The organism is Larkinella sp. C7, from assembly GCF_006149005.1.
GTDB lineage: Bacteria > Bacteroidota > Bacteroidia > Cytophagales > Spirosomataceae > Larkinella.
In genome coordinates, this window is sequence record NZ_VBSL01000002.1 from 633931 (window position 1) to 691601 (window position 57671).

The 57671-nt window shown below is 50.7% G+C and carries 50 protein-coding genes (1 of these 50 running past the window's edge); 32 read left to right on the forward strand and 18 right to left on the reverse strand.

What is annotated here, in order from left to right; genetic code table 11:
• Both FH871_RS07750 and FH871_RS34115 read left to right on the forward strand, forming a co-directional pair.
• Positions 1-495: the 3' end of a cytochrome-c peroxidase gene (locus tag FH871_RS07750; protein WP_138990856.1), read on the forward strand. 1335 nt of this gene lie to the left of the window's left edge; only the last 495 of its 1830 coding nucleotides appear in the window; its start codon lies beyond the left edge, outside the window; its stop codon occupies positions 493-495.
• A 54-nt stretch (positions 496-549) separates the two neighbouring features.
• Complete coding sequence (locus tag FH871_RS34115; protein WP_171062793.1) at positions 550-1338, forward strand: DUF1801 domain-containing protein; 789 nt, start codon at positions 550-552, stop codon at positions 1336-1338.
• 10 nt (positions 1339-1348) lie between these two features.
• Here FH871_RS34115 and FH871_RS07760 read toward each other — a convergent pair whose 3' ends face one another.
• The 3 genes from FH871_RS07760 to FH871_RS07770 all read right to left on the reverse strand — a co-directional run bounded on the left by FH871_RS07760 (position 1349) and on the right by FH871_RS07770 (position 3540).
• Positions 1349-1897: a hypothetical protein gene (locus FH871_RS07760; RefSeq protein ID WP_138990857.1), complete on the reverse strand. Its 549-nt coding sequence runs from the start codon at positions 1895-1897 to the stop codon at positions 1349-1351.
• A 116-nt stretch (positions 1898-2013) separates the two neighbouring features.
• Complete coding sequence (locus FH871_RS07765) at positions 2014-2205, reverse strand: hypothetical protein (RefSeq protein ID WP_138990858.1); 192 nt, start codon at positions 2203-2205, stop codon at positions 2014-2016.
• Positions 2206-2289: 84 nt separating this feature from the next.
• Positions 2290-3540, reverse strand: coding sequence for an MFS transporter (locus tag FH871_RS07770; RefSeq protein ID WP_138990859.1), 1251 nt, complete (start codon positions 3538-3540; stop codon positions 2290-2292).
• 198 nt (positions 3541-3738) lie between these two features.
• Between FH871_RS07770 and FH871_RS07775 the strand changes: the two genes are divergently transcribed.
• The gene (locus FH871_RS07775) at positions 3739-4863 is read left to right on the forward strand and encodes a hypothetical protein (RefSeq protein ID WP_229317116.1); all 1125 of its coding nucleotides are present in this window, start codon (positions 3739-3741) and stop codon (positions 4861-4863) included.
• Between the two features lie 23 nt (positions 4864-4886).
• Here the strand turns inward: FH871_RS07775 and FH871_RS07780 are convergent, their stop codons facing one another.
• Genes FH871_RS07780 through mutS form a run of 4 tightly spaced genes read right to left on the reverse strand, consistent with a single transcriptional unit; the run spans position 4887 to position 8223 of the window.
• A complete protein-coding gene (locus tag FH871_RS07780) occupies positions 4887-5063 on the reverse strand; it encodes a HepT-like ribonuclease domain-containing protein (RefSeq protein ID WP_138990860.1) in 177 nt (58 codons plus the stop codon).
• Entirely contained in the window at positions 5060-5215 is a 156-nt protein-coding gene (locus FH871_RS33085) for a hypothetical protein (RefSeq protein WP_171062794.1), read from the reverse strand. Before FH871_RS33085 ends, FH871_RS07780 begins: the two co-directional genes overlap by 4 nt.
• Positions 5208-5516 carry a nucleotidyltransferase family protein gene (locus FH871_RS07785; RefSeq protein WP_138990861.1) on the reverse strand — a complete coding sequence of 103 codons (309 nt, stop codon included), beginning with the start codon at positions 5514-5516 and terminating at the stop codon, positions 5208-5210. Before FH871_RS07785 ends, FH871_RS33085 begins: the two co-directional genes overlap by 8 nt.
• Before the next feature lie 19 nt (positions 5517-5535).
• Positions 5536-8223 carry a DNA mismatch repair protein MutS gene (mutS, locus tag FH871_RS07790; RefSeq protein ID WP_138990862.1) on the reverse strand — a complete coding sequence of 896 codons (2688 nt, stop codon included), beginning with the start codon at positions 8221-8223 and terminating at the stop codon, positions 5536-5538.
• Between the two features lie 228 nt (positions 8224-8451).
• Between mutS and FH871_RS07795 the strand changes: the two genes are divergently transcribed.
• The 3 genes from FH871_RS07795 (at position 8452) to FH871_RS07805 (ending at position 11243) form a co-directional block, all read left to right on the forward strand.
• The gene (locus tag FH871_RS07795; RefSeq protein ID WP_138990863.1) at positions 8452-8997 is read left to right on the forward strand and encodes an RNA methyltransferase; all 546 of its coding nucleotides are present in this window, start codon (positions 8452-8454) and stop codon (positions 8995-8997) included.
• Positions 8998-9073: 76 nt separating this feature from the next.
• Positions 9074-9523: a hypothetical protein gene (locus FH871_RS07800; RefSeq protein ID WP_138990864.1), complete on the forward strand. Its 450-nt coding sequence runs from the start codon at positions 9074-9076 to the stop codon at positions 9521-9523.
• Positions 9524-9956: 433 nt separating this feature from the next.
• Complete coding sequence (locus FH871_RS07805) at positions 9957-11243, forward strand: cell wall metabolism sensor histidine kinase WalK (RefSeq protein ID WP_138990865.1); 1287 nt, start codon at positions 9957-9959, stop codon at positions 11241-11243.
• 84 nt (positions 11244-11327) lie between these two features.
• On the opposite strand, the gene FH871_RS07810 is transcribed toward FH871_RS07805, so the two are convergent.
• Entirely contained in the window at positions 11328-15113 is a 3786-nt protein-coding gene (locus FH871_RS07810) for a PVC-type heme-binding CxxCH protein (RefSeq protein WP_138990866.1), read from the reverse strand.
• Between the two features lie 24 nt (positions 15114-15137).
• A complete protein-coding gene (locus tag FH871_RS07815) occupies positions 15138-16256 on the reverse strand; it encodes a Gfo/Idh/MocA family protein (RefSeq protein ID WP_138990867.1) in 1119 nt (372 codons plus the stop codon).
• Between the two features lie 300 nt (positions 16257-16556).
• Here FH871_RS07815 and FH871_RS07820 point away from each other — a divergent pair, with 300 nt between their 5' ends.
• A complete protein-coding gene (locus FH871_RS07820) occupies positions 16557-17429 on the forward strand; it encodes an AraC family transcriptional regulator (RefSeq protein WP_138990868.1) in 873 nt (290 codons plus the stop codon).
• Between the two features lie 36 nt (positions 17430-17465).
• Positions 17466-18806, forward strand: a complete 1341-nt coding sequence (locus FH871_RS07825) for a sigma-54 dependent transcriptional regulator (RefSeq protein WP_138990869.1) — start codon at positions 17466-17468, stop codon at positions 18804-18806.
• A 69-nt stretch (positions 18807-18875) separates the two neighbouring features.
• Here FH871_RS07825 and FH871_RS07830 read toward each other — a convergent pair whose 3' ends face one another.
• Positions 18876-19739, reverse strand: coding sequence for an alpha/beta fold hydrolase (locus FH871_RS07830; RefSeq protein WP_138990870.1), 864 nt, complete (start codon positions 19737-19739; stop codon positions 18876-18878).
• A 99-nt stretch (positions 19740-19838) separates the two neighbouring features.
• Positions 19839-20900 carry a PA0069 family radical SAM protein gene (locus FH871_RS07835; RefSeq protein ID WP_138990871.1) on the reverse strand — a complete coding sequence of 354 codons (1062 nt, stop codon included), beginning with the start codon at positions 20898-20900 and terminating at the stop codon, positions 19839-19841.
• 175 nt (positions 20901-21075) lie between these two features.
• Here FH871_RS07835 and FH871_RS07840 point away from each other — a divergent pair, with 175 nt between their 5' ends.
• The gene (locus tag FH871_RS07840; RefSeq protein ID WP_138990872.1) at positions 21076-21777 is read left to right on the forward strand and encodes a hypothetical protein; all 702 of its coding nucleotides are present in this window, start codon (positions 21076-21078) and stop codon (positions 21775-21777) included.
• A gap of 300 nt (positions 21778-22077) precedes the next feature.
• Here FH871_RS07840 and FH871_RS07845 read toward each other — a convergent pair whose 3' ends face one another.
• Positions 22078-22743: an ABC transporter ATP-binding protein gene (locus FH871_RS07845; RefSeq protein WP_138990873.1), complete on the reverse strand. Its 666-nt coding sequence runs from the start codon at positions 22741-22743 to the stop codon at positions 22078-22080.
• A gap of 165 nt (positions 22744-22908) precedes the next feature.
• Here FH871_RS07845 and sucC point away from each other — a divergent pair, with 165 nt between their 5' ends.
• Positions 22909-24132, forward strand: coding sequence for an ADP-forming succinate--CoA ligase subunit beta (gene sucC, locus FH871_RS07850; RefSeq protein WP_138990874.1), 1224 nt, complete (start codon positions 22909-22911; stop codon positions 24130-24132).
• A gap of 113 nt (positions 24133-24245) precedes the next feature.
• On the opposite strand, the gene FH871_RS07855 is transcribed toward sucC, so the two are convergent.
• On the reverse strand, positions 24246-25064 hold the full coding sequence (locus FH871_RS07855; RefSeq protein ID WP_138990875.1) for a M48 family metallopeptidase: 819 nt from the start codon (positions 25062-25064) through the stop codon (positions 24246-24248).
• A 149-nt stretch (positions 25065-25213) separates the two neighbouring features.
• On the opposite strand from FH871_RS07855, the gene FH871_RS07860 reads away from it, so the two are divergent.
• From FH871_RS07860 to FH871_RS07905, 10 genes are all read left to right on the forward strand, one after another.
• On the forward strand, positions 25214-25825 hold the full coding sequence (locus tag FH871_RS07860) for a fumarylacetoacetate hydrolase family protein (RefSeq protein ID WP_138990876.1): 612 nt from the start codon (positions 25214-25216) through the stop codon (positions 25823-25825).
• Between the two features lie 50 nt (positions 25826-25875).
• On the forward strand, positions 25876-27840 hold the full coding sequence (locus FH871_RS07865) for a M23 family metallopeptidase (RefSeq protein ID WP_229317119.1): 1965 nt from the start codon (positions 25876-25878) through the stop codon (positions 27838-27840).
• Positions 27841-27906: 66 nt separating this feature from the next.
• On the forward strand, positions 27907-28356 hold the full coding sequence (gene bcp / locus FH871_RS07870; RefSeq protein ID WP_138990878.1) for a thioredoxin-dependent thiol peroxidase: 450 nt from the start codon (positions 27907-27909) through the stop codon (positions 28354-28356).
• Positions 28357-28430: 74 nt separating this feature from the next.
• Positions 28431-29288 (forward strand): transketolase, encoded by an 858-nt coding sequence (locus tag FH871_RS07875; protein WP_138990879.1) that lies wholly within the window; start codon positions 28431-28433, stop codon positions 29286-29288.
• A 2-nt stretch (positions 29289-29290) separates the two neighbouring features.
• On the forward strand, positions 29291-30295 hold the full coding sequence (locus tag FH871_RS07880; protein WP_138990880.1) for an AAA family ATPase: 1005 nt from the start codon (positions 29291-29293) through the stop codon (positions 30293-30295).
• Positions 30289-30852: a hypothetical protein gene (locus tag FH871_RS07885; RefSeq protein ID WP_138990881.1), complete on the forward strand. Its 564-nt coding sequence runs from the start codon at positions 30289-30291 to the stop codon at positions 30850-30852. Before FH871_RS07880 ends, FH871_RS07885 begins: the two co-directional genes overlap by 7 nt.
• A complete protein-coding gene (locus FH871_RS07890) occupies positions 30849-31808 on the forward strand; it encodes a transketolase family protein (RefSeq protein ID WP_138990882.1) in 960 nt (319 codons plus the stop codon). The genes FH871_RS07885 and FH871_RS07890 overlap by 4 nt, the downstream gene beginning before the upstream one ends.
• A gap of 93 nt (positions 31809-31901) precedes the next feature.
• The gene (locus tag FH871_RS07895; RefSeq protein ID WP_114405802.1) at positions 31902-32462 is read left to right on the forward strand and encodes an RNA polymerase sigma factor; all 561 of its coding nucleotides are present in this window, start codon (positions 31902-31904) and stop codon (positions 32460-32462) included.
• Between the two features lie 44 nt (positions 32463-32506).
• A complete protein-coding gene (locus FH871_RS07900) occupies positions 32507-32950 on the forward strand; it encodes a hypothetical protein (RefSeq protein WP_114405803.1) in 444 nt (147 codons plus the stop codon).
• 32 nt (positions 32951-32982) lie between these two features.
• Positions 32983-33396 carry a hypothetical protein gene (locus tag FH871_RS07905; RefSeq protein ID WP_138990883.1) on the forward strand — a complete coding sequence of 138 codons (414 nt, stop codon included), beginning with the start codon at positions 32983-32985 and terminating at the stop codon, positions 33394-33396.
• 83 nt (positions 33397-33479) lie between these two features.
• Here FH871_RS07905 and FH871_RS07910 read toward each other — a convergent pair whose 3' ends face one another.
• Genes FH871_RS07910 through FH871_RS07920 form a run of 3 tightly spaced genes read right to left on the reverse strand, consistent with a single transcriptional unit; the run spans position 33480 to position 37141 of the window.
• The gene (locus tag FH871_RS07910; RefSeq protein WP_138990884.1) at positions 33480-34724 is read right to left on the reverse strand and encodes an adenylate/guanylate cyclase domain-containing protein; all 1245 of its coding nucleotides are present in this window, start codon (positions 34722-34724) and stop codon (positions 33480-33482) included.
• Between the two features lie 3 nt (positions 34725-34727).
• Positions 34728-35408, reverse strand: a complete 681-nt coding sequence (locus FH871_RS07915; protein ID WP_138990885.1) for a hypothetical protein — start codon at positions 35406-35408, stop codon at positions 34728-34730.
• A complete protein-coding gene (locus FH871_RS07920) occupies positions 35405-37141 on the reverse strand; it encodes an FAD-dependent oxidoreductase (RefSeq protein ID WP_138990886.1) in 1737 nt (578 codons plus the stop codon). The genes FH871_RS07915 and FH871_RS07920 overlap by 4 nt, the downstream gene beginning before the upstream one ends.
• A 212-nt stretch (positions 37142-37353) precedes the next feature.
• On the opposite strand from FH871_RS07920, the gene FH871_RS07925 reads away from it, so the two are divergent.
• A complete protein-coding gene (locus FH871_RS07925) occupies positions 37354-37947 on the forward strand; it encodes an HD domain-containing protein (RefSeq protein WP_138990887.1) in 594 nt (197 codons plus the stop codon).
• Here FH871_RS07925 and FH871_RS07930 read toward each other — a convergent pair.
• Entirely contained in the window at positions 37928-41173 is a 3246-nt protein-coding gene (locus FH871_RS07930; protein WP_138990888.1) for a cyclic nucleotide-binding domain-containing protein, read from the reverse strand. The two genes, FH871_RS07925 and FH871_RS07930, sit on opposite strands and share 20 nt — an antisense overlap.
• An 87-nt stretch (positions 41174-41260) precedes the next feature.
• Here FH871_RS07930 and FH871_RS07935 point away from each other — a divergent pair, with 87 nt between their 5' ends.
• The 4 genes from FH871_RS07935 (at position 41261) to FH871_RS07950 (ending at position 50713) form a co-directional block, all read left to right on the forward strand.
• Positions 41261-44710 carry a methylmalonyl-CoA mutase family protein gene (locus tag FH871_RS07935; protein WP_138990889.1) on the forward strand — a complete coding sequence of 1150 codons (3450 nt, stop codon included), beginning with the start codon at positions 41261-41263 and terminating at the stop codon, positions 44708-44710.
• A gap of 323 nt (positions 44711-45033) precedes the next feature.
• Entirely contained in the window at positions 45034-47727 is a 2694-nt protein-coding gene (locus tag FH871_RS07940; protein WP_229317121.1) for a glucosidase, read from the forward strand.
• A 302-nt stretch (positions 47728-48029) separates the two neighbouring features.
• Positions 48030-50186: a lipopolysaccharide assembly protein LapB gene (locus tag FH871_RS07945; RefSeq protein WP_138990890.1), complete on the forward strand. Its 2157-nt coding sequence runs from the start codon at positions 48030-48032 to the stop codon at positions 50184-50186.
• A 92-nt stretch (positions 50187-50278) separates the two neighbouring features.
• Positions 50279-50713, forward strand: a complete 435-nt coding sequence (locus tag FH871_RS07950; protein ID WP_138990891.1) for a DoxX family protein — start codon at positions 50279-50281, stop codon at positions 50711-50713.
• A 6-nt stretch (positions 50714-50719) separates the two neighbouring features.
• Here FH871_RS07950 and FH871_RS07955 read toward each other — a convergent pair whose 3' ends face one another.
• Positions 50720-51649 (reverse strand): AraC family transcriptional regulator, encoded by a 930-nt coding sequence (locus FH871_RS07955; RefSeq protein WP_138990892.1) that lies wholly within the window; start codon positions 51647-51649, stop codon positions 50720-50722.
• A gap of 224 nt (positions 51650-51873) precedes the next feature.
• Between FH871_RS07955 and FH871_RS07960 the strand changes: the two genes are divergently transcribed.
• The 7 genes from FH871_RS07960 (at position 51874) to FH871_RS07990 (ending at position 57628) form a co-directional block, all read left to right on the forward strand.
• Entirely contained in the window at positions 51874-53412 is a 1539-nt protein-coding gene (locus FH871_RS07960; protein WP_138990893.1) for an aldehyde dehydrogenase family protein, read from the forward strand.
• 106 nt (positions 53413-53518) lie between these two features.
• Positions 53519-53902, forward strand: a complete 384-nt coding sequence (locus FH871_RS07965; RefSeq protein WP_138990894.1) for a DUF779 domain-containing protein — start codon at positions 53519-53521, stop codon at positions 53900-53902.
• 175 nt (positions 53903-54077) lie between these two features.
• A complete protein-coding gene (locus tag FH871_RS07970) occupies positions 54078-54956 on the forward strand; it encodes an ABC transporter permease (protein ID WP_138990895.1) in 879 nt (292 codons plus the stop codon).
• A 60-nt stretch (positions 54957-55016) separates the two neighbouring features.
• Positions 55017-55220 (forward strand): DUF3098 domain-containing protein, encoded by a 204-nt coding sequence (locus FH871_RS07975; protein WP_138990896.1) that lies wholly within the window; start codon positions 55017-55019, stop codon positions 55218-55220.
• Entirely contained in the window at positions 55217-55996 is a 780-nt protein-coding gene (locus FH871_RS07980; protein ID WP_138990897.1) for an undecaprenyl-diphosphate phosphatase, read from the forward strand. The genes FH871_RS07975 and FH871_RS07980 overlap by 4 nt, the downstream gene beginning before the upstream one ends.
• A 4-nt stretch (positions 55997-56000) precedes the next feature.
• Positions 56001-56699 carry a tRNA pseudouridine(55) synthase TruB gene (gene truB / locus FH871_RS07985; protein WP_138990898.1) on the forward strand — a complete coding sequence of 233 codons (699 nt, stop codon included), beginning with the start codon at positions 56001-56003 and terminating at the stop codon, positions 56697-56699.
• A complete protein-coding gene (locus FH871_RS07990) occupies positions 56696-57628 on the forward strand; it encodes a bifunctional riboflavin kinase/FAD synthetase (RefSeq protein WP_138990899.1) in 933 nt (310 codons plus the stop codon). Before truB ends, FH871_RS07990 begins: the two co-directional genes overlap by 4 nt.
• Positions 57629-57671 lie beyond the last annotated feature (43 nt).

Consider the following 57671-nt stretch of genomic DNA (forward strand, 5'->3'; position numbering starts at 1 on the left):
GATCGCTACATGCGGGGCGAAAAGGCCGCGATGAGCCAGGAAGAAATTAACGGATTCAATCTGTTTATGAGCAAAGCCAAATGCGGTATCTGCCATTTCATGCCGCTTTTCAACGGAACGATCCCGCCCGGTTTTACAAAAACTGAATCCGAAGTGATCGGTGTGCCGATTTACCCCAAATCCCGGCAGATTGATCCCGATTTAGGCCGTTATGCCCTGACCAAACTGCCTTCGCTACGATACGCCTTCAAAACCCCCACCGTTCGTAACAGTACGGCCACGATGCCGTATATGCACAATGGGGCGTTCCAAAACCTGGACGAAGTGATTGATTTTTATGACGGAGGAGGTGGCTATGGACTCGGCATCGACCTCGAAAACCAAACCCTGCCTACCGACCGGCTTGACCTGAGTAAACCCGAAAAAAAGGCGTTGCTGGCTTTCCTGAAAACGCTGACGGACTTACCCACTCCCCTGAAACAGAAGGGGCTTTAGAGCGCGTTGTATCTTTCACAAATTAGCCTAAATTTGGTGGATTGAACACTGCTCATGAACAAGCCTACCACGATCGATCACTACATCGCCGACTTTCCTGCCGAAACGCGGGAACTCCTTGAGCAGGTTCGGGAAACCATCCGGAAAGCCGCACCCGAGGCCGAAGAGACCATCAACTATGGCATGCCGACGTTCGTGTTGGAAGGGAATCTGGTTCATTTTGCGGGCTACAAAAACCACATCGGCTTTTATCCGACTCCATCCGGCATTGAAGCCTTTCAGGAACGCCTGTCGGTGTATAAAAGCGCGAAAGGTTCGGTTCAGTTTCCGATTGATCAACCCCTGCCGCTGGATCTGATTGCCGATATTGTCAAGTTCAGAGTGTTCGAAAACCGGCAGCTCGCCGAAGCAAAACCGAAAAAGAGACCAGTTGCCCGAACGCCGAAGCTTTCCGATACGGAACAGGTTACGGAGCATATTCAAAAACTCGATCCGAAACTGGGTCCGCTTGTCGAGTCCATCCGGCAGCTCATTTTGAGCACCGACCCCGACATTGGCGAACGGATCAAGTGGAATAACCCGAGTTTTTATTACACGGGCGACATGAAACCGTTCGATCCGAAGGAATACAAACGGGAACTGGCGGTTTTTAACCTTCACAAAGGGAAAATCATGCTGGTTTTTCCCAGCGGGGCCAAAATCGCAGACACCTCCGGATTACTCGAAGGAACGTATGAAGACGGCAGACGAATTGCTATTTTTACCACCCAGGAAGATATTGACGCAAAAGCAACCCCATTGCAGGCTGTGATCAAAGAATGGCTGAGTCTGGTGGAAAAATGAACAAAGGGTTCTACTTCAACGCAAACCGATAAACCCGGTCGTAGGGATGGTTCGGGTCCAAAACCGTTTTTTCGACGAATCGAAACCCATTCGAATCCAATAATTGCAGCAAGGCTTCTTCCGTGAACAACGGTCGACGGCATCCCTGGTGCTTCTGGCCTTTTCGACGGGCGATCACCTCCCCAATAAACAGATAACCGTCTTTTTTCAAATTACCCCGAATGCTGGTCAGCATTTCATTGGAATGGGTAAACTCATGGAGGCTGTTTTCGATGATGATTTTGTCGAAAAATCGGCTAGGCAACCCGGTTGCCTGCTCACTCCCCCGAACCGGAATAAAAAACGCCGAACAGGCTTGTCCCCTGATCTGGTACAACTGCCGGATGGTTAACGAAAGCCGTTCGGGTTGAAGGCAAACCGGGTCAATGTCCTGAAGATGAATGGTTAGACTATCAGTCATCATCGAATATATGATTTCCCGAACACCCGAACCTGCGCCAACACTGGCAATCGTTTCCGTCTTCTGAAAATTGTAGACTTCCCGATAGCTTTTCAACATCCATTCGATTGCTTCTTTTTTTGCATAATGCTTGTCCAAACATTCATTAACCTCTAATTGAGCCTGCGAAAATGGGCTAATCAGGAGAAATATGGAAATGAGATAGAATTGCTTTTTTAAATCCATGGGTGCGGCTTCATCGTTATTTTCCTTTTCCAATTAGGAAATCCCTTCAATGCCCACAATCGGGCCTGCATGTGGAAAAACTTTACATAGCGTTCCTCCGGGGTATCTTTCAACCCATCAGCCAGTTGTTTTTTATAGGGATCGTTCAGATCATCGTAAAAGACAATTCGCTTTTTTTCCATACCTCAAACAACGTTAATTTCCACTAAAACACAAAAAGGACACCGCTGGAGCGGCATCCTTTCGAAAATTTTAACACGGGACGCTTACAACGGTCCCGTTACCAGCTCATCCTCAGCTGGTACGGTTTTCTTCCGGTCGTTGAACATCAGCACGAACAACACCAGCACCACCGCAGCAATGCCCGCCGGAACCAGCCAGAAGGAGGTCCAGTCTACTTTGTCATTCACGGTGTAAATATCCCTTACAATCCCGGCCAATTTAGAACCGATTCCCATGCCAATCCCGTAAGTCGCCAGCGTGATCAGGCCCTGCGCCGATGATTTGATGCGTTCCCCGGCTTTGTTATCGGTATAAATTTGCCCCGTTACAAAGAAGAAATCATAACAGACACCGTGCAGTATGAAGGCAATGTAGAACATCCAGTTACCCGAACCCGCGTCGCCGTAGCCAAACAATAGAAACCGGACAATCCAGGCTATCAGCCCGACCACCAACATGTATTTAACGCCCAGCCGACTGAATGCCAATGGAATCAAAAGCATGAAGAAAAATTCGGAAGCCTGTCCCAATGACATAATGTTCTCAATCTTAAAACTATTGGGATCAGCATCCGGGTAAGCAGCCTTGTAAGCATCTGTCAACGCTGGATTTGCCATCGCGTAATAAAAAGACAGTGGAATGCAGATCAATATGGATGAGATAAAGAAAATGGCAAACGATCGATCTTTCAATAATTTAAAGGCATCGACGCCTAAAATCTGGGCAACTGAAGCGTTGGCATTCGCTTTTGGTGGGGTATCGGGCAAGGTAAACGAAAACAGGCCGAAAAAGAGGGCGATGTACATGGCAATCTGGAAAATAGCCACCTGATCGCCTATTCCCATAAAACCGACAATATTCGTGATCACAATCCAGGCCACCGTTCCCAACACCCGAATGCCCGGAAATTCTTTCTCCGGATTTTTCATGTGCTGCATGGCAATGGAGGTGGTCAGCGACATGGCCGGGGCAAACGTGATGCAATAGGCCAGAATCTGCCAGAAAAACGCATCGGCGTCTTTCTCCTGAATCAGAAAAAACAGAATGGCCGCACCGGCCAGATTTAAAACGCCCAACACTTTCTGGGCAGCAAAATACCGGTCGGCAATCAGGCCGACAAAAAAGGGCGCCACCAGCATCGCCAGCGAAAAAGCCAGATACGCGTTTCCGACCTGATCGCCGGTAGCGTGTAGTTGGGTAAAAAGATACTTGCTCATCTGTCCGTACCAGGCTCCCCATACCGAAAACAGGAGGAACATCATTACAGAGAGTTGAATGCGGGTTTTGAGATTCATTGGGTTACGTTAGGATTTGATGAATGCGTTCAAATTGGGCTACGCTTGCGGGTTTGAAGTTAATTGAAATGCATTTAGCGTCAAATGTTGGTTGCATAAGTTTCAATCCGATTCCATTTTTTATCAATTCAGCCCTAATCTTTTACGTTTGATAAATACTTCGCAATTTTCAGTTTTTGCAACCCTTACCTTTGGAACATGAAACCGCTTTACTCGCTCTTAGCCCTGCTTTTTGTCACAGCCATTCCACAGGTTCAGGCCCAAAAGGTTGACCTCGACCGTTTCTATTTCGACGCCGGCTATCTGATTCTCCCGAAAGAACACACCCCCGCCGATAACCGCACGTTTGGCGTGCGGGTCGTGAGTTCGCCTTCGGTCGCTTCGGCCTATCCGGAATCGGCGATCTACGAAAAAATCAATTTGTCAGGGTTTCAACGGGTCGAAAACAATCCGGCGGTTGGCATCACGGTGGAATTCGGGAATGTGCGGTTTGAGAAAAGCGAAACGAAAACCCGTACCGAGGAGAAGAAAGACAAAGACGGGAAGGTTACCGACCGGATCACGTACTACAGCATGATCGTTCGGTATAGTTTCAGCGGTAACTACAAGGTGCTCGGCGCCCGCACGGATGAAAAATCGCTGAGCCGGAAGGAGAAAGAGAAAGCAAAGGAGTTACAAAATAACCGGTTTTTGCAAACGGCCTCGCAAACCGGGCCGGAAAAAAGCGTCACGACCAGCGGTTATTTTCCGTCTGAATTGTCATTTACTACTGTCGAATACAAAAACCTGGCGGATGCGCGCCGGTATATCGAGCAAAACCAGCAAACGATTCGGACCGATCTGATTACGAAATACGTAACGGATGCCCTCGCTCGGGTGAATGAGGATGCCAATCGCTGGTATGGGTATGTGCCAACCCAAACGCGGGAATTTCTCTGGATTCTGGATTCCAAAAGCCATCCCGAGTACCCGATTCAGCAGGAGGCCATCAAAGCCGTCAAGGAATTATCGAAACGAATGACTGCCACCCAGCCGATCGACCAGCTCGCCCGCGACCTTCAACCGGTGCTGGACTATTTTCAGGAGTTGAAAACCAAATACCCCGGTTCGGACAAACGCAACCAGAAAATGCGGTATTCTGCTTTCTATAACCTCATGATTTTGAACTACTTCCTCGACCGCCCCGACCAGGCGATGGAAGAAGCCGACGGCCTGATCAAGAACGGATACGACACCAAAGACGGCGAAAAATACATTGGCTGGTCGGAGGAACTGAAAAAGATGCTGGCGAAACACCAGATGGCGTCGCGGCATGTAAACTAAGGTAGTCCGAACTGAAGTGTATTTTAATTCAACAAGTTGGCAACATCTTGTTTCAATACCGGAAGATGTTTTTGAACGACTTCCCAAATCAAAATATCGTCAACCGCACCGCAGGCATGAATAATTCGATTTCGAAGACTAATTATCTTTTGTTTGGACGAAAGTTCCAGATCTGGTGCCAGCCTGGAAGCTTTATTCATTGCTTCGCCGATAATTGTTTTCGTTCCACTGCGGCTTTCATCATCAAATTATCCCGATATTGATAAAATGAAGTAACACCGGTTGTAAACTGCTCAATCAAGACTAGCGAGTCCAGAATATCCTGCAAATATTTTTCTACTTCTTCATTCATAAAGTGGAACACGGGTTCGATTGACTGAAGAAATAAAATAAGGATTTCGGAGGGTATGCTGCGGAACCAAATCAACCGAACGGTTTAGCAAACGCTGCAACTTTTCTTCCAGATTCCAAAAATTTTCGGCATACCCATCGAACGGTTCTGAAATCCCAAAATCAATTAACAAATCAATATCACTCTGGCTATTGAAACGATCTGTACAAACGGACCCAAATGCATACGCTCTTTTCACCTTATGATCTTTCCATAAAGTAATGAGTTGAGGCAGCTTTACCTGTATCGATGGATGTAGCATAGTGGCGGCAAAATACGGATTATTCAATCATCTTCAACAACTCGTTCAGTTTCAGCAGGGCCTCGATCGGCGTCAGCGTATTGATGTCCAGTTTACGCAGTTTTTCCTTGATGGCTTCGGCTTTGGGGTCACCGGCTTCGAAAATCTTGAGCGTGATGTCACTCGCCCGGGGCAAATCCCGCAATGCTTCCCGTTTGGTATCGCCCGACCCTTCCCGCTGGCTTTCCAACTGTTGCAGAATCTCACCGGCCCGGCTGACAATGCCCGTCGGCATCCCGGCCATCTGCGCCACGTGAATCCCGAAGCTGTGCTCGCTCCCACCTTCCTTCAGCTTCCGCAGGAAAATGACTTTATTGCCCATTTCCTTGACGGCCACGTTGAAGTTTTTGATGCGGGGTAAATCCGTCGCCAGTTCGTTCAGTTCGTGGTAGTGGGTGGCAAACAGCGTTTTCGCGCGGTAAGTCGGGTGGTTGTGCAGGTATTCGGCAATCGACCAGGCAATGGAAACACCGTCGTAGGTGCTGGTTCCCCGCCCGATTTCGTCCATGATCACCAGACTCCGTTCGCTGAGGTTGTTCAGAATGCTGGCGGTTTCGGTCATCTCGACCATAAAGGTCGATTCGCCCCGCGACAGGTTGTCGGAAGCCCCGACGCGCGTAAAAATCTTGTCGACAATGCCGATCTCTGCTTCCGATGCCGGCACGAAACTGCCCGTCTGCGCCATCAGCACAATCAATGCGGTTTGGCGCAGGAGCGCCGATTTCCCGGCCATGTTGGGACCGGTGATGATGATGATCTGCTGGGTTTCGTCGTCCAGATACAAGTCATTCGGCACATACGGTTCGCCGGGCGGTAGTTGCTGCTCGATCACCGGATGTCGTCCGTCTTTGATCTGCAAAACCTTCGAATTGGAAATCGTCGGTTTGGTATAGCGGTTTTTCTCGGCAATGCGGGCAAACGACGCCAGCACATCCAGCACCGAAATCACCCGGGCGTTCTGTTGAATGTGGTTGACATATTCGCCGGCCGCCAGCACCAGATCATTGAACATCCGCTGTTCGATGCTGAAAATCTGGTCTTCGGCGTTCAGGATTTTGTCTTCGTATTCTTTCAGTTCCGGGGTAATGTAGCGTTCGGCATTCACCAGCGTCTGCTTCCGGATCCACTCTGCCGGAACCCGGGATTTGTGGGCGTTCGACACTTCCAGGTAATAGCCAAACACCTTGTTATAGGCCACTTTCAGCGACGAAATGCCGGTTCGCTGCACTTCCCGGTTTTGCAACTGCACGAGGTAATCTTTCCCGGAAAAGGCAATGGCGTGCAAACCGTCCAGATCAGCGTTGACGCCACTTTTGATCATGCCGCCCTGATTGCTCACCACCGGCGCTTCATCCCGCAATTCGGCCTCAATTTTGTCGACCAGAAACGTACAGGCGTTGAGTTGATCGGCGTATTTCTTGATCGATGATGTCATCGGCTGTTGCGCCAGCGCCGTGATCAGCAATTCTTTGATGGGCAGAATGTGCGACAAGGATCGTTTCAACTGCACCATTTCGCGGGGCGAAATCCGCCGAACGGCCACTTTGGAAATCAGTCGCTCCAGATCGCCGATCTGCTTCAGGTGCAGTTCCAGCGACTCCCGCAGGCTCGGCCCATCGGCGCCCTGAGCGGCATCGCCGTGACCGGTTTTGAGGAGTTCGACGGTATTGAGACGCTCTTCAATCAGCGGTTTGTCTTTCAAGGGCAACAACAGCCACTTCCGCAGCAGCCGCGCACCCATCGGCGTAACGGTCTGATCCAGAATCTGAATCAGCGGAATTCCACCATCCTGCTGCGACGCCACCAGCTCCAGATTCCGAATCGTAAACCGGTCGAGCCAGACGTATTTATCCTCTTCCAGCCGCGTCAGCCGGGCAATGTGGTCGATGTCTTTGTGCTCGGTTTCGTTCAGGTAATGCAAAATGACGCCAGCGGCCACAATGCCGTCGGTCAGCCCTTCGACGCCGAAGCCTTTCAGGGAAGACGTCTGGAAGTGTTGGGTCAGCAAGGGGTAGGCGAAGTCGTAGGTAAACGCCCAATCGTCCAGCGTATACGTATTGAATTTATCGCCAAACTGTTCGACAAAATCCTTGCGGTATTTCTTACAGAACAGGATTTCGGACGGATTAAAACTTTGCAGGAGTTTATCGGCATAGGCCGCATTGCCCTGCGAGGTTAGAAATTCGCCAGTTGAGATGTCCAGAAACGCCACGCCAAACTGGGCCTCGGCGCCCGAGCCTTTAGCAAAATGAACCGCAGCCAGGTAGTTGTTCCGGCGCGTATCCAGCACGTTGTCATTGAAGGAAACGCCGGGCGTAACCAGTTCCGTCACCCCGCGTTTGACGATTCCTTTCGCCATCGCCGGGTCTTCGAGCTGGTCGCAGATGGCCACGCGCTCGCCCGCCCGAACCAGTTTGGGCAGGTAGGTATCGAGCGAATGGTGCGGAAAACCGGCCAGGTCTTCGTTGGCTCCACCGTTGTTCCGTTTGGTCAGCGTAATGCCCAGAATCCGGCTGGCTTTGATGGCGTCTTCGCCGAAGGTTTCGTAAAAATCCCCCACGCGAAAAAGCAGAATGGCACCGGGGTATTTGACTTTAATCTGGTTGTATTGCCGGTTAAGGGGGGTTTCTGTCGGTTTCTTGACAAGCTTCGTGCTGGTACTTTTCACAAATTCTGGATGCTTAATTTAAACAAAAATACGAAATTTTAGGGAGAGGGCGGTCTTCTCACCCGGCTTGTTATCGATAAAGACTCATTTGTTTGTCCTTTCCGGAAAAGAACATAAATTTCGGTCCCTCATCCATCCACGCCATGAACACCCGATTTCTTCATCCCCTATCACCAGCCTTTTGGTCGTCAACTGCCTGGTAACACGCTCGATTTAAAACTCACTCAGATGCCCAGAAAAGTCAGTCTCGACGAACTCAATCGCCTAACCGTCGAAGACTTTAAAACCGCTGACAAATACCCGTACGTTTTGATTTTAGACAATGTCCGGAGTCTGAACAACGTCGGTTCGGTGTTCCGAACGGCCGACGCCTTTCGGGCGGAGAAAATCTACCTTTGCGGCATCACCGGTACACCACCCCACCGCGACATTACCAAGACGGCCCTCGGCGCCACCGAATCGGTCGATTGGGAGCATGTTCAGGATGTAGTTGGGTTAATTGACAGGTTGAAACAGGAAGGCTGGATTATCGCAGCCATCGAGCAGGCCGAGGGCAGCGTCGGCTTGCAGGATTTCGAGCCGCTGGCTAACAAAAAGTTTGCATTTGTGTTTGGTAATGAGGTTGCCGGTGTCAATTCGAGTATTATTGAGAAAGCCGACCTGGTGCTGGAAATCCCCCAATATGGCACCAAACACTCGCTCAACATCGCCGTCAGTGCGGGCATCGTTTGCTGGGATTTTCTGACAAAACTTAACAAAAACTTAACACACTGATTTTGTTTTTCCTGTTTCTTTCGTAGTTGTTTGTAGATTTTTTATTTACCGCAGTATACCTTAACAACATTCCCATATGAAGACCAAAAAAAAATCGCTGGCAACTGAAATTGCAAGTTCGATTGAAACCAAATTGACTGAAGTGGGCGAACAGTCGAAAAAAGTAAAGAAAGCCATCGAAAAAGCCGCCGAAAAACTAGCCGACCGGGTCAGCAAGCTCTTTAAGAAAGAAGAAGAAAAGAAGAGAAAGCAACTGGCGAAGGCGAAGAAAAAAGCCGATCAGAAAGGCAAAAAAGTCGCTAAAAAGCTCAAAAAAACCACCGTAAAGGTGGCTGATAACGGTCACGAAAAGGCGTCAGCACCCGAAAAAGAAACGCCGGCACCCAAAGCTGCAGTCACTCCCAAAGCACCCGCCAAGCCCAAGCCGACACCGGCCACCAAACCGACGGCAACCCGCACGACACCTGCAACCCGGAAAGCGCCTGCCCCCAAACCGGCACCCGAAACCAACCCATCCGAATCCTGAATAGAGGGAGTTGCCCCGCTATCTGGTAAACTATTTTTGCGTAGGGCGGTTGCTCTACGCTTTTTTTATTTTTCTCTAATTCCCTTGGAATCTGGCACTTACAGAAAATAGGGCATAAATATCGCTGCACACCAACTTTTAAACATACGTTAATTACAACTTTTTATTGCTACAAATTTGAATTATTGCTTATTGTTCAATTAATTAGCAACATAAGTACCCCATATCTAACGTCTGATAAATACCTATTCTTGTTACTCTCTATCCTACTACGTTAACCTCCATTAACAGAGCATCACCTGCTCAAACGCCAGACCAGACTCTTAACACGTGTAAGTTTTTCGTAAAAAAAACCTTGAATAGCTGACTTTCAAAAGATTCGTTCGTCTAAACGGAGTATAGTCTATCAAGTCCACCTAACATGACATAACACATGTCACGACTGACTACCCGTATTCTGATTGCTCTCTCCATCCTGTCGATTGTTGGCATTGTGTCGACGCAGGTCTATTGGGTCAGGAAGGCGTATGAATTGCGCGAACGGCAGTTCCTGCAAACCGTTACCAAAGCTTTGAGCGAAGTGGCCCGGCGTGTAGCCCGCCCCGAAATCGGTGTACCCGTTGGGGTTCAGGTCGTTACTTTATCTCCGTCGTATTATCTGGTTAATCTGGATGCACCAATCGATCCGAAGAAACTGGACTTCTATTTGGGTGCTGAACTGGAAATTCACCAAATCCTGACCACGTTCGAATATGGTGTTTATGACAACAATGCCGGACAAATTATCTACGAAAACTCGTCCCGGCAACTGGATCAACCGTCTGTAGCCACCGGCAAAGATAAGCCTTCGGCGTCATCACCCTATTATTTTGTCGTCCGTTTCCCCAACCAGGTTCAATACCTGACCCAGCAACTGGACAACTGGATTCTGGCGTCTCTGATCGTACTGCTGCTCACCTGCTTCTTCATGTACCTGTTTTACCGGATGCTCACGCAGAAAAACCAGACGGATGACCAGCGGGAATTCATCAACAACATGACGCACGAGCTTCAGACGCCCATTTCGTCGATCAAAATTGCCGCCGATGTGCTGTCGTCTCCCAAGATCATTGAACAGCCCGAGCGGATGCTGAAATATGTCCGGATGGTGCAGGAAGAAACCCTGCGGCTCCAGCAGCAGGTCGAGACGGTTCTGACGGTGGCCCGTTCCGACAACAAGGGAGCCTTCAAACTGAACCAGGTCCCCATCGACATGCACGAGTTGCTGTTCCACCTGGCGGAACGGCACGGCGATTACCTGCATCTGGAACTGGACGCACACTACCCGATCGTTCAGGCCGACCGTTTGCACCTGACCAATGTGCTGGGAAATTTAGTCGATAACGCGGTTAAATACACACCCGTCAATCCGTTCATCCAGTTGATCACCCGCAATGAGAATGGCCAGTTTGTTCTTTTCGTTCAGGACAATGGCATTGGTATTGCGCCCGAACACCAGCCCCACATTTTCAACGCATATTACCGCGCACCGGGTGCCAACACCCACAGTGTCAAAGGATTCGGACTCGGATTAAGCTACGTACAAAAGATCGTGAAAGCCCACCGCTGGAAATTAAGCGTCAGCAGCGCCCCCGGTCAGGGAAGCACATTCAGCATCCGGATTCCCCAACCAACCGTCCAACCCATCCGAAGCCAAAAAGAGTTAAGAGTTAAAAATTAAAAGTTGGCTGACGCTTACAATCATGCGTCAGCCAACTTTTAATTTTTAACTCTTAACTCTTAATTCTTAATTCTTAACTCCCTTTTATTTAGCCGCTTTTTCAGCCGTGGCGGTTTTTACCCGCATAATTCCGTTCATAATCCGCCAGTGGCCGGGGAAGGTACAAACGAACGGATAATCGCCGGGTTGGGCCGGAGCAGTGAATTTCAACCGATAGGTCTGCTCGGGATTGACCAGGGGCGACGATGCCACCACCTGCGGAATAGACGGTACATAATTCCGTTCTGCACCATCTTTCGCCGTAATCAGCTTATCGGCAGCCGCGCCAATGATCTCCAGCGACTTTGGTTTGCCGACCACAATGTTGTGTTGCATGGCGTCGGTGTTCTCGAAAATGATTTCGACCTGTTTGCCTGCCGTTACCGTAAATTCCTTTTTGTCAAACTGCAACGCTTCCTTGATCGGCTTGATGCGAACGGTTTCGACATTCGGATCGGCCGCAGGTTCGGCCGATACACCCCAGGCCTGCAACACCCGATTCATCCGCTCCCGGTTCTCACTCGGAATCGTAGTGACCAGGCTGGCAACAAACGACTTATCAGCCTCGTTCAGAGTCGCCTTCCGCCGGAATCCCCAGCCATCGGAAATGCCTTTTACAATGGCGGTACTGCCCGCAACATCCAGTTGTTGTGACACCCGGAGCAACCCAACAACCGCATCTGCCGGAGCTGCCGAGGTGTAGTTCCGAATCGCCCGTTCCAACACAAACGCGCTCATGCTCTGCGGTGGACGATAGGTCAGTTTGTGCGTAAATCCATTGTTGTTTTCATTTCCTTCGGCCAGAACGTTGTTTCCATCCACGGTTGCCACCACCGAATAGTCTCCGGCCGTCTCAAACGAAACCGTAAAGTTGGTATTCCAGGGACCGTTGTTTCCTTCCTGAATGACCACGGTTTCGCCCGGTTTAATTCCTGCCGTGTGTTTCTGGCTGACGTACTCTGTTTTCCGACCCTGTCCTTCAATCCGAATTGCCAGCGGAATTGGTGTTCCTTCCGGAATGGCGACACCGCCCCGGTTGGTCACTTCGACAAAAATGCGGGTCGATTCACGAACATACGGAGAAGCCGGTTCGGTTCGTACTTTTGTGATCACCAGATCCGGTTTATCACTCGAAGAAGCCATTGTCGGAGCAGGCTGCGCGGTGGCTTGAGCCGTCATGGCCGCGTGGTCGTGGTGGCCGCTCATCGACTCCGGGGCTTTAGAACCCGACTTGCTGTTCTGCACCATTTGTTTCAGAAAAGTCTGCATTAGCTTCCCGTCGTGGCTCGTCAACGCACAGGCGAAAGCATCCGGCAACCAGCGATCGTTTACTTCTTTGGCATCGTTCAGGCGCGTCAGCACAGCGGTTTCTACCGCAGGTGTCAACGGCATTTCCGACAAAGCCAGCAATGTATTCAAAACCACCAAGGGTTCTTTGTCATTCAGCGCATTGGCTTGCAGCAACGCACCGGCCGATGCCTCGTTCCGGGGCAGTACCTGAACGGCGGTTTTACGAACCCCGGCACAGGCGTGTTTCAAAGCCGCCGTGGCGGTTTGCAACGCGTTGGCATCCGAACCGTCCAGCGCCCCCAACCCCTGCAACGTCCACAGGGCGTGGATGGCCGACGGATTGATTCCGATTTCGTCCAGCGTCTGGTCTTTCACCAGATCCAGTAGTTGCGGAACCACATCTTTCTGCCCACGCTCTACCAGCAACCGCTGTGCTGTCTGACGCCAGAACATATTGTTGTTTTTCAAAGCCGCTACCAGTTCCGCCGGACGATCTTTGCTCAGCGACAATGGCGTGTAGGCCGGAGCTTTTTTGTAGGCAACCCGGTAAATCCGACCGTGGGTAAAATCGCGTAAATCCGTCTGATACGCATTCCCCGGGCCATTCTGGGCCCCTTTCGGCGTGGGGTTGTGCTGAATAATGTAGCTGTACCAATCGACGACCCAAACCGCGCCGTCGGGACCCACCTCGGCAAAAACCGGGGCGACCCACTCATCGGCGCCAGCCAGCAGGTTGAAACCCAGCCCTTCGCTGTCGTCAAAGTCGGTCCCTTTTTTCACCATAATATTCTGGTGCAGAATGTGGCCGGTTGGCTCCGACACAAAGGCCACTTTATTCCAGTAACTTTTCGGAAAGGCCCGGGCCGTGTAGAAATTATGTCCGGCAGCCGCCGTAAAGCCCCCAAACACATCGACCTGCCGCACTTTTTCCGTAATCGGTTTCATGTCCTTGTGCGTATCGGTACCCCGACTGCCGCTGCCCAGACCACCGGGGAAATACCGGTGCGGAATCGCCATATACCAGCCGTGGGAGTTGTTGGCCGTTGAGCCAAATACGTCGCCGGTTTCGTTGAACGCCATTCCCCAGGTGTTGTTGGAGGTGCTCGTCACGAATTCCAGTTTCGAGCCATCGGGTTTGAAGCGGAAAAACCCTTGTGAAAATTTGAGACTGTCGGCGCCCACTTTACCCACAAAACCCGAATAACCAATGCAGCCCCAGACCCAGTTGTCAAAACCGACGTGCAGGTTGGACGGGCCGGCGTGGGTATCCCCCGTTCCGAAACCGGTAAACAGGATCTTTTTCTCGTCGGCCTTGTCGTCGCCATTGGTGTCTTTCAAAAACAGCATGTGCGGTGCCTGTGACACCATAATACCGCCGTTGACGAACGCCAAACCGGTCGGAATACTCAGGCCGTCGGCGAACTTGGTAAACTTATCCGCCTTGCCGTCTTTGTTGGTGTCTTCGCAGATGAGGATGTAGTCGGTTCCTCCCGTGTCTTTCCGCTCGTTCGGATAATCCTTGGTAATCAGCACAAAAAGCCGTCCGCGCTCATCCCACGCCATCGCAATCGGGTGCATCACGTCGGGTTCGTGGGCAAACTGTTCCAGCGTAAAATCGACCGGCACCTGAATGTGTTTCATCGATTCTTCGGGCGAAAGCGGCAACTGGCGCATTTGCGGTCCCGAGCGTTTTTCGTAGTTGGGCAGATTAGCCTCAACATACTGGAACGGCTGCGGTTTCAGATCGTCGTGCAACTTCTTCACCTTGTCGCCCACCGCCCAGAGAATGCCCTGTTCGATCAAATCCTGAAAACCGGGGACATTCCACGTCCGTTGATCGTGGCCGTAGGCCGTGTAGAAAACCCGGCCTTTGCCGTAATTGCGCGTCCAGGTATACGGTTCGGTCTTCTGACCCGGTTTGTCTTTTTCCTGATCCGCCTTGATGTCGCGCACCGCCAGCACGTTGTTGTCGGCCTGGAGTTTTTCGTGCAGATACGTCTCGTCGTAGGCTTTGAACGGTTTCAGACCCATGATGGCCGGGTGGCCGGGCTGAACGGTTAAGGTTTGGATGGTATCCATCCGGTGACGCCAGAATTGCCCCCCCACCATTTTGACGTATTCCGGCGAATTCCGGAAACAGTATGAAGCGCAGTGAATGGGAATCAGGCCTTTGCCACCCGCCACGAAATCGATCAGCGCCTTTTCCTGGGGCTGCGGAATGCTATCCCAGTTGGCATAAATCAGCAAACCGTCGTATTTCGCCAGGTTCTCGGCATTGATGTCTTCCAGCCGATCGGTGTAGGTCAGGTTGATGCCCTTATCCCCCAGCGCAGCCATCAGTTCCGGCACGCGTTCCGACGGGCGGTGGTGGCCGTTGTCGCCCAGAAACAGAATTTCCGTCCGGCGGGGCTGGTCAGGATTCGTGGCCGAAACGCCGGGGCGTCCGCCCATGTCGCGTGGACTGCTGGCCGGTTGCCGACGGGCGCAATCGGTTAGCAGAATCACCAGACCCAGGGTCAGGAATACATTAAAGTTTTTCATAGTGGGTTGTTTTAACGCGTGGTTTTATAAACTCCCAAAATCCGGCAGATTCTTCAGCTTACCGCCTTCCATCGCCGAGTCGTGCGCCAGAATGCCGACGCTTGTCCAGTTGGCCGATTGCACGGCATTGGGGAACGGGTCGCGGTCTTCGACAATAGCCGACACAAATTCGTGCACCATGTGCGGGTGTGAACCGCCGTGACCACTCCCCTGAATGAAGGATAAGTGGGCGTTATCTTCCTCATTGTAAACCCCCTGCGTCGTGAATGACTGAATTTCAGCGGGCAGATAGTGCGCAAAATCCGGCACTTTCACCCGTTCCGGAATCTCAGGCTCGGGCTTTTTGGCGGTATGAATAACCGGGTCTTCGCCTTCGATCAGCGGCCATTCAAACGATTTCAGCGAGCCGTAGACTTCAAAACTTTCGCGGTATTGGCGGGCGGTATCGAACAGCGACCGGTAGACATAGGCCGATAAGTCGCTGTCTTTGAACTTGATGTGGGCCGATTCAACCGCAAATGGAGAATTGTAATGCGGAATCAACTCTTCCCGAATCGTTCCTGAACCGAAGCACGACACGTATTCGGCTTCCAGTTGCAGCAAACCGGCCACCGGGCCAACGCAGTGGGTAGCGTAGTGCATGGGTGGCAAACCGGGCCAGTAGCCGGGCCAGCCGTCCATGTCCTGCTGGTGGCTGGCTTTCAGAAACTGAATTTTCCCTAATTCCCCTTTTTCATATAACTCCTTGACAAACAGAAACTCGCGGCTGTATACCACGGTTTCCATCATCATGTATTTCTTGCCGGTTTCGTTGCAGGTTTTCACAATTTCCATACACTCTTCCACCGAAGTTGCCATCGGAACCGTGCAGGCCACGTGTTTTCCGGCACGCAGGGCTTTCAGGGTCTGTTCGGCGTGGTTGTGAATCGGCGAATTGATGTGAACGGCGTCCACGTTGGGATCAGCCAGCAGGTCGTCGATGTTACTGTAGCGTTTTTCGATGCCGAACGCATCACCGATTTCATTGAGTTTTTCCGTATTGCGCTGGCAAATGGCATACATATTCGTATGCGGGTGACGCTGATAAATGGGGATGAACTCGGCTCCGAAGCCCAGTCCGACGATGGCAATATTGATTTTCATACTGGTAGAACGGATTTTCCGACCCGTCTCTCTTTTGGATTTAGAACCGGTCTGCAACCAACTTTAACGAGTGGCAGCCGTGGAGTGATGAAATTAATTAATAATTTGGGTTGTTTGTTGCAAAATTTTTGGGGTGAATAAGCCCATTGATTCCGGCTTATTCCTATTTATTCTCAATCAATTACTACAAAAGTAAGCAACAATTTACGATTCTTCTCGGCTTTTCTTGCCAAATACCGATTGTATTTTAACTAAAAAAGTTTGATAAATTTGTGAAAGACAGCAAAAGAGAGCAAACTTATGCGAATTGCCCTGCGAAAAGACCTGGAACCCGTTGCTTCTTCCTTCATTGTGAAGGAGCTTGTTGAACCACACTTCGATCCCAACTGGCATTTTCACCCCCACTACCAGTTGTTTCTGGTGGTGGAAGGAACCGGAACCCGGTTTATTGGCGACTCGATCAAGCCCTTTTCGGAGGGTGATCTGGTTTTTCTGGGGCCAAATTTGCCGCATCTCTGGCGCAGCGATCACGCGTTTTTTCAGCGCGATTCCGGTCTGGTAACCCGGGGCATTGTCGTTTATTTTCCAGAGGATTTTCTGGGTGATCACTTTTTTGACAAACCGGAAATGAACCTGATCCAACAGTTGCTCGAACACGCCCGCCGGGGCCTGGAATGGACCGGTCCGACCCTGAAACGGGTGCAGGAGGCCCTGCAGATTCTAGCCAGCCAACCGGTCAATTTCAATCGTGTGATGACTTTGCTCAGCCTGCTAGACGAACTCTCCCACGCCGTCGACTACCGGTATATTACCAGCCTTGGGTATACCAACACGGTGAAACCGTCGGAGACCGACCGGATGCAACAGGTGCATAATTACGTGCTGGGTCATTTTCACGACGACATCAGTCTGGATTCCGTGGCCGATCTGGCGGGGATGACCCCTCCGGCTTTCTGTCGCTACTTTAAAGCGCGGGCCAACAAAACGTTTTCGGAATTTGTATCGGAAATCCGCATTGGCCATTCCTGCAAATTGCTGATGGAAGGCAAATTGACGGTCACACAAGTTAGTTACGAAAGTGGCTACCGCACCCTTTCCAACTTCAACCGCCAGTTCAAAGGCATTACCGGGCAGACACCGTCGGAATATGTCCGCACCGTTCGGGCGGTCTAACAACGTCCAACAGCCTTGTTTTGCTATCTTTGCCCCATGCAAGGCACTATTCTCATTATCGACGACGAAGACCGTCTCCGCCAACTCCTGGCCCGACTCCTCAGCCTTGAAGGGTATCACGTTCTGGAAGCCAACAACGCCCGCAACGGCCTTCGGGTGCTGGAACAGGAAGATATTCATCTGGTGATCAGCGATGTCAAATTGCCGGACAAAAACGGCATCGACCTCACCGCCCAGATCAGGCAACAGTATCCCGCCACCGAAATCATTGTTCTGACCGCATTCGGCACCATTGCCGATGGCGTTACCGCTATTAAAAACGGCGCTTTCGATTACATCACGAAAGGCGATGACAACGATCGCATCATTCCGCTCGTCAGCCGGGCCATTGAAAAGGCGCAGTTGCAGTTCCGGATTCGGCAACTGGAAGAAAAAGTCAGCAAACGCTATGGTTTTGAGAGCATTATCGGCGAATCGAAACCCATCAAGCAAGCCGTTGACCTGGCCCGAAAAGTGGCGGTGACCGACACAACCGTGTTGCTGACCGGCGAAACCGGAACGGGAAAAGAAGTGTTTGCACAGGCGATCCATCAGGCCAGCCCCAGGCGGTCGGGCGGGTTCGTAGCAGTCAATTGCAGTGCGCTGGGAAAAGAAATTCTGGAAAGTGAACTCTTTGGCCACCGCGCCGGGTCTTTCACCGGAGCGTCCCGTGACAAAAAAGGACTGTTCGAAGAGGCCAGCAAAGGCACTATTTTTCTGGATGAAATCGGCGAAATGGCGCTTGATCTACAGGCCAAATTGCTTCGCGTGCTGGAAATGCACGAGTTTATCCGGGTTGGCGATACCAAACCGACAAAAGTGGATGTGCGCGTTGTGGCCGCCACCAACCGCGATTTGGAACGGGAAGCCACTGCCGGACAATTTCGACTCGATCTGTATTACCGGCTGTCGGTATTCCGGATCGAGTTGCCTTCGCTGCGTGACCGGCGCGACGACATTCCGGCTTTGGCGGAGCAATTCGCCCGGCAGAGTGCGCTAAAAATTGGAAAACGTGACGTATTACTCCGTCCGGATTTTCAGCAAAAGTTGCAGCAACACGATTGGAAGGGAAATATTCGGGAGCTAAAAAATGTGATTGAGCGGGCGGTTATTCTCGCCGATGGAACGGAATTAACCCCGGAACTGCTGCCCTACGATCTACTTTATGCCGGGAAATTTACGCCTACCGGACCGGTTTTTGATCTGGCTCAGGTCGAAGAAAACCACATCCGGCATGTTCTCCACCATACCAATGGCAACAAAACCGAAGCCGCCCGGCTTCTCAACATCGGCCTGACCACGTTGTACCGAAAAATAGCCGAATACCAGATTAGTTAAGAGTTAAGAGTGAAGAGTTAAACGCGGTAGCCAACTCTTCACTCTTAACTCTTAACTCTTAACTCTTAACTAATAAGTCGTTTCCGTCACTGCGGTGTTCGACGTAATGAACGAAAGGAGGTCTTCATTCAATTCGTCTTTTTGCGTAAAATACAAACCGTGCGGTTCGCCTTCATACACCAACAATTGCGATTGTGGAATCAGTTCGTGCGTTTTCTGACCGGAAGATTCGAAGGGTACAGTCTGATCGGCATCACCGTGAATGATGAGCGTTGGGACCGTAACGGCTGCCAGGTCTGAGCGGAAATCTGTACTCGAAAAGGCCTTCGCGCATTCAATTGTCGCCTGGGGTGAACCCAGCAACGCCAGCGTTTGGTCCCACTTGAGATGCGAATCACTTACCGGATGATTCAGCATGCTGACCCCATAGAACTGTTTGCCAAACGAGGCTAAAAAGTCCGCCCGGTCGGCTTGCATTTTCTCCAGCATTTCGTCAAACACCGATTGATCGACGCCGTCCGGATTGTCTTCCGTTTTCAGCATGTAAGGCGTTACGGCACTCACCAGCACAATTTTTGAAACCCGATCCGAGCCATACCGGCTCAGATACCGGACAATTTCGCCCCCGCCCATCGAAAAACCAACCAGGGTCACGTTCTGCAAATCCAGTTCGTCCAGAACCGCCTTTAAATCGGCGGCTAACGTATCGTAATCATATCCATCCCAGGGTTTCGACGACTTTCCAAATCCCCGGCGGTCATAAGCAATGCAGCGCAGCCCGTGTTTGGGCAATTCAGTCAATTGATACTCCCACATCTCGTGGCTCAACGGCCAGCCGTGAATCAACACGACGGGATTTCCCGTACCCCAGTCCTGATAGAACAGATTGACCGGCTCGCCATTGCGACCGGTTCCAGCTTGAATGTAACTCATAACGTTGATTGATTAAAAAGTTATGCCATACTTACGTAAGCTTTCGGCAGACGGTTTTTTATTTTGCAAAAACTGACGGAAAGTCGGCGCACAGGGGCTTTAACCAAACAAATTCAGTTGTCTTTTTCGAAGGAAACGGGTCGTGTCCAGTTTCGGGAAAGCATGGTTGGGCATGTATTTCTGGATGGCAATCTCGTGAAACTGCCGGATCTGTTCGGCATACTTGCCCTCGCCCGACATCCGGGTTCCAAACCGCGAATCGTTCAACTGTCCGCCGTGGCACTCGCGAATCTGATTCAGCACTTTGTCGGCCCGATCCGGGTAATTTTTGCGAATCCAGTCTTCAAACAAAGGCCCAATGGCGCCATTCAGGCGTACAATGGTGTATCCCGCACACGATGCCCCGTGTCGGGCAGCCGCTTCGATCAGCTTTGGAATCTCCTGATCGGTCAGTCCGGGAATAATCGGCGCCGTCATCACGCCCACCGGAATGCCGGCTTTCGTAAGTTCAGCCACGACCTGCAACCGCCGTTTGGCCGTCACCGTCCGGGGTTCCATCAACATCCGAAGCTTATCGTCCAGGGTTGTAATGGTGATCAAAACCATCACGAGATTCTGAGCAGCCAACTGCTGCAACAGGTCTTTATCCCGCAAGATGAGCGCATTTTTCGTAATGATGCTGACCGGATTTCGGTACATCAGGCACTGTTCCAGAATTCGGCGGGTCAATTGAAACCGACGCTCGGCAGGCTGGTAGCAATCCGTATTGCCAGACAAATGAATGACTTCCGGCTCGTAATTTTTGGAGAGAAACTCCTTTTCCAGCAAGACCGGTGCATTTTTTTTAACCATGATCTTGCTCTCGAAATCAAGCCCCGCCGAAAAACCCCAAAACTCGTGCGAGTTCCGGGCATAGCAGTAAATACAGCCGTGTTCGCAACCCATATACGGGTTTACCGAAGCAATAAAACCGATGTCCGGGCTATTGGGTCGGCTGACAATCTGTTTGGGGTTTTCTTCAAAAAATTGCGTTCGAACGGTTGGCTCCGGAAAATCGTCGTCGGGAACATTCTGTTCCTCGTCGGGTTCTATCCGCAAGGCCTGAAAGCGATTAGGGGCATTAAACTGGGCTCCACGCCCTTTTAAATAGTCGTTTTTCATATCCTTGAGTCTCCAGCAGTTCTGCCCGTAATAATATAAGTAAAATATATACCATACAACTAAAATATATTTTATTTTCCTGGCGGAGAATTTGTACGCCTTCGCCTGTTAATTTTTCTTAAATAACCCTCTTACTTTGTCTACCTTTTTGTTTATATCGAACTTGCGGTCGATTATGAAACTTTTATTATTCTTCTTCCTTTTTATCTCCATTGCGTCGCTGGCCCAAACGCCGAAGTACATTATCGGCAAAGTACTGGATCAGGAAACGGGCCGGGGTGTAACCAACGCCAGCGTCATCAACAAACGTTCACTGGCCGTTGGACGCACCAATCAGATTGGTAATTATTACCTCCAGGTGAAACCGGGAGATTCGGTGGTTATCACCAGCCCCACCCACGGACGGATGGCTTTTCTGTGGGACGGAACCACGCAACAGCCCATCATGCGAATCAAGCGGCAACTGGCTGATAACGTCATCGAACTGGCGGAAGTAACCGTGCGGGGCAAGCAGGAGGCCGAACTCAAGCGGGAACTCGAAATCCTGCTTGCGGAGCCGGAAGCGAAGCGCGGGGTGTCGGGCGAACAGGTGCTCGACCGGGTGGCTTCCGGTTCGGTGATTACGCTGCTCTATGAAGCTTTCAGCAAGCGGGCCAAGTCGGATCGCAAAGCGCTGGTGTTGATGCAGGAAGACCGCCGGCACAAACTGGCGTCGTACCGCTTCGATCTGGTGGCTGGCCGGGCAACCGATCTGTCGGGGGATGAACTCACAAAATTTAAGGATTTCTGCCGCTTCGACGATATGTTCGTCCTGCAATCCAGCGAGTACGAATTGACCTTCGCCATTTTACAGCGATTAAAAGAATTCAAGCGGTAACTTCTGCGGGTGGGTCTTGAGATTACTAGAAATTTAAAGCCATTGGCCGGTAAGTAAAATCACTTACCGGAAACAAAAAAGCCATGCGGGATTTCCCTCATGGCTTTCTGATTTACTCAACGTTATGAAAAACTTTTCTTTTCGATGCAAATATATACTATTAGTTATAATATAAAATCCAAAAAGGTTAAAAAAATTTTACATGATCAATTTACCTCTCATTACGCCCTCACAATCAACTTATTAAACCATTCACAAAAACCGACAAAGCACTATAAAAATAAGTACTAATACTCATTATTATTCAGCCAATATGGACCCGTCGCGAATTGTTAGCTTCCGGTCGGCCATGTTGGCCAACAAATCGTTATGCGTTACAATCACGAATGTCTGTCCCAACTCATCCCGCAGCCGAAAAAAGAGCTTGTGCAGTTCCTCGGCATTGTGCGAATCGAGGTTGCCACTGGGTTCGTCGGCAAAAATAATGGCGGGGGTATTGATTAGCGCCCGGGCTACAGCCGTCCGTTGTTGTTCCCCTCCTGATAATTGAGACGGTAAATGGTGCTTCCGGTCACTCACTCCCAGAATATTTAATAATTCTTCGGCTCGCTCCCGCACCTTTTTGTCCTCATGACCAGCAATATAGCCGGGCAAACAAACATTTTCCAGGGCCGAAAATTCGGCCAGCAGGTTGTGAAACTGAAACACAAAACCGATCCGTTCGTTCCGAAACCGGGCCATTTCTTTTTCATTCAGGCTAAAAACATTTTTTTCAGCCAGCGTTACCTGGCCGGAATCGGGCCGGTCGAGCGTACCCAGAATGTGGAGAAGCGTACTTTTGCCTGCTCCGGAAGCGCCGACAATCGAGACAATCTCGCCGGCTTGAATACTTAAATTAATTCCTTTCAAAACGGGCAAATCGCCGTGGGAACGAGTCAGGTCAACAGCTTTCAGAAGCGGTTCCATAAGAGAATGATTGATGTCAGATTTACCGTTTCTGGTGTAGCGCAACGAAGTTCATATCACATGTAAATTGAAACTCACGACCCGAAACTCAGAACTATAACAGATTAATTTGTTAAGTTTACCGCGAAAATAGCTTTTTTTTCACCATTCCTTGTTTCGCTCAATATGAACATTCACGAGTACCAGGGTAAAGAGATATTAAAAAACTACGGTGTCCGTGTTCAGGAAGGGATCGTAGCCGAATCACCCGAAAAAGCCGTTGAAGCCGCCAAGCTGATCATGGCGCAAACCGGTTCCAAGTTTGTTGTAATCAAATCTCAGATTCATGCCGGCGGTCGCGGGAAAGGCAAAATCCGGGGTTCGGAACAACGCGGAGTTCAGTTGGCCAAATCCGTTGACGATGTTCGGGATATTTCGAAAAATCTGATCGGTAACGTCCTGATTACGCACCAAACCGGCCCTGAAGGCAAAAAAGTAAACAAAGTGCTGGTTGCACAGGACGTTTACTACCCGGGCGCTTCTGAGCCGAAAGAATATTACATCGGTATTCTGCTGGACCGGGCAAAGGCCTGCAACGTCATCATGGCCAGCACCGAAGGCGGGATGGACATTGAGGAAGTTGCGGAACATACACCCGAAAAAATCTTCAAGGAATGGGTCGATCCGGCCATCGGTTTGCAACCTTTCCAGATCCGGAACATCGCTTTCGCGCTGGGGTTGCAGGGTGAAGCCTTTAAGGAAATGGTGAAATTCATCGGGTCGCTCTACAAAGCGTACACGGAAACGGATTCTTCCATGTTCGAAATCAACCCGGTTTTGAAAACGTCGGACAACAAAATTCTGGCCGTCGATGCGAAAGTCAATCTGGATGACAATGCACTGTATCGTCACCCCGATCTGATTCACCTCCGCGACATTACGGAAGAAGATCCGCTGGAAGTCGAGGCAACCGCCAATGACCTGAACTATGTCAAACTGGATGGAAACGTAGGCTGCATGGTCAACGGAGCCGGTCTGGCAATGGCCACAATGGACATCATCAAACTGTCGGGTGGCGAACCCGCCAACTTCCTGGACGTGGGGGGTGGAGCCAATGCCAAGACGGTAGAAGCCGGTTTCCGGATCATCCTGAAAGACCCGAACGTCAAAGCAATTCTGATCAACATCTTCGGCGGTATCGTTCGTTGCGACCGCGTTGCGACGGGGGTTGTGGAAGCCTACAAAGCCATCGGCGACATTAAAGTGCCGATCATCGTTCGTCTGCAAGGTACGAATGCGGAAGAAGGCGCGCGGATCATCGACGAATCCGGCCTGAAAGTATTCTCAGCCGTTCAGTTGAAAGATGCAGCGGCACGGGTGAAACAGGTGCTGGAAGATATGGGTGAGTAAAAAGTTTATTGAGTTTTTTCGCGGAGTTAAATGGAGAAGGCAGAGTTAAGCAGAGAGTTTTAATTAACTCCGCTCAACTCTGCCTTCTCCGCTTAACTCCGCGAAAGAACTCTTTATCTTTTATAATACTTCATCGCGTCAGGCATTTGTTTTTCCAGATCGCGAATCCGGCGCTCGTCCGATGGGTGGGTAGACAGAAATTCAGGCGGTTTTTGACCCGACCCGGCTTTCGCCATCCGGCCCCAGAAATTGACTGCTTCCTGCGGGTTGTAGCCCGCCATCGCCATAAAAATCAGTCCCAGTTTATCGGCTTCAGATTCCTGCGCACGGCTGTGTGGCAGCGCACGGCCTACCTGATACGCAATCGGTAAGCCCGCTCCAACGGCCTGCAGCAACAGCGCATTGGTTTGGCTGCGCTGGTTCTGTGATAGCGAGCCCAGCACCAACTGTCCACCCTGCATCAGACCATTCGCCAGCAAGCCTTCACTCATGCGTTCGTTCCCGTGTTCGGCAATGGCATGTGATACTTCATGGCCCATAACGGCGGCAACACCGGCTTCATTCTGGGTATATTTCAGAATACCGGTGTAGAAGGCCACCTTCCCGCCCGGCATACACCAGGCATTCACCTGCGGACTTTCAATCAGGTTGAATTCCCACTGGAAACCCTGAAGGCGGTCGCTGAGGTTGTTTGCGGCCATATACGACTCGACGGATTTTTGAATCCGGCTGCCCACCCGTTTGATCATATCTTCCTGCCCGCCGGAACGAACCACTTTACTCGTGTCCAATACTTCTTTATAGTTCGTAAAACTCAGCGGCAACATCTGCGCATTCGGAATTAATACCAGTTGATTCCGGCCCGTAAGCGGAACTTTCTGACAGGCAATGACGAGGCCAAGCAGTAACATGGCCATTATCGCTCTTTTCATGGTTGAAATATGATAGTGTTTATATTAAGACGTCAAAACTACCTATTAGAGACTGTTGAGGGTCTCACTTTGTTCATTTTTTTTGATAAGCTTGTGGTTGAGCCGTCTTTCCTGTTTAGATTTGTGCCAGCAGAAAAAGTTTAAAGCGCATGAAAATCATTGCCGTCGGGCGGAATTACGCCGAACACATTAAGGAGCTTAACAACGAACAACCCGAAGATCCGGTTATTTTTACCAAACCCGAGACGGCTATTCTGCGACCCGGCGACCCATTTTTCTATCCCGATTTTTCCACCGACGTTCATTATGAAGTGGAGATTCTGGTTCGGATCAGCCGGACGGGAAAAAACATCGAGCAGAAGTTTGCGCACCGGTATTACGATGAAATCGGAATTGGGGTTGATTTCACGGCGCGCGATCTGCAATCGAAATTGAAGGCCAAAGGTTTACCCTGGGATTTGGCCAAAGGCTTCAACGGTTCGGCGCCCATGTCGACGTTTATTCCCAAAACGGATTTCCCGGATTTGCACAACCTGAATTTTCGGCTCGACGTCAACGGCGAAACCCGGCAGGCGGGCAATACGTCGATGATGTTGTTTCAGATCGATTACCTGATTTCCTTCGTTTCCACCTATTTCATGTTACTCCAGGGCGACATTCTTTTCACCGGAACCCCGAAAGGCGTTGGCCCCGTCCACATCGGCGACAAACTGACGGCTTATATCGAAGACCGGAAAATGCTAGAATTTGATGTCAAATAGTGAATCGCCAAGGCCGAGGGATTATGGTAGAAATAGTGAGAAGTAAGCTGGTGCAATGGTTCCTTTCCGTCATTTTTCTGTTTGTTTACGCAGCGGGTTGGGGTCAAATTCGCGATAAACACATTCTAAAGGCCGTTCAACCCGGTTATTTTCTGTTTCCCATCATGCCCGGTGAAGCCAATTCGCTTTCGGGCGGTTTAGGCGATCTTCGTCCCAATCACTTTCACGCCGGCATCGACATCCGAACGGCCCAGCGCGAAGGACTGGAGGTGTATGCAGCCGCCGACGGTTACATTTCACGGATTGCGGTTTTTACCGGCGGGTACGGCCACGTCATCTTCATCAAACACCCCAATGGGCTGACCACGGTTTATGGGCATTTGAAAACCTTAAACGATACGCTCGCTCAGTTTCTACGGGCCGGGCAATACAAAAAGCAGTCGTTTGAGATCGATCTGCGCCCGGAGCCGAACCAGTTTCCGGTCAAAAAAGGCGAAATCATTGCCTTGTCGGGCAATACCGGCGGATCAGGCGGGCCACACCTGCACTTCGAAATCCGTGACGACAAAAACAACCTGCTCAACCCGTTATTATTTGGTTTTCAGGAAATTGAAGACGAACTCCCGCCTTTTTTTGAACGGATTGCGCTCCAGCCTTTAACCCCGTCGTCCCGCGTGAACGGGCAAGCGGGTCGGCTGTCCCTCACTCCCATCCGCCGACCCAACGGCGATTGGGTACTGACCCAACCGATTTCGGCGTCCGGTTTGCTGGGACTGGAAGTGCTGGCACACGACCGCACCTCGGGATCGCCCTTCAAAAACGGATTGACCTGCATTGAAATTCAGTTAGACAACCGGGAAGTATTCGCCTACAACATGAATAACTTTCCGAACGAGGAGACCCGGCTGATCAACCTGCATATGAACTATGGTATCGAGCAGTTGACGGGCCAGCGTTTTCACCGCTGTTACATCGCGGATGGCAATACGCTGGATTTGTACCGGTTTGATCAGACACGCGGCAAATTACCGCTATTTGACGGTCAACCTCATGAAGTGACCATAACGTTATACGACTGCTCCCAGCATACAACCACGCTACGGTTTACGGTCAATCCCGAGGTCGAGAATCCGGCCATTGGCAAACTGACCCCGAACAAATTACCCACCGCGCTGTTCAGTTCGGTGGAAGAAAATACCCTGATCATTCGGGCGCGGAATTTTCCAACGGCGACGGCCCCGACGGCTCAAGTGTACCTGAGCGGTGCTACGCTGGAACTCCCCTCGCAGTATGTCCGGGCCAATGAAGCATACTACGTCATTGATTTACAGAAACATCTGCCGGATTCCGTTCAGATTGGTAAAACCGTGCTGCCCCTGAATTTTAAAAAACGGATTATTCCGGGACAAGCCAGTACTTACACGGATTCAGCAATTACCGTTGCTTTTCCGGCCGAAAGTGTATACGATACCCTTCATCTGGCCGTTTCGCATGGCGGGAATCGGGTGTCGATCAACCAGGGAACGATCCCGTTGAAGGATTTTTTCGAGGTCAGTTTTCTGCCGACCGAACCGCTGGAAAATTCCGGAAAAACCCATATGTATCTCGTAAACGGGAACCGCAAGTCGTACGTCGGCGGTTTCTGGAAAGACAACCGATTCATTTTTAAGGCCCGCCAGTTTGGTACTTTTCAATTGTTGACGGATCTGAAACCGCCGGTCGTAAAGATTTTACGCAAAGATTATAACGCGATTGTTGCCACGGTCAAGGACGATTTATCGGGACTGGACACCATCCGGGCGTTGGTCAACGGCGAATGGATTCTGATGCAATACGACTATAAACGGGCGTTGATCTGGTCCGACAAATTCGACCCAACCAAGCCGTTTGAAGGCACACTGGTGCTGGAAGTGACAGACCGGGCGGGCAACCTGACGACTGTAACGGCCCAGCTTCCACCGGCCCCACGCCCTATGGTGGTGGATTCTGCGGATGTGTCGGAGAAGGAAAATTAAGCTTTGGCAGACAATGTGCATTTTTTGCCGTTACTTGCCAATCCGAAGACTGTAAACCCAAAAACTATGGCTCTCCAAATCGGCGACGCGGCTCCCGACTTCGAAACCCGCGATCAGAATGGCAATCCGGTCCGTCTGTCGGATTTCCGGGGTAAAAAAGTCGTTCTGTATTTTTATCCCAAAGACGACACGCCCGGCTGTACGGCTGAAGCCTGCAACCTCCGCGACAATTATAATTACCTGTTGAAAGCCGGGTATGAAGTGCTTGGTGTGAGTGTCGATGATGAAAAATCGCACCAGAAGTTTATTAAAAAACACAACCTGCCGTTTGCACTGCTGGCCGATACCGATCAAAAACTGGTGACGGCTTATGACGTCTGGCACGAAAAATCGATGTATGGCCGCAAATTCATGGGCATCGTCCGGACTACTTTCGTGATCGACGAAAACGGGATGATTTCGGACATCATTACCAAAGTCGATAACGAGAATCACACCGAGCAGATTTTAAAATAGAAGTGAGATTAATAGACAAGAGAGTGGAGACTTTCACTGTCTTTATTCTCTTGTCTCAACTCTTTTAGCTGAACATGGAAATCCAACAACTACAACACATTGCCACGCAAGTCCGGCGCGATATTGTCCGGATGGTACACGCCGTCAATTCCGGTCACCCGGGTGGTTCACTGGGCTGTACCGATCTTTTGGTCGCCCTGTATTTCGATGTCATGCGCCTGAAACGCGACGAGCAGGGAGCGGCAATTTTTGACATGAATGCCACCGACGAAGACGTTTTCTTCCTGTCGAACGGTCACATCTCCCCGGTTTTTTACAGTGTCCTGGCGCGTTCGGGCTACTTTCCGGTTTCGGAACTGGCTACGTTTCGAAAGCTGGACAGCCGTTTGCAGGGACACCCGGCCACGGCGGAGCACCTGCCTGGCATTCGGATCGCGTCCGGTTCACTGGGTCAGGGTTTGTCGGTGGCCTGCGGGGCGGCTTTTGCCAAACGCCTGAACGGCGATGACAAACATGTCTATGTGCTGATGGGCGACGGCGAACAGCAGGAAGGACAGGTCTGGGAAGCCGCTACGTTTGCGCCCCACCACAAACTCGGCAACCTGACGGCCATCATCGACTTCAACGGTCAGCAAATCGACGGGCCGACCAAGCTGGTGATGGATAATCGGGATCTGGGTGCCAAATACCGGGCTTTTGGCTGGAACGTCACCGAGATGCAGGGCAATGATATGAATGACATCATCAAAACCCTGAAAGAGTCGAAGAGAGATGCCGAGGTTCCCACATTGATCCTGATGAAAACCGAAATGGGCTACGGGGTCGATTTCATGATGGGAAGTCACAAATGGCACGGTGTTGCGCCCAACGACGAGCAACTGGCCACCGCCCTGAACCAACTCGTCATCACGGCAGGATCAGCCGATTATTGAGTATGAAGATCAAACGCCTGGTCATCGAAAATTTTAAATCCATCGAACGGATTGAGCTCATCGAGCCCAATCCGTTCACGGTATTCGTCGGGCCTAACGGGTCGGGGAAGTCGAATATTTTCGAGGCTTTGGAGTTTGTGAATATTAAAAGAAAGACTTCCGAAGTTAGGAGCTTATTTGGTGGCCCAGAAAATTTTCTACGAAAGCAGGGCTTAGATCGAAGATTAGCTATACAATTAAGTTTTCCAGAATTTGACGTAATAGACGAATATTCAGAATCAATAGTTCATAAAATATCCAATACTTCAGCTGGGTTGACGACCTTTGAAATGAATCAAAATGAACTTAGTTCAAAAGAATATGAATCCGATTCCTATCAACAGTTTTTTAATAATTTCTGCCGGATATTCGTAAACAATGAAAAACTAGTAAAGCTTCCACTAAATGATGAAAGACGTCTTTCTCTTTCGGCAATGAACCTCGAAAAGGTTTTAAAAAGGATACTACTGGATGATATTCTTAGAAATGAAATTTTTGAGTGGTTGGAATTATTTATACCAGAATTTAAAAGTGTTAATATAGTAACTAATCAATTTGATGGAAAAGACACCTTACTATGGTATGAAAAATATTCAGAAAAGCCTTTTACTAAAGGGTTAATCTCAGACGGTTCGTTTAACATTTTAGCAATACTTACTGCTGTATATCAAAGCGATGACGAACCACAGTTTCTATGTATCGAAGAGCCAGAAAATGGTCTGCACCCACAGGTTGCAGGTGAATTAGTCGATTTCTTCCGCATTATGTGCGAAGAGCGCGGGCATTACATCTGGCTGAATACACATTCCGCGTCAATGGCGGCCCGGGTCAAGCCGGAAGAATTTGTGATCGTCGAAAAAAAACAGGGTGCTACAACAACCCGCCAGTTTAAAAAAGAAGATTTTTACGGAATGCGCGTGGATGAAGCCTGGCTTTCCAATGCATTAAATGGAGGACGGGCATGGTAAACGTTGGATTTATATGTGAAGGTGATACCGAAGTAAAAATCGTAAAGTCAGAAGCCTTTCAAAATATGCTCAACGATTCGGGCTTGCAGTGTGTCATGCCTATTGAAGATGCTGATGGAAACGGCAATCTACTTCCACACAACATTCAGGGCAAACGGGACACACTGAAGTATGCAGGAGCCGATTATATATTCATTCTAACGGATCTTGATCGAGATAAATCGGTAAAAGACACGCGTCAACGGATTGGCGAGTATCCTTCGCAACACATCATAGTTGCAGTGAAAGAAGCAGAGGCTTGGTTTTTAGCTGACTCATCAACACTTAGCAATCTGCTTAACGAACCGTTCTATAGTGAATATCCTGAACAGGAAGCAGAACCGTTTGAAGCTATCCGTCGTTTATTTCTCGAAAAAACCGGACGCGGTGTTGGCACCAAACCCATGCTCGCCCGACGGATGATCAAATACGGCTTCTCCATCGAAAAGGCCGCATCCCACCCCCATTGCCCCAGTGCGAATTACTTTTTAACTAAATTGCAATCGCTTAGACCATGAAGAAATACACCTATACCGAAAAAAAAGACACCCGCTCCGGTTTTGGCGCGGGCATTCTCGAACTGGGCCGCACCAATCCCAACGTCGTCGCCCTGACCGCCGATCTGGCGGGTTCGCTCAAACTGGAAGGTTTTATCAAGGAATTTCCGGAACGTTACGTACAGTGCGGAATTTCGGAAGCCAACATGATCGGCGTTTCGGCGGGGTTGACCATCGGTGGAAAAATTCCGTTTGCTACGACTTTCGCCAACTTTGCCACCGGTCGGGTTTACGACCAGATTCGGCAGTCGGTTTGTTATTCGAACAAAAACGTGAAGATCTGTGCCTCCCACGCCGGTTTGACGCTGGGGGAAGACGGCGCGACGCACCAGATACTGGAAGATATCGGCATGATGAAAATGCTGCCGAACATGACCGTTATCAATCCCTGCGATTTTAACCAGACCAAAGCCGCCACCATCGCCATCGCCGATCACGAAGGACCGGTTTATCTGCGGTTTGGCCGCCCGGTGGTGCCGATTTTCACCCCCGCCGATCAGAAATTCGAAATCGGAAAGGCCATTGTGCTGAACGAGGGGCCGGATGTTTCCATTTTTGCGACGGGCCACCTCGTTTGGGAAGCCATCAAAGCCGGTGAAATGCTGGCCGAAGAAGGAATTGAAGCCGATATTATCAATATTCACACCATAAAACCGTTTGATGAAGAGGCCGTTCTGGCTTCCGTCCGCAAAACCCGGTGTGCGGTTTCGGCCGAAGAACACCAGTTGAACGGCGGTTTGGGCGACAGCGTAGCCCAGTCACTATCTCGTCACTATCCCGTCCCGCTCGAAATGATTGGCGTACACGACAGTTTCGGAGAGAGTGGAACACCCGATCAACTGATGCAGAAATACGGCTTGACTGCCGAGAAAATTGTTGAAGCCGCCAAACGGGCCATGGATAGAAGAGTCGTTTAAAGTTTGAAGATGAAGGTTAAAGATGAACCGGAACGCGATTCCGATATACACTTTAAACCTTAAACCTTTGAACCTTGAACTTTTAACCAGCGTATGACTGACGAGGAACTCCTGCAAAAATACCGCGATCCGCAAAGCCGGAATTATGCCTTTAATCTGATGGTGCGCCAGTATCAGCAGAAAATTTACTGGCATATCCGGAAGATGGTGATCGACCATGATGATGCGGATGATCTGGTGCAGGAGACGTTTATCAAAGTCTGGAATTCGCTGGAGAACTTCCGGGGTGATTCGCAGTTATATACCTGGATTTACCGGATTGCGACGAACGAATGTTTGAATTTTCTGAATAAAAAACGCCGTCGGTTTTTCCTGCCTATTGGCGATGTGGAAGGTGAATTGATGGAAAAGCTGGAAAGTAATTCCGACTACGTGACCTCGGGCAATGACCCGTCGGGCGAAGAAATTCAGATGAAACTGCAAAAAGCGTTGCTAAAATTACCTGATAAACAACGCCTTGTCTTCAATATGAAGTATTTCGATGATATGAAATATGAAGAAATTTCCGAAATTACGGGAACGTCAGTGGGTGCGCTGAAAGCATCGTATCACCTGGCGGTTAAAAAAATCGAAGATTATCTGAATACGAATTAAACCCGATACAGGCTTGCTTGTCAAACCGTTGTGCCTTTAAGACAATGGAACCGAAAAAACCAATACGACTTGACGAATTAGACCGGCAGAATCCGCTGCGGCAACTGCCGTTTACAACACCGGACGGCTACTTCGATACGCTCCCGACCCGGATACAGGCCGAAACCGCCCGCCGGTCACACCGTTTCACGATCAGTTGGTCGTGGCAACGCTCCCTGTCTACGCTGGCCGGAGCCGGTTTTGTGGCGGCTTTGGTATGGTTTACGTACCCGGAAAAGCAGGATTCGCTGGAGCCCGAACTGTTGAGCAAAGTAAGCACCGAATCAGTGGTAGATTATTTGCAAGATCAGGATATCTATCTGGAAGATTATTCAGACCTGATCAAAACCCATGACATGCCCAATGATTCGACGCTGATTCATGAATTGCACGTTTCGCCGGAATCCATCCAACAACTGATTGAAGAAGACGGAACCGCAGCCATTTGATTATGATCGATCGTTTATTTTTAACCATTCCTATGAAATCGTTCACCCGCTTACTGATTTTGTTCTTTGGCTTGCTGCTGACTTTACCGGCTGCGGCACAGAATCAGGATCGTCAGAAAATAGAAAGTGCTAAAATCGGGCTGATTACCAACCGCCTGAATTTAACCACGGAGCAGGCTCCGCAGTTCTGGCCCATCTACAACGAATACAGCGACCGGCGGAGGGATATTTCCCGGCAACTGCGCAAATCGAGCAAACCCGGTGGTAACGAAGCAATCAGCGAGTTGAACGAATCCGTCGAACTCAAACAGAAGCTGGTTGATCTGGAAAAAGAATACAACGCCAAATTTTTGCGCGTGATTACGGCTCAACAGCTTCAGGAGCTTCACAACACCGAGCGGATGTTTAATAAAATGCTGATCGACCGGGTCAACAACCCCAATTAACATTAGTTGTGCCTTGCACGACTCACTCTTTGCTATACTACAACTACGACAAGCCCGACCACATTGGCCGGGCGTTGTGTTTTCTAGTCGACGAAATACATGTCGATCTTTCCCTTGTTTTTCGCATCGATTTTGCCCCGGTGCTGGCACTGAAAATGGTCCTTGATGTGTTCGTAGGTCGTGCCCGACACATTTACTTTCCCCACTTCCCCGTGCTGCTCCATGCGGGCGGCCGTGTTGACAGTATCCCCCCATATGTCATAGGCGAATTTTTTAAGCCCGACAATCCCGGCCACGACGGATCCGGAATGAATCCCGATCCGAAAATCGAAAAAAGGCAGATTGGTTGCCTCCCGTTCGGTTCGCGTCTGTTCCATAAAGGCGCGAATTTCCAGAGCGGCTTTTACCACTTCCCGCGCATTGTCGGCGTAAGGCACCGGTAAGCCGCCCGCGCACAGGTACGCATCGCCAATGGTTTTGATTTTCTCGATGCGGTATTTGCTGATGATGTTGTCGAAAGACCGAAAGTAAAAGTCGATCTGATTCACCAGCGCTTCGGGCGTCATGTCTTCACCATGCGCCGTAAAATTCTGAATATCAATAAACAACACCGTTACCAAATCGAAAAAGTGCGGAGTCGATTTGCCATTTTGCATAATTTCCTCGGCAATTTCGGACGGGAGAATGTTTAGCAATAACTCGTCGGATCGCTTTTTTTCCGCTTCAATCTGCTGGTTTTTCGCCTGAAGCTGGTTCAATGCGGTGTTCTTTCCATTCTCGAAAACCAGCACGATAATGAAGCAAATGATGATCAATCCGATCAGACTGCTGGCATTAAAACTCAACTCCCAGGACGTATCGTAGTACATCTTCATTACGGTCCCATTGGCGGCCAGTAACCACAAAGTGAGTGAAAACAGACAGTTATAAATCAGGCAAATAACCGCATTTCGTTGCCCGGCCACCAGTAAAATCACCATCGGGGAAGAAATGAGCCACGGATGCGCTGGTGAGTACGCTCCTCCGCTGAAGAGAATGATGCTGTGGACCGTGATGGCCCCCACGATGCTATAGCCATTGGCCACCCACTGAAAAGGCCGGGTGCGCAGTTGATACAGCAAAACAAAATACAAAATACCAAACACAAACATGCCGAACACCCCCGGTATAAATGAAAACCGGATGGAATCCAGGGAGTAATAAAAGGCAAAAACGCCGGTAATGAAACAGGTGTAAGCCAGCAGTTTATACCGGCGTAAGGTAATTTCGTCGGAAAAAGCCTCGGGAGGAATAAACCCGTAGATGTAGTCCTGGAGTCGCTTCATCATGGCCTACCGAAATAAGTAGTAACAAACCACGTAGGCCAGCCAGATCCAGACACCCTGAGCAAGCCCCAGGCCGACGGCATCAGACCAACCCAACCGGTTGTTGATTCGACGGAAAAAAATCGGCAACAACGTACAGATAACCCCCTCTCCCACGATGATGTATAACGGAGCACTTCCGATCATCTGACAATGAATATAATACCACCAGCCTGCATCTTTTGCCCAGTGTTCCATCAGTGGAATAATCGACAAACCCAGCAAGGCTGCGGCCGAAACCGCCAGCCACATGGGCTTCCAGGTGCTGACGAGCCAGCCCAGATAACCGATCTGAACCAAAATAACGGCCCAGGCAAACGGCATGTACAGCGGTGATCGGATGAGCATGGGTTCGTCATTCGGATAAATCAACGTCCCCGTTGCATCAACCAGCCACCAGTCTGCCAGCAGTTCGCCAATGCCAGCAATCAGGCCGAAAAGCAGCAGTCTGCGCAGAAACAGATCGTGATAGAACCAGGCAAACAAAACCAGAACCGCATAGGTGCCGTAGGCCAGCCAGGCTGCCGACTGCCAGCCTAGCCGGTAGCGGTCGCTGACAATGCCGATGCCCAGCACCAGGCCCAGTGTCAGCAGAATAAAATAGGTTCGGATGCGTTGGTGATGTCGGGTAACCGGTAGCGAAATCATAGAAAAGGTCGTTTGACGACGACTTTCATTTTTTGAAAAATAGCGTTTGCGGTGGCCACCGTCTGCACGGTTTTGGGCACGTCGGAATGCCATTTCAATCCTTTCCGGTACCGGATTTTGTCGAACCACCGAAATGGTAACAACAGGAACGGTTCGTGCAAATCCCAGAGTGTACACAACGGGGCGTTTGAACCGGAACGTTTGATGATGTTGTTGACGGCCCGGCGGGCGGCTTCGTTGGCCCCCTCCATCGAAGCCAGATCGGTGAAAGTTTTAACGTAGTCGGAAGCCAGAAACAGATTGGGAATTTCTGTATAGGAATTGGGGCGCAGGTCCCAGGTATTCGTTAAGTTCACCAATAGTTTTTCGGTATTCTGCACCGCTACGCCATTTTTTTCGACAATATCCGAATCGATGTAATATGTCACTAAACTTTCATCGTGCAGGAGAACCTTTCCCTCGACGTTGAAACTTCGCTTCAATTGGGCCCAGACTTCGTCTTTAATTTCGGCGAACGTACATTGCTGCGCTGTTTTGCCATACAAAATACCGGGCGTTTCCCAGTCCGAGACATCAACCGACAAAACAGTTTTCACCGTGCCGTCGCCGTAACCGCTGACCTCGAAATCGCCCCAGAACTGGAGCTGGGAAATTGCCGTCAACGCCCAGGGCGTATCGACGCAGATGATATGACCGTCGATGATGTCTACCTGATCGGATAAATAAAACTGAATCCCGTTCATCCAGTCGACGTTGTTGGCCAGCGTACGGATATTATCCAGACAGGCGTCCTTGTACAGCATGTTCTCATTCACGAGCGGAGCCATTGCTTCGACTGGCATGGCCGAAATGTAGTAATCGCCCTGAACGGTTTTTCGATTGCCATCTGCATCCTCGACAACGACGCCCGTGATGCTCTTTTTGTCGCAGAGAAATTCAACGGTTTCCTGCCCTTTTTCGTAGTATACCCCTCTTTGTACGAGGTAATCATACCACGGATTGAGCCAGACGTCGTTGGTCGGGCCGTTGAGAACGCGGTCAACCTGAATTTCCGGATTCAGCAAATCGAACACGAGTTGAATGAGAATATCACCCCCGGTTTTCGTACTGGCTTTGCGGGCTTTCGCAGCCACCAGCGTCCGGGTCAAGCCATTCACAAACAGGGCTTTGTAGGCATCGCTATGCTCATCGGCTTCCGTAAACTCCCACCAGCCAATGCTCTCGTAATCGTCCAGCCGACGGGTTTTACAACTCGTCATGAGTTGCCAGAGCTTGTGCGCCATCAACTTCGACTCGCCCGGTTTTAGCCCCGTATGGGTCTTGAAGATGTCATCGTAGATCACTTCCAGATCAGCGAGCGAGGTTGGAAATTTGCTCAGGGCGATGATGGGCGCCTGATCGAACCGGGCCATCATCATTTTGTTGCTCTGCACCAGGTTATCAAACACCCCCCGCTTGTTAGCTTTCCCGGTTTTCGGGTTTTTGAAGGGAATCCGCTTCATGGTGTCGGTAATGTGCCGGTAGAATCCGGGGAAAAACCGGAAACCGTGTTCGCCTGGGAGCGGCAGACGCCCCCCGCTGGCACTGCCGGGCACATTTACGCTACGGGCTTTTCCGCCCACATAATCGGGTTTCTTTTCATATACTTCAACGGCAAATCCCCGTTCGATCAATTCATGGGCCGCACTCATACCGGCTACTCCTCCGCCGAGAATAACTACCTTTGGACTCATAGCTTTGCAATAATTTGGGTTTAGGAGAACTGCGTAGTAGATAAATTGGAAAAAAACCAATTTATACTTAAAATAGCTCCTCCGCAATAAGATAATTAAAATATTACCGTTTGCCTACTAATAGTCACTCGGAATGAATATTCAGACAGATGTTGACATCCGTAACTATTTGTAGTACGTTTGACTAATCACCCGTTATTAGCCTGTATTCGATGAATCTGCGGAAAGCTGAGGAGTTTATCCTTGCTAAATTGAAGCGCGATCTTTCGCCCACCCTCTATTACCACGGTCTTCATCATACCCTGGATGTGGTTGATGCGGTTTCTAAACTGGCACAGGCAGAGGATGTTACCGATAAGGAGTCGCTGACGTTGTTGCGAACAGCCGCGCTTTACCATGACTGCGGTTTTATCACCACCTACCAGGGCCACGAGGCTGAGGGGTGCCGCTATGCGCGCGAAACACTCCCGCAGTTTGGCTACCTTTCCGAGCAAATTGAGCAGATTTGCGGCATGATTATGGCAACCAAAATACCGCAGAATCCTCAAAACCTATTCGAGGAAATCCTGTGTGATGCGGATCTGGATTACCTGGGCCGTGCAGACTTCGACCCGATTGCCAGCTCGCTTTTTGAAGAATTGAAAGAGCGAAATTTTATTCGCGACGAAGCCGCCTGGAACCGGATTCAGGTCAGTTTTCTGGAAAGCCACCACTATTGGACCAAAACCGCTACAGCTTTACGGCAGGTCAACAAGCAGGAACGATTGAACAACTTGAAAGAAATTGTCAGCCATTATTCGGTATGACCGACATGGTTTGGATTTTCTCGTTTTGCAACCGGATGCGTTGACACAGAATTCGCATCATGTTCCGCAACACTTCTTCGCGTTCTTCCATCAGGTCGTAAAAATCTTCGTGGTCGATCCGGAACAGCAGCACATCGGAAGCTACAACCGCTGAAGCCGATCGCGGTTCGGTGTCGAGCAAGGCCAGTTCACCAAACACATCGCCCCTCCCAAATTGTGCCAACCGCTGCTGGCGGTCGAAAATATCGACTGTTCCCGAATAAATTACAAACATACAGTTTCCAATATCACCTTTCTGAAAAATGGTCTGACCATCCTGGTACGTAACTTCTTTCATGATCGGCGCAATCGTACTCAGAATATTTTCGGGCGTATCGGCAAAGAGCCGGGTATTTTTCAAAACAATAACCCGCTCAAAATCAGAAATGTGGGCTTCTGTTGATTTCATGTGTTGACTAGCTATTGTAGGATGATCGGCCAGCAATCGCTGGTACCATTCGGGGTGATGTTCCTTCACTACCTGCAAAACGCCATCGGCGCTTTCCCTCAGTAACTGAATCGGATGGTTGATATACAAACCTAATAAACGGGTGTTTGCCAGCGAGCGTGAGGTCCACCGTCGCAGGGCTACACTGATCGTCCAGGCCGAAAACATGGTTTCTCCCTGATGCAAAATGTACGTTAACAAGGGCTCCTGCGAATGAAAAGGTTCCAGTTGCGCATCGACCAGACGGACTTTTTCGGCCACCGGCACATCGTCGAGCAGGGCCTGTAGGCACTGGTATACCACCCGGGGAATCAGGTTGTCAAGCATCTCCAGTGCATTCGCCCGCCGTTCCCGCGAGGCATGATCGATTCCCGTCCGAACGCTGGCAATCACGTCGCGATCATACAGTTGCATGAGCAGAAAGAAAATCCGCTGCAAGAGCAGACCGATTTCATAATCAAGACAAGCCAGCAGCTCTTTGTCATTTTTGTGGAGACTTCCGTGGAGCAACCGTTGCGCCAGTTTCAGTTCTTCCTGCAAAACCGGGTAGTATATTTCCGATTTGGTAGCGACGCTTTCCAGATGGCTCAACGCCCGCAAAGCGGCCATCCGAACCGTCAAGTCGGGTTTGCCAACGAGGGTGGTCAATACGTGATGGCTTTCAGGAACTTTGATTTTTGCACAAACCGACGCAATCCGGCGAATCAGCAGCGTATCGGATGACGCCAGAACAGCTTCTTCCAGAAACGGAACAGCCGCTGTTTGCATGTCGCTCAGGCTCCGGGCCGCGGTTCGCCAGTAGAGTTTGTCGGACAACAGGCTGACAAGCTGACGGGTCAAAGCGGCATTTTGCATGACCCCGGCCGTTCGAATGGCGGCATTCACGACGGCAGGATCGCTACTTTTTAGGGAGGCCGTAACCAAGTCGCTTCGCTGTTGCAGTTGAAGCCCGCGGATGACCTCCAAAACCGCCATTCGGTCGGATGGATCGTTCGATGTACTCAACTGATCCAAACTTTCGGTAGCTGATTTTGTATACGGGCGGTTTTTCCAACTCCCCAGAATGGCGCCTTTGCGGGTCGTCAATTCCGGGTGGTGCAGTAGATCCGCTACGCCTTTCGCATCGGCTTTGGGCAATCCTGCGTACAACCGGCTGGCCAGCGCCCGGATCGCCGGTTCGGAATCCTGAAGAGCCAGACGGTAAACAAGCGGGGCATCAACGGGAAATTTCAAGTCTATAAATGATTCCAGCGCAAACCGGCGAACCGGCAACTCGGCATGATTGAGGAGCATTACCGATGCGTCCGACAGCTTTTCCGGATGATGCGTTTTCAGCCAGTTCATGGCGTTGATAACCTCCTCGACCCGCGCGCTTTCCAGGTTCGTCAATACCAGATTCAACACCTCTTCGGGTGCGGCCAGCTCGTTCGTTTCCAGAAACCGCCGGCTCAAAGCCGACTTCAGTTCGTTCAGGTAATTTTGATACGTTCGCCGGAGCAGCAGGAAAGCGACCAGCGTACCGATGCCCATCCAGACAAACAGCACCCATTCGTTCAATTCCGGATACGCATGAAACGCGTAGATCATCACCCCGGCCAGGGCCATCCCGAGCGGTTCGTAATACCCCTTGACGAGGGTATGGCCGTGCAAGCGTTGCTGGGTCGTCAGAGGCTGGAAAAGCACCAGAAAAACCGGATCGAAGAGCGAACGGCGCATGACCTCGAACGTCAGATAGAGCGCACAGTAGTACAACAGCCAGGTCGGTTCGCTGACATCCAGCACCCAGACAATCCAGAAAACGATCACGCCTACCAAAGCGGTTATGGGCAGTAGTTGCAGGGAACGCCGGATGCCGAGTCGGTCGAGCGCCTGTCCCGAGATGATCACCTTGACGACCATAGCAATCAAATACGTCAACGCCAGGACTTTACTCAGGTATTGCAGCAGCGAGGTGGTTGAGTGAATTTTGTATTTGACGTTGATAAAAAAAGCGTATTCCACGCTGGCGGCCACCGTCGCCACCGCCACCAGACTCAGACACATGGAGGTGATCAGGCGGCTGTTGCCAAATAAATGCTCGACAATGAGCGATTGGTTGGGCTGGCGAACCCGCGAAGAACCGTGTGTGGCGTGAACATCGTGGGAATGATAAGTGAGCCGCAGGATGTAGATGGCCGCCAGAAAGGAGCCGAAAGCCACAATCAGCAGGAAGAACATATCGGTATGGGCATGAACCAGAGCAGCCAGAATGGCCCCCATTGCCTTGGCGGGCATATCACCCGAACTGATGACGCTGAACAACCGTTTGCTTTGCCGGACATCGAACACCACCGCCGAAACACCCCAGAACTCCAGATTCGTGAGCAGATAGATCATCCGGAAACCAACCATGATGGCAATGGACGACCACACGGAATGCCCCGCCAGAACGAGCACATCAATGATGAATGTCAGGATAATAACTGCCCACAAAACCCGGACAGCCAACGTTCGAAGGGCCAGAAGATGCTCGTAATGTGCGTACAATTTCCCGACGATCATCATCGCAATCGCGGAACCGATGTAGGCGATGGGCAGACTGGTTTCGGGGTGATTTTCAAGCAAAATGACGTTCGCCGAAACATAGACCAGGATCGTCCCAATGCCGAGAAAAAAGTTGTGTAAGAAAAATAACCAGACTGTTCGAACTTCATGATGGCGTACACCAATCGAACGGTAGAACTTTTGAGCTGGCGACATGCCGGTTTTAAAACTTGCTAATGATAATCAATAATACTGCTTTTCCGCCATTCTGCCTACTTTTACACGACAATTTGCAATTTGATCATGGTATCACAACATACAATTAATCCGTACCAGCCCCATCATCCCATTCGCATCGTTACGGCGGCTTCCTTGTTCGACGGCCACGATGCCGCCATTAACCTCATGCGCCGGATCATGCAGGCATCCGGTGCCGAAGTGATCCATTTGGGTCACAACCGGTCGGTAGCCGAGATCGTCGACTGCGCCATTCAGGAGGATGTGCAGGGCATTGCCGTTACGTCGTACCAGGGTGGGCATGTCGAATTCTTCAAGTATATGATTGATTTACTTCGGGAACGAAAAGCTTCTCATATTAAGGTATTTGGCGGTGGCGGTGGCACTATTTTACCCGCCGAGATAGACGAGTTGCACCAATATGGCGTGACCCGGCTGTATTCGCCGGATGATGGGCGAACGATGGGATTGCAAGGCATGATCAACGACTTGCTGGAACGCTGTGACCACCCCACCGGAACGGCCGATCACCTGGCGAAACTGAACGGGCAACTGGCTTCGCTCGCCCAAACCCGAAATGTTAACCTGATCGGGCAGTTGATTTCGGTGGCGGAAAATGAACCGGCATCGTACGAAAAAATCGACAAGTCGTTTCAACAAACCGATCGCGGTTTTGTCCCGGTTTTGGGGATCACCGGAACCGGTGGCGCGGGCAAATCGTCCCTGGTCGATGAACTCGTTCGGCGGTTTCTGCTGACGATTCCCGACAAAACCGTCGCTCTCATTTCCGTCGATCCGTCGAAACGCAAAACCGGGGGGGCCTTGCTGGGCGACCGCATCCGCATGAATGCCATCCACCCCGACCTGGCGGCTGGCCGGGTGTATATGCGCTCCTTGGCGACCCGTCAGGCCAATCTGGCGCTCAGCAAACACGTTCGGGATGCGATTGAAATCTGCCAACATGCCCGGTTCGACCTGATCATCATCGAAACCTCCGGCATTGGGCAGTCGGACACCGAAATTACCGATCATTCGGATGTCAGTTTATACGTCATGACGGCAGAATACGGTGCCGCCACGCAACTGGAAAAAATCGATATGCTCGATTTTGCCGACGTCATCGCCATCAATAAGTTCGACAAACGCGGGTCGTTGGACGCAATGCGGGATGTTCGCAAACAATACCGCCGAAATCACGCAGTTAACAACCCCGGCATTTGGGAACTCCCGGACGAAGAACTCCCCATTTTCGGAACGATTGCTTCCCAGTTTAACGACGCAGGCATGAACGCCCTGTTCTCGAAACTGATGCAGCTCGTTCAGCAAAAAACCGGTACTTCTTTCCTGCATCAGGTCGTCACCACCCAACTCTCTCCCCCGCCCTCGGCCATCATTCCGGCAGAACGGGTTCGCTATCTGGCCGAAATTGTCGAAACCAGTGACCAGTATGATGCCTTCGTGAAGGAGCAGGTGGCGCTTGCCCGGAAGATGTATCAGATCAACGGAGTCTTAAAAACCCTGTCAGCACCGGGGCGTCATACGGTCGAAGACCCTGACAGGGTTGCGCCAGATCTCCAAGCCCTTTATACAGACTTTGAAAACCGCCTTCACCACGATTGCCGGCGACTTTTGGAAGGCTGGCCGGCCCTGAAGCAGAAATACCGGGCGGATACCTACCAATATCAGGTTCGGGACAAGACGATTCACCAGAGCCTGTTTTCAACCTCTTTATCGGGTTTGCGAATCCCGAAAATCAGTTTGCCCACTTACGAAGACTGGGGTGACATCCTGCATTGGCTACTGACCGAAAATGTGCCGGGCGAGTTTCCCTATGCCGCCGGCGTGTTTCCCCTGAAGCGCGAAGGCGAAGATCCCGCGCGGATGTTTGCGGGCGAAGGCGGAGCGGAGCGGACGAATCGACGGTTTCACTACGTCTCGAAAGGCCTGCCCGCCAAACGGCTTTCTACGGCGTTTGATTCGGTTACCCTTTACGGCGAAGACCCGGATTTCCGCCCCGATATTTACGGCAAAATCGGCAACTCCGGCGTCAACATCTGCACCCTGGACGACGCCAAAAAGCTCTACAGCGGTTTTAATCTCTGCGACCCGGCCACGTCGGTTTCCATGACCATCAATGGCCCCGCTCCCATGCTGCTCGGTTTTTTTCTGAATGCCGCCATCGACCAGCAGTGTGAGTTGTATTTGCGGCAAACCGCCCCCCAACCCCCTGAAGGGGGAGTAGAAACCGCCGGATCTAGCGCCCCCTCCAGGGAGTTGGGGGGAGAAGTCGCTTATCAGGGCGAATTACCGGACGGCAATAACGGGTTGGGGTTGATGCTGCTGGGCACCACCGGCGATCAGGTTCTGCCGAAAGAGGTGTATGAAAAGATCAAGGCGGATACGCTGCGGCAGGTACGCGGAACGGTTCAGGCGGACATTCTGAAAGAAGATCAGGCGCAAAATACCTGCATTTTTTCGACGGAATTTGCCCTGCGGATGATGGGCGACATTCAACAGTATTTCACCGACCAGCAGGTTCGCAATTTTTATTCCGTTTCCATCTCGGGTTACCACATTGCCGAAGCGGGGGCCAATCCGATCTCGCAATTGGCCTTCACGCTTTCCAACGGGTTCACGTTTGTGGAATATTACCTCGCCCGGGGCATGAAAATCGACGATTTTGCGCCCAACCTGTCGTTCTTTTTTTCCAACGGGATGGACCCCGAGTATTCGGTGCTGGGTCGGGTGGCCCGTCGAATCTGGGCGAAAGCGATGAAGTACAAATACAAAGGCAATGAACGTTCGCAAAAGCTGAAATACCACATCCAGACTTCCGGCCGGAGTCTGCACGCGCAGGAAATTGCGTTCAACGACATCCGCACCACCTTACAGGCCCTGAGCGCGTTGTCGGACAACTGCAATTCCCTGCACACCAACGCCTACGACGAAGCCATCACGACACCCACCGAGGAAAGTGTTCGGCGGGCGATGGCCATTCAGTTGATCATCAACAGGGAATTTGGCCTTTCCCGACACGAAAACTCCCTGCAGGGCTCCTTCAGTATGGAAGAACTCACGAATTTGGTCGAACAGGCGGTTTTGAACGAATTCCGCAGCCTGAACGAGCGGGGGGGCGTTTTAGGCGCTATGGAACGCATGTATCAGCGTAGTAAAATTCAGGACGAGTCGATGGTCTATGAAATGCAGAAACACAGCGGCAAGCTACCCCTCATCGGTGTCAACACGTTTCTGGACCCCAACGGTTCGCCCACCCGCATCCCACAGGAAGTCATCCGCTCGACCGACAACGAGAAACGGTACGCCATCGAATCCCGGAAAGCATTTCAGGAACGAAATCGCGAAGCGGCCAATGTTGTTTTGAAACAGGTACAACAAACCGCACTGGCCAACGGCAACATCTTTGAAGCCCTGATGGAAGCCACCAAAGTTTGCTCGCTGGGCCAGCTGTCGCGGGCGTTGTATGCAGTGGGGGGGCAATACCGCCGGAATATGTAAAAAACGCAGCCGTTACCTGGTGAAACCGAAAAAAAACATTTACCAACTGGCGCAGAGATTGGCGCGAAAAATGCAAAGGCTCGGTAGTGTATCAAAAATCCGCACCTCTTTTGTCTGGCAATCCACTTTTTCTCTAACCTATAATTAATAAAACATCACCTGTTGATGCGTTTTTCTGGAGAAAGGAATAAAAAATAATGGTCTACCAATGACACCATTATTGGATGAGAATACTAATTTAAGGCGATCAATGACTTCATGGCAGTGTCATCGTTGACCTGATTTATCTGAATTTGCCGCAACACTGTACTTGAAGCTTCACAATGGGATACAACCTCAAGATGGAAAACAGCATCGAACGCGAACGCATTTATACCCGCGCCGATAACAAAGGGTGGAAGAAATGGGGTCCTTATCTGTCTGAACGCTCCTGGGGCACGGTCCGCGAGGATTACAGCGTCCACGGCAATGCCTGGGGGTTTATCACCCACGACATGGCACGTTCCCGGGCCTATCGCTGGGGTGAAGACGGGATTGGTGGGCTTTCCGACAACAAGGGTCACGTTTGTTTTGCCCTGGCTTTCTGGAATCATACGGACAGCATCATCAAGGAACGGCTTTTTGGTTTGACCGGCCCCGAAGGAAACCACGGCGAGGATGTGAAGGAGATGTACTATTACCTGGATAGTACGCCCACCCATTCTTACATGAAAATGCTGTATAAGTACCCCCAGCAAGCGTTTCCGTATACCCGTCTGGTCGATGAAGCCCGGCATCGAAACCGTCTGCAACCCGAATTCGAGCTGGTCGATACCGGTATTTTTGACGCCAACCAGTATTTCGACATTTTCATTGAATACGCCAAAAATGACGAAAATGACATTCTGATCAAAATTACCGCCCACAACCGGTATACTGAGGCTGCAAAACTCACAATGCTGCCCACACTCTGGTTCCGCAATACCTGGTCGTGGGGGTATGAGCAGTATGCTTACAAGCCCATTCTGAACGGCATTGCCACCACCCAGATTGCAGTCGATCACAAACTCCTGGGAAAGTATAAACTGTATTGCGAAGACGCCGACGAGCTGCTGTTCTGCGAAAATGAAACCAATACGGAACGACTCTACGGCATTCCCAACGACTCCCTGTTTTGCAAGGACGGTGTCAACGATTACATTGTTTCGGGCGACAAAAAATACGTCAATCCGAATCAGATTGGCTCGAAAGCTTCGGCCCGGTATGTCCGAACGGTTCCGGCCGGCGAATCCGTCACCATTCGGCTGCGGTTTAGTCAGGATACCCACAAAAGCCAGCCTTTCGCTGATTATGACGCCATTTTTGACCAACGGGTTCAGGAAGCGGACGATTTTTACGATCAACTGCAAGCCAATGTGACCGATCCGGAATTGCGAATCATTCAGCGGCAGGCCTACGCGGGCATGTTGTGGAACAAGCAGTTCTATTATTACAACGTGAACGAATGGCTGAAAGGCGACCCAAAAATGCCCACGCCGTTTCATGGACGGGCCTACCAGCGCAACTCCGGCTGGCGGCACATGTATACCGCGAACATCCTGTCGATGCCCGATAAATGGGAATATCCGTGGTTTGCTGCTTGGGATCTGGCCTTTCACACGTTGACACTGGCACGACTTGATCCCCATTTTGCCAAACGCCAACTGGCGGTTATCCTGCGGGAGTATTACATGCACCCCAACGGGCAAATTCCGGCTTATGAGTGGAATTTCGGTGATGTAAACCCGCCCGTTCATGCCTGGGCGACGTGGAAAGTCTACGAGATCGACCGCGACATGAACGGCAAGGGCGATATCAACTTTCTGGAACGCGTGTTTCACAAACTGCTGCTCAACTTCACGTGGTGGGTAAACCGGAAAGACGTCAGCGGCAACAGCGTGTTCGGGGGGGGCTTCCTCGGCCTCGACAACATTGGGGTGTTCGACCGCAGCCAGCCCTTGCCAATGGGTGGTCACATCGAACAGGCCGACGGAACGGGCTGGATGGCCATGTATACGCTGAACATGCTGCGGATTGCCTGCGAAATTGCACTGACCCGGCCAACCTACCAGGACATGGCGTCCAAGTTTTTCGAACACTTCCTGCACATCGCGGCTGCCATGAAAAACCTGGGTGGACAGGGCATCAGCCTGTGGGACGAAGACGATCAGTTCTATTATGATGTGCTGCACACGCCCGACAACGCGAGTATGCTGTTGAAAATCCGCTCGATGGTGGGCCTGATTCCGCTCTTTGCCGTCGAAATTCTGGATGATGATTTGCTGGAAAAATTGCCGGATTTCAAACGGCGGGTCGAGTGGGTTCTGACCAACCGCCCGGATCTGGCGTCGATGATTTCGCGCTGGCACGAACCGGGCAAGGGTGCTACCCACCTGCTTTCGCTGCTTCGGGGTCACCGAATGAAAATGCTGCTCAAACGGATGTTCGATGAAACCGAGTTCCTGTCTGATTATGGCATCCGGGCGTTGTCGAAATACCACGGTGAAAAACCGTATGAGTTCAACCTGAACGGCGAGATTTTCTCCGTAAAATACGTTCCGAACGAATCGGAAACCAGCCTGTTCGGCGGCAATTCCAACTGGCGGGGTCCGATCTGGTTCCCGGTTAATTACCTGCTGATCGATTCGCTGCTGAAGTTCTACAACTACTACGGCGACGATTTCGAGATCGAATACCCGACCAATTCCGGTCAGGTCATGAGCATCAAGGAAGCAACGGTGCTGGTGGCCGAACGTCTGGTCAACATTTTCCGGCGCGACGAAACCGGCAAAATACCGGCTTACAATGGATACAAAAAATACCAGGATGATCCGTATTTCAGGGATATGCACCTGTTTTTTGAATATTTCCACGGCGATAACGGCAGCGGTCTCGGAGCCAACCACCAAACCGGCTGGACCGGGCTGGTGGCAGACCTGATCGAATTCCTGTATCAACACCGGCTTCAGAAAGAACCGGTTCATGCCAAAGTATTGTAACAAACGTAAAAAGCCGGCATTGAACCGGCTTTTTACGTTGAGAAGTGAACGGTATTTCTACCGGCCTTTCCTTTTTGATTACAATTTAATACGTACATATAAGCACAAATTCAATTTGTATTAATTGGGGTTACCGGCTCAGGATCCTTCCAAAATTCAGTTTTTTTGATTCGCTTACTTTAACGTTTTCCAGCGCTGTTTATTCGTCCATATACTCAGAAAAGCAGACCGGCAACTCACTTTCTTTGGCTCATCCAACCAAAAATTGTATCTTCACCAGCCCGACCTAACTAATTTCTCTGATGCCGCGGTTGTTGTTCCCTGTGATTCTGTTGTTGTGTTTTGTCGTTTTTCAACCGATAACCGGGTATGCGTCAGGACTAACGTCTGACTTAAAATCAGACAACGATTCCGTTCCCCGGCTCAACAATACCGCCATCAAACTGGCCCGAAACAAGAATTACAGCGGGGCGCTCCAGCTTCTGCAACGCGCTTCCGCGGATCGCCCTTCCGACACATTGCTCTACAACCAGGCCATCATTCTCAGCCGTCTGAAACGGTATGAAGAAGCCAGCAGCCTGTTGCAGCAGATCCCCAATTTTGCGCACGCCCAGGCCAATCAGGGCGTCTTTTTCTGCATGAGTGGTGATGTAAAAGTGGGCCTGGCCCTGCTGGAAAACACCCCCGGCGGGAAGGGAGCTGACAAAGTAGCCTTCAACCGGGCCGTTGCACACCTCCACGCCGGTCAATTCGAAGAAGCCAGCCGGGCCGCTTCGGATGCCGTTCGGATGCGACCCGGAGAGCCGGTGTACCGAATGGTCAAAGGCGATGCATTGCTGGGTTTGGGGAAATTCCGCGAAGCCCTGAACGCTTATGAATCCGTCGAAAAAGTGCCGGAACTTGCCATGATGCTGCCGGTTCGGCTGGGCAATGCGCTCCTCGGCCTGAAAGAATACGAAGACGCTGCCGAAAAATTCACCAATTACCTGCTCACCAACGACCGAACCTACCAGGCACCAGCCCGCTTTGGACTGGCGAATGCTTTCTATGGCCAGAAAGAATTTGCCAAAGCCGTGGGCGAATACCGCCGGGCGGTTCAGTTTCGTCCGCAATGGGTAGAAGCCCGAACCGGCCTGGGCAACGCCCTGTGCAGCATTCGTGATTACCGCTCGGCCCGCATCGAGTTTGAAGCCGCTTTAGCGCTGTCTCCTGAAAACCAGCACATTCACCTGGGTTTGGGCGTCATCAGCCACCGGCAGGGCCTACATGAACAGGCGATGGAGCACTTCATGCAGGCCCCCGATTTGTTCGATCAGAAAGACAAAAATCTCGCCGATTGCTTTTTAAGCCGTGGCCTTACGCACCTGGAATTCAACCGACTGGACACTGCCCTGGTCGACCTGAACGTGGCCATGCGACTGAACAAAGAACACCCGGCGGCCTATGCCGGTGCCAGCGAAGTCTACCGCAAAAAAGACAGCTTCCGCTACACACTGGCGTACCTGGAAAAAGCCATTCGCCTGTCTCCGCAAAACGACAAGATGCTAACCAACAAAGGCAACATGCATCTAAAGTCGGGAAACATGGAAGAAGCCTATGACAACTTTTCCTGGGCCCTGCATCATAACCGTCAGAACCTGAATGCGTTGAACGGTTTATCGATTTCACTGCTGGAGAAAGACCGCATCGAACAGGCGGAAGCTGTTCTCGACAGCGTCATCAACCGAGGGCATCACAAGGCGTTTCTGTTTAACAACCGGGGCATTGTTCGCTCCTACCTGGCCCTGAAAAAGGAAAAGGAGCGGGATTTTCACAATGCCAAACAATACTATTACCGCTCCGTCCGCGATTACGAGCGGTCGCGCGACCTCGATTCGACGCATAAAACGTACTTTAATAATTTAGGGAACGTCTACAAAAACACGGAAGAATACGACAAGGCCGTTCAAAGTTACTTGGGCCATCTGGACAAAAGTGCCATCAACAACCTCGGGGTTCTGTATGCCCGCAACAAAAGAGGGGAATATGGTTTGCATTACCTCAACATTGCCCTGAACATCGATTCGGCCAGCATGGTATACCAGTTTAACCGGTATAAGGTCTACAAAGAGTATTTTAAGGATTCTCTGGCGCGCCGACCCGACATTCTCCAGGCCCAGAATCTGATGCCGACCAACTCAATTAGTTCAAAATACAGCAAAGACGGTTACATCAATATTTACCTCTACGATTACGAATTCGAACGCTACGAATTCCCCGGCGACCACTATTTCCCAATCCAAACCGACGCCCCTACCCCCCCGGACTACCGGCCACTGGACGACCTGGTGATGATGGAAATCATTGCGAAACCTTCTAAAGTCGAGACTCCACAAAAAAACCGGGTTGCGAACAAACGCATGCCCAAACCACGACGATCCCGGCTGGCGGGCAGTACAAAGTGTCCGAAGATTATCTAGCATTCACGCAACAACAAAATCACCCAATAAATCCTTGCTTTTGTCTAATAAAAATAACTAACTTAGGGTAGTTATACCAAAAAAGCGATGTCATGAATGTGTTACAACGAGTTGAACACTGGGGCGATACGCATCACCCCGCCTGGATTGACGCTCTTCGCATTATGCTGGGAATTATCCTGTTCCTGAAAGGAGTTAGTTTTATTGGAGACACCACCTACCTTTCTTCGCTCGTTGGCGGAAGCCGCTTCGGTCTGACGCCGGTTATGCTGGTTCACTACGTTGCCTTTGCCCATCTGGTGGGCGGGGTGCTGATCGCCTTCGGGATGCTGACGCGCCTGGCGGTGCTGGCTCAGTTGCCCATCCTGCTGGGGGCCGTCTTTTTCATCAACATCAGCAAGGGTTTCTCGGCCCTGAATTCCGAATTGTGGTTATCGATTGTCGTGCTTTTTCTGCTGATTATGTTCCTGGTCGTTGGGTCGGGCAAGTTTTCGATGGACGACTGGATGAGCCGGCACGATCATTAAAACCACCTAAGTGAGTTGCTGTTTATACTGACGGGGGCTGATGCGCTCTACAGTTCGAAAGGCATTGCTGAAATGTGTCAGGCTATTGAATCCCGATTCATAACAGGCATCCGTAATCGACTTGGCGGGATTACTCAAAATCTGTTTCGCCAGCCGGATGCGTTCCTGAAGAATAAACTGGATCGGCGATATGCCAAGCTCGTTTTTGAATAACCGGAAAAAGTGAGACTTGGACAAACACGCCTGACTGGATAACTCGTCGATCGCCAACGCCTTCGTCAGATTATTGCGTATGTACTCCACCACAAACGCCAGCCGGTGCGAACTCATGTATTTCCGCGCCTGATCGACCAGCACCCGCCGGGCCTGGGTCTGCATCAACCGTACGATCAGTTCTTCCAGCGAATTGTGGATGAAGAACGGTTTCAGCACGTTGTTTTCCCGGTATAACCGGATGATTTTATCGATCAATGAGCTGATTTCGAAATTGTTCTGCAAGTGGTAATTGTTGGAATCCATCTCCCAGAGTTCACTGGGTTCGCTGCGGGGATATTCTTCGTTCAGGTAATTGACGGTCTGCCGGATAAACTCCTCCGAAATCGTGAGCGCAATACAGCGGGTGGGCATTTGAACAGTCGCTTCCGGAAAGTCAATTTTCATTGGTTTACTGGCCGGTAACACCAGCGATTCACCAGGCAGATAATCGAACGGTTTCAGATCGTCGATGTGCATGACTTTCTTGCCGGTCAGCATACTGGTCAGTACCGGCGCACCAAATTCCAGCTCGACCAACTGCGCCCGCTGAAAAGTTTCGTACAAATGAAGTTCAGCCACATCGTGGCTCAGGGTCAGCTTATTTTCCACCAGCGCATCCAGGCGACCACCCCAGGCCGGTAATGCTTCCGAATTCTGCAATGATTTTCTTCCCGATGTCATAAGCAACTGGTTCTGTTCCGTTTACAATTCCGATTTCGACTTTCCAAATTCTTCAAAAACCGTATTCAGTACGAAAAAAAGCCTTTTCCAGTACAATGGACGGAGAAAAGAGAAAGAGACAATACCGTAAGTTTTTGAGACAATACCGAAAAAACTTTAGTACGATTTCGGCAAAATTTGTCACAATTCAAATTCCGAAAATCAGTTTAACTATTCTTACTTCCATGGAAACCTTAGAAGCACCCGTGGCCACCCGCTCGGCTACCCAACTGGAACGACCTCAGTTCAAAAATCAGTATGAAAACTTTATTGGCGGCAAATGGGTCCCTCCCGTTGGCGGTGAATACTTTGAAAATAACTCCCCCATCGACGATAGCCTGATTTCGAGAATGCCCCGTTCCAAAGCCCCCGACGTAGAACTGGCGTTGGATGCAGCTCATAAAGCGTTTGCGACCTGGTCGCGCACGTCGGCCACCGAACGCAGCAATATCATGCTCAAAATTGCCGACATCATTGAAAAAAACCTCGAATTCCTGGCGCGGGTCGAAACCGTCGAAAACGGAAAAGCCGTCCGCGAAACGATGGCGGCCGATCTGCCGCTGGTGGTCGACCACTTCCGCTATTTTGCCGGCGTTATCCGGGCCGAAGAAGGATCGGTGTCGGAGCTCGATGCCGATACGGTTTCGATGATCATCAAAGAACCGATTGGCGTAGTAGCCCAGATCATTCCCTGGAATTTCCCGTTGCTGATGGCCACCTGGAAACTCGCCCCCGCCCTGGCGGCCGGTTGTTGCGTGGTGTTGAAACCCGCCGAGCAAACGCCGACTTCGATTCTGGTGCTGATGGAACTGATCGAAAACGTCGTTCCTCCGGGGGTCATCAACATCATCAACGGTTTTGGCCCGGAAGCGGGTAAACCGCTGGCGCAATCGAAGCGCGTCGCGAAAGTGGCCTTTACGGGCGAAACCACCACGGGCCGACTGATCATGCAGTATGCGTCGGAAAACCTGATTCCGGTCACGATGGAGTTAGGCGGCAAATCGCCGAACATTTTCCTGCCATCGATCATGGATGCCGACGACGCCTTTTTTGACAAGTGTATCGAAGGTGCGGTCATGTTTGCGCTCAATCAGGGCGAAATCTGTACCTGTCCGTCGCGTCTGTTGGTTCATGAAAGCATTTTCGACGGTTTTATGGAGCGGGTAATTGAGCGTACGAAAGCCATCAAACTGGGGCACCCGCTCGATACGACCACGATGATGGGCGCGCAGGCTTCCAATGACCAGTACGAAAAAATTCTGTCGTATATCGACATTGGCAAACAGGAAGGCGCTGAAATTCTAACCGGCGGTGGTCCTGCAAAGCTGAACAGTGGCCTGGAAAACGGGTATTACATCGAGCCGACGATTTTCCGGGGCAACAACAAAATGCGGATTTTCCAGGAAGAAATCTTCGGCCCGGTGGTTTCGGCCACAACCTACAAAACCGTGGATGAAGCCATCGAAATGGCCAACGACACCCTGTACGGTCTGGGAGCCGGGGTCTGGACCCGCGATGCGCATGAGTTGTATCAGGTCCCGAGGGCCATTCAGGCCGGACGGGTGTGGGTGAACTGTTACCACAACTATCCGGCGCACGCGTCGTTTGGCGGGTACAAGAAGTCGGGCTTCGGTCGGGAAAACCACCTCTCGATGCTCAACCACTATCGCCAGTCGAAAAACCTGCTGATTTCGTACAGCAAGAATAAACTTGGGTTCTTTTAATTAATTGTGATTGAGCGAATGAGTAATTGAGTGAATAGCCTGCGGTCTCTTGGCACCCTTGTTCACTCAATCACTCATTCGCTCAATCACTCATTCACAATTACTTATGCCTATTTCCCGCGTTGAAGCCAACGAGGCTGCCAAAATCATCATCGACAAACTACGCCGGGAGCATGGCGAATTGATGTTCCACCAGAGCGGAGGGTGCTGTGACGGGTCGTCGCCGATGTGTTTTGCCAAAGGCGATTTCCTGATCGGCTCCTCCGATGTCTGGCTCGGAACGGTTCATGGCTGTGACTTTTTTATGTCGGAAGACCAGTTTGAGTACTGGAAGCATACCCAACTGACTATTGACGTAACGCCCGGCCGGGGGGCCAGTTTTTCACTGGAAATTCCGCTTGGCATCCGGTTTTTCATTCGCTCCCGGCTTTTCGAGCTGGAAGAACTCGATCAGTTGACGCCCATTCACATAGGACCAATTGAAGTTTGAGCGGTATAATTATCCGACAGAAAACGGATTCAGTTGCCCCTTTTGGCCCCCTATCTCTTAATTTTTCCTAAATCTCCCTCCTCTATCCAACAGAATGAGTTGGTGTTCGGGCAAAATCCGTATTTTTGTAACCGACGTCGGCATGGCAGGATGACACTGCCCGACGGAGTTTTCTATGGCTTCAAAAAAGAAAGTGGGTGCGTATCCGAGCGGGATGATTCTTTTCAGCCTGACTTCGGCCTTGTTTTTGATTGGTTTTTGTGGAATGCTGGTGCTTCAGTCCAAGAAATTGGTCCGGTATATTCGTGAAAACAACGAAGTACGGGTGTTTCTGGACAAGGATCTGGATGCCGGCAAACTCGAAAATCTCCACGCTGAAATCGTAAAAAAACCGTATGTTCTTTTCAACGGCACGTCACCCCAAATTACGTTCGTCAGCAAAGACGTAGCGGCCAAGGAGTTTATGGCCGATACCAAAGAAAATTTCACCAACTTCCTGAACGAAAACCCATTACGCGACAGCTACCGCATCAAATTGCAGGAGGATTACTTTGAAGAAGCCCGGCTCCAGGAAGTGAAAAACGATCTGGAAAGCGTCAACGGTGTTTTTGAAGTGATTTACCAGGAAAATATCGTCGACGAAATCAATAAAAACATCACCAAAATCTACATCATCATGTCGGTTTTTGCGGTGATTATGCTGGTCATCATCGTCGTTCTGATGAACAATACGATCCGGCTGGCCTTGTATTCGCAGCGACTGCTAATCCGGAGCATGCAGCTCGTCGGAGCGACCAACGGGTTTATTCAGCTTCCGTTTCTTCGGCGCGGCATGACGCAGGGCCTGATGAGTGGCATCGTTGCTGCTGCGCTCCTCTTCATTTTATTACAGGTAGCCCTCCGCAACATCGATGGTCTGGCGACCTTACAGGAACCCGAAAAAATTGCCATTTTGTTGGGTGCCGTTGTTGTACTCGGTGTAATCATCGGTTTAATCAGCACGTTCCAGGCGGTTCACCGGTATTTGAGCTTATCACTGGATGATTTGTACTAACCCGTTGGGCGGCATTTTTAAAACCATAGCTAACCAACTAACCATCAATCATTTAATAACATGAATAAACTTCCTTTCGGACGCGCCAACTACACCCTGATGGTGATCGGCGTGGTGATCATTCTCCTGGGCTTCATCGTGATGAGCATGGATACGGAAGAATTTGGCTTTGGAGCCCTGGGCCTCACCATCGGGCCCCTGATTGTCATGGGTGGTTTTATTCTCGAATTTTTTGCCATCTTGCGCCGACCAACGAATCAATGAGTTTCCTCCACGCGATAATTCTTGCCATTATTGAAGGGTTGACCGAGTTTTTGCCGGTTTCCTCTACGGGCCACATGATTATTTATTCATCCCTGGTCGGCATCAGCAAGTCGGAATTTACCAAACTTTATACCGTCAACATTCAATTCGGCTGCATCATTTCGGTGCTGGTACTCTACCGGCGCCGGTTTTTGCAAACGACCGATTTCTATTTCAAACTCCTTGTGGCCTTTCTGCCAGCCGCCGTCATCGGTTTTTTGCTGAATGATTTCATCGATTCGCTGCTGGAAAATGTAACCGTGGTTGCCATTACGCTCTTGCTGGGCGGTATTCTACTGGTGTACATCGACCGCATTTTCAAGCAGTTTCCACGGGATTACGACGTCACGTTTCCCGAAGCCCTCAAAATTGGTTTTTTTCAGTGCATCGCCATGATTCCGGGCGTTTCCCGCTCAGCCGCCACCATCATTGGTGGGATGACCCAGGGACTTACGCGGAAACAGGCCGCTGAATTTTCGTTCTTCCTGGCCGTTCCGACCATGGCGGCAGCTTCAGGCTATAAATTGCTGAAAACCTACAAAACCATCCAGTCCGACGATATTCAGATTCTGCTGATTGGTAACGTTGTTGCGTTCATTGTGGGCCTGCTCGCCATTCGCGGATTTGTTGGTTTTCTGACCAAATACGGATTCAAAGTATTTGGGTATTACCGCATTGCGCTCGGCTTGTTATTGCTGGGCCTGATGGCGGCCGGCGTAAAACTGGATGTTGTCTAACTCCATGCAACAACCTGACGAAGGCCAACTGATTCTCATCGATAAACCGCTGACCTGGACGTCGTTCGATGTCGTTAAGAAGCTCAAGTTTGCGGGGAAGTTCAAGAAAATCGGCCATGCCGGAACGCTCGATCCGCTGGCAACGGGTCTGCTGATTCTCTGCACCGGCAAAATGACCAAGCAGATCGACAGCTACCAGGCGCAGGAAAAGGAGTATACCGGCACGCTGGTGCTGGGCAAAACCACGCCCTCCGTCGATCTGGAAACGGATTTCGATGCCGAATTCGATGTTTCCGGAATCACTCCCGAAGCCATTCAAACTGCCGTTCAACAATTGACGGGCGTTATCGACCAGATTCCTCCCATTTATTCCGCCGTTCGGGTCAATGGCGAACGGCTTTACGAAAAAGCCCGACGGGGTGAAACCGCTGACAACGTGGAGGGCGGGATCAAATCCCGTACGGTGACCATCTCCGCTTTTGAAGTCGATACCGAACGGTTTCCAGAAATTGATTTCCGTATTATTTGCTCAAAAGGGACATACATCCGTAGCTTAGTACGCGATTTGGGATTGTTTTTGCAAAATGGCGCGTATTTAAAAGCCCTCCGCCGAACTCGAATTGGTGCGTTTCGGATTGAAGAAGCGGACACCGTCGACGGATTTATCAGCAAAAACCGCCCGGCTGAGCCATTACATTCATGAAGATTTACCACGGAACCGATACTTTTCAACCCATCCCCCACGCCGTTGTCACCAGCGGCACCTTCGATGGGGTTCATTTAGGCCACCAGAAAATTTTGAACCGGCTCACCGAAATTGCCCGACGCGACGAGGGTGGAGAGACCGTAGTGCTGACGTTCTGGCCGCACCCGCGCACGGTGGTTTCCAACGACAGCCAGGGCCTGAAACTGCTTTCGACACTGGAAGAAAAAACGGAGTTGCTGGCGGCTGCGGGCGTCGACAATCTGGTGGTGATTCCCTTCACCCGTTCGTTCTCCGAGCTATCCTCAGCGGAATTTATCGAACAGATCCTGGTGGATAAAATTGGAACCAAGAAGCTGGTCATCGGCTACGATCACCATTTTGGCCGGAATCGGGAAGGCAGCTTCGAGTATTTGCAGCAACACGCCCACCACTATGGTTTTGAGATTGAGGAAATCCCACGGCAGGATGTGGAAGATGTGGGCGTTAGCTCCTCCAAAATCCGGGCGGCATTGCTGGAAGGTGATCTGAAAACCGCCACCAAGTTTCTGGGGCGCCCCTACAGCCTGAGCGGAACCATCGTAAAGGGGCAGCAACTGGGCCGCACCATCGGCTACCCGACCGCCAACATCCAGGTCGACGATCCGAGCAAGCTGGTTCCATCCAATGGTATTTATGCCGCCGAAGTGATTTACAAAGGCGAAAAGCTGGGGGGCGCGATGAGCATTGGCACCCGGCCCACCGTCGGCGGAACCCACCGCACGATTGAAGTCTATATTTTTGATTTCAACCAGGAGATTTACGGCGAACACCTCACCGTCCGGTTTATCGAATACCTGCGCCCCGAATTGAAGTTCGAGGGACTGGCGGCTTTAGTGGATCAGATGCAACTGGACGTGGAACAGACGAGGGCAATTTTAGGAATGTAAGATAATTTCGAATGCTAAATGCGAAAGTTTCTCACTACCAGGC

Excerpts from the sequence above, each read along its gene's own strand:
- FH871_RS34115 (WP_171062793.1), top strand. The coding sequence starts at position 550 with ATGAACAAGCCTACCACGATCGATCACTACATCGCCGACTTTCCTGCC.
- FH871_RS07760 (WP_138990857.1), bottom strand. The coding sequence starts at position 1,897 with ATGTTGAAAAGCTATCGGGAAGTCTACAATTTTCAGAAGACGGAAACG.
- FH871_RS07765 (WP_138990858.1), bottom strand. The coding sequence starts at position 2,205 with ATGGAAAAAAAGCGAATTGTCTTTTACGATGATCTGAACGATCCCTAT.
- FH871_RS07770 (WP_138990859.1), bottom strand. The coding sequence starts at position 3,540 with ATGAATCTCAAAACCCGCATTCAACTCTCTGTAATGATGTTCCTCCTG.
- FH871_RS07775 (WP_229317116.1), top strand. The coding sequence starts at position 3,739 with ATGAAACCGCTTTACTCGCTCTTAGCCCTGCTTTTTGTCACAGCCATT.
- FH871_RS07780 (WP_138990860.1), bottom strand. The coding sequence starts at position 5,063 with ATGAATAAAGCTTCCAGGCTGGCACCAGATCTGGAACTTTCGTCCAAA.
- FH871_RS33085 (WP_171062794.1), bottom strand. The coding sequence starts at position 5,215 with ATGAATGAAGAAGTAGAAAAATATTTGCAGGATATTCTGGACTCGCTA.
- FH871_RS07785 (WP_138990861.1), bottom strand. The coding sequence starts at position 5,516 with ATGCTACATCCATCGATACAGGTAAAGCTGCCTCAACTCATTACTTTA.
- FH871_RS07795 (WP_138990863.1), top strand. The coding sequence starts at position 8,452 with ATGCCCAGAAAAGTCAGTCTCGACGAACTCAATCGCCTAACCGTCGAA.
- FH871_RS07800 (WP_138990864.1), top strand. The coding sequence starts at position 9,074 with ATGAAGACCAAAAAAAAATCGCTGGCAACTGAAATTGCAAGTTCGATT.
- FH871_RS07805 (WP_138990865.1), top strand. The coding sequence starts at position 9,957 with ATGTCACGACTGACTACCCGTATTCTGATTGCTCTCTCCATCCTGTCG.
- FH871_RS07810 (WP_138990866.1), bottom strand. The coding sequence starts at position 15,113 with ATGAAAAACTTTAATGTATTCCTGACCCTGGGTCTGGTGATTCTGCTA.
- FH871_RS07815 (WP_138990867.1), bottom strand. The coding sequence starts at position 16,256 with ATGAAAATCAATATTGCCATCGTCGGACTGGGCTTCGGAGCCGAGTTC.
- FH871_RS07820 (WP_138990868.1), top strand. The coding sequence starts at position 16,557 with ATGCGAATTGCCCTGCGAAAAGACCTGGAACCCGTTGCTTCTTCCTTC.
- FH871_RS07825 (WP_138990869.1), top strand. The coding sequence starts at position 17,466 with ATGCAAGGCACTATTCTCATTATCGACGACGAAGACCGTCTCCGCCAA.
- FH871_RS07830 (WP_138990870.1), bottom strand. The coding sequence starts at position 19,739 with ATGAGTTACATTCAAGCTGGAACCGGTCGCAATGGCGAGCCGGTCAAT.
- FH871_RS07835 (WP_138990871.1), bottom strand. The coding sequence starts at position 20,900 with ATGAAAAACGACTATTTAAAAGGGCGTGGAGCCCAGTTTAATGCCCCT.
- FH871_RS07840 (WP_138990872.1), top strand. The coding sequence starts at position 21,076 with ATGAAACTTTTATTATTCTTCTTCCTTTTTATCTCCATTGCGTCGCTG.
- FH871_RS07845 (WP_138990873.1), bottom strand. The coding sequence starts at position 22,743 with ATGGAACCGCTTCTGAAAGCTGTTGACCTGACTCGTTCCCACGGCGAT.
- sucC (WP_138990874.1), top strand. The coding sequence starts at position 22,909 with ATGAACATTCACGAGTACCAGGGTAAAGAGATATTAAAAAACTACGGT.
- FH871_RS07855 (WP_138990875.1), bottom strand. The coding sequence starts at position 25,064 with ATGAAAAGAGCGATAATGGCCATGTTACTGCTTGGCCTCGTCATTGCC.
- FH871_RS07860 (WP_138990876.1), top strand. The coding sequence starts at position 25,214 with ATGAAAATCATTGCCGTCGGGCGGAATTACGCCGAACACATTAAGGAG.
- bcp (WP_138990878.1), top strand. The coding sequence starts at position 27,907 with ATGGCTCTCCAAATCGGCGACGCGGCTCCCGACTTCGAAACCCGCGAT.
- FH871_RS07875 (WP_138990879.1), top strand. The coding sequence starts at position 28,431 with ATGGAAATCCAACAACTACAACACATTGCCACGCAAGTCCGGCGCGAT.
- FH871_RS07880 (WP_138990880.1), top strand. The coding sequence starts at position 29,291 with ATGAAGATCAAACGCCTGGTCATCGAAAATTTTAAATCCATCGAACGG.
- FH871_RS07885 (WP_138990881.1), top strand. The coding sequence starts at position 30,289 with ATGGTAAACGTTGGATTTATATGTGAAGGTGATACCGAAGTAAAAATC.
- FH871_RS07890 (WP_138990882.1), top strand. The coding sequence starts at position 30,849 with ATGAAGAAATACACCTATACCGAAAAAAAAGACACCCGCTCCGGTTTT.
- FH871_RS07895 (WP_114405802.1), top strand. The coding sequence starts at position 31,902 with ATGACTGACGAGGAACTCCTGCAAAAATACCGCGATCCGCAAAGCCGG.
- FH871_RS07900 (WP_114405803.1), top strand. The coding sequence starts at position 32,507 with ATGGAACCGAAAAAACCAATACGACTTGACGAATTAGACCGGCAGAAT.
- FH871_RS07905 (WP_138990883.1), top strand. The coding sequence starts at position 32,983 with ATGAAATCGTTCACCCGCTTACTGATTTTGTTCTTTGGCTTGCTGCTG.
- FH871_RS07910 (WP_138990884.1), bottom strand. The coding sequence starts at position 34,724 with ATGATGAAGCGACTCCAGGACTACATCTACGGGTTTATTCCTCCCGAG.
- FH871_RS07915 (WP_138990885.1), bottom strand. The coding sequence starts at position 35,408 with ATGATTTCGCTACCGGTTACCCGACATCACCAACGCATCCGAACCTAT.
- FH871_RS07920 (WP_138990886.1), bottom strand. The coding sequence starts at position 37,141 with ATGAGTCCAAAGGTAGTTATTCTCGGCGGAGGAGTAGCCGGTATGAGT.
- FH871_RS07925 (WP_138990887.1), top strand. The coding sequence starts at position 37,354 with ATGAATCTGCGGAAAGCTGAGGAGTTTATCCTTGCTAAATTGAAGCGC.
- FH871_RS07930 (WP_138990888.1), bottom strand. The coding sequence starts at position 41,173 with ATGTCGCCAGCTCAAAAGTTCTACCGTTCGATTGGTGTACGCCATCAT.
- FH871_RS07935 (WP_138990889.1), top strand. The coding sequence starts at position 41,261 with ATGGTATCACAACATACAATTAATCCGTACCAGCCCCATCATCCCATT.
- FH871_RS07940 (WP_229317121.1), top strand. The coding sequence starts at position 45,034 with ATGGGATACAACCTCAAGATGGAAAACAGCATCGAACGCGAACGCATT.
- FH871_RS07945 (WP_138990890.1), top strand. The coding sequence starts at position 48,030 with ATGCCGCGGTTGTTGTTCCCTGTGATTCTGTTGTTGTGTTTTGTCGTT.
- FH871_RS07950 (WP_138990891.1), top strand. The coding sequence starts at position 50,279 with ATGAATGTGTTACAACGAGTTGAACACTGGGGCGATACGCATCACCCC.
- FH871_RS07955 (WP_138990892.1), bottom strand. The coding sequence starts at position 51,649 with ATGACATCGGGAAGAAAATCATTGCAGAATTCGGAAGCATTACCGGCC.
- FH871_RS07960 (WP_138990893.1), top strand. The coding sequence starts at position 51,874 with ATGGAAACCTTAGAAGCACCCGTGGCCACCCGCTCGGCTACCCAACTG.
- FH871_RS07965 (WP_138990894.1), top strand. The coding sequence starts at position 53,519 with ATGCCTATTTCCCGCGTTGAAGCCAACGAGGCTGCCAAAATCATCATC.
- FH871_RS07970 (WP_138990895.1), top strand. The coding sequence starts at position 54,078 with ATGGCTTCAAAAAAGAAAGTGGGTGCGTATCCGAGCGGGATGATTCTT.
- FH871_RS07975 (WP_138990896.1), top strand. The coding sequence starts at position 55,017 with ATGAATAAACTTCCTTTCGGACGCGCCAACTACACCCTGATGGTGATC.
- FH871_RS07980 (WP_138990897.1), top strand. The coding sequence starts at position 55,217 with ATGAGTTTCCTCCACGCGATAATTCTTGCCATTATTGAAGGGTTGACC.
- truB (WP_138990898.1), top strand. The coding sequence starts at position 56,001 with ATGCAACAACCTGACGAAGGCCAACTGATTCTCATCGATAAACCGCTG.
- FH871_RS07990 (WP_138990899.1), top strand. The coding sequence starts at position 56,696 with ATGAAGATTTACCACGGAACCGATACTTTTCAACCCATCCCCCACGCC.